Annotated in this window: 58 protein-coding genes (1 of these 58 cut by a window edge); 50 read left to right on the top strand and 8 right to left on the bottom strand. The window is 64.4% G+C overall.

Features of this window, described 5'->3' with window-relative positions; translation table 11 throughout:
* The 26 genes from B4M43_RS03755 to flhB form a co-directional block, all read left to right on the top strand.
* Positions 1-1,307: the 3' portion of a flagellar hook-associated protein 3 gene (locus B4M43_RS03755; protein WP_296264330.1), read on the top strand. It extends 256 nt beyond the left edge of the window; 1,307 of the gene's 1,563 nt are visible here — the last part of the coding sequence; the start codon falls outside the window, past its left edge; its stop codon occupies positions 1,305-1,307.
* 564 nt (positions 1,308-1,871) lie between these two features.
* Positions 1,872-2,813 carry a ketoacyl-ACP synthase III gene (locus B4M43_RS03750; RefSeq protein WP_296264328.1) on the top strand — a complete coding sequence of 314 codons (942 nt, stop codon included), beginning with the start codon at positions 1,872-1,874 and terminating at the stop codon, positions 2,811-2,813.
* A 245-nt stretch (positions 2,814-3,058) separates the two neighbouring features.
* On the top strand, positions 3,059-4,501 hold the full coding sequence (locus B4M43_RS03745) for a flagellin (RefSeq protein ID WP_296264326.1): 1,443 nt from the start codon (positions 3,059-3,061) through the stop codon (positions 4,499-4,501).
* A 75-nt stretch (positions 4,502-4,576) separates the two neighbouring features.
* A complete protein-coding gene (locus B4M43_RS03740) occupies positions 4,577-4,939 on the top strand; it encodes a flagellar protein FlaG (protein WP_296264324.1) in 363 nt (120 codons plus the stop codon).
* 85 nt (positions 4,940-5,024) lie between these two features.
* Positions 5,025-6,410, top strand: coding sequence for a flagellar filament capping protein FliD (gene fliD, locus B4M43_RS03735; RefSeq protein WP_296264322.1), 1,386 nt, complete (start codon positions 5,025-5,027; stop codon positions 6,408-6,410).
* A gap of 79 nt (positions 6,411-6,489) precedes the next feature.
* The gene (gene fliS, locus B4M43_RS03730; RefSeq protein WP_296264320.1) at positions 6,490-6,891 is read left to right on the top strand and encodes a flagellar export chaperone FliS; all 402 of its coding nucleotides are present in this window, start codon (positions 6,490-6,492) and stop codon (positions 6,889-6,891) included.
* 18 nt (positions 6,892-6,909) lie between these two features.
* A complete protein-coding gene (locus tag B4M43_RS03725; protein ID WP_296264319.1) occupies positions 6,910-7,206 on the top strand; it encodes a flagellar protein FliT in 297 nt (98 codons plus the stop codon).
* 166 nt (positions 7,207-7,372) lie between these two features.
* The gene (locus B4M43_RS03720) at positions 7,373-8,848 is read left to right on the top strand and encodes a sigma-54 dependent transcriptional regulator (RefSeq protein WP_296264317.1); all 1,476 of its coding nucleotides are present in this window, start codon (positions 7,373-7,375) and stop codon (positions 8,846-8,848) included.
* A gap of 223 nt (positions 8,849-9,071) precedes the next feature.
* Entirely contained in the window at positions 9,072-10,292 is a 1,221-nt protein-coding gene (locus B4M43_RS03715) for a sensor histidine kinase (RefSeq protein ID WP_296264314.1), read from the top strand.
* Positions 10,289-11,650 carry a sigma-54-dependent transcriptional regulator gene (locus B4M43_RS03710; protein WP_296264313.1) on the top strand — a complete coding sequence of 454 codons (1,362 nt, stop codon included), beginning with the start codon at positions 10,289-10,291 and terminating at the stop codon, positions 11,648-11,650. The genes B4M43_RS03715 and B4M43_RS03710 overlap by 4 nt, the downstream gene beginning before the upstream one ends.
* A gap of 380 nt (positions 11,651-12,030) precedes the next feature.
* Positions 12,031-12,357: a flagellar hook-basal body complex protein FliE gene (fliE, locus tag B4M43_RS03705; RefSeq protein ID WP_296264311.1), complete on the top strand. Its 327-nt coding sequence runs from the start codon at positions 12,031-12,033 to the stop codon at positions 12,355-12,357.
* A gap of 11 nt (positions 12,358-12,368) precedes the next feature.
* Positions 12,369-14,147 (top strand): flagellar basal-body MS-ring/collar protein FliF, encoded by a 1,779-nt coding sequence (gene fliF, locus B4M43_RS03700; protein WP_296264309.1) that lies wholly within the window; start codon positions 12,369-12,371, stop codon positions 14,145-14,147.
* Complete coding sequence (gene fliG / locus B4M43_RS03695) at positions 14,140-15,159, top strand: flagellar motor switch protein FliG (protein WP_296264307.1); 1,020 nt, start codon at positions 14,140-14,142, stop codon at positions 15,157-15,159. Before fliF ends, fliG begins: the two co-directional genes overlap by 8 nt.
* 152 nt (positions 15,160-15,311) lie before the next feature.
* Positions 15,312-16,100 carry a flagellar assembly protein FliH gene (gene fliH, locus B4M43_RS03690; protein ID WP_296264305.1) on the top strand — a complete coding sequence of 263 codons (789 nt, stop codon included), beginning with the start codon at positions 15,312-15,314 and terminating at the stop codon, positions 16,098-16,100.
* Positions 16,101-16,183: 83 nt separating this feature from the next.
* Entirely contained in the window at positions 16,184-17,545 is a 1,362-nt protein-coding gene (fliI, locus tag B4M43_RS03685; protein WP_296264303.1) for a flagellar protein export ATPase FliI, read from the top strand.
* 3 nt (positions 17,546-17,548) lie between these two features.
* Positions 17,549-18,001 (top strand): flagellar export protein FliJ, encoded by a 453-nt coding sequence (fliJ, locus tag B4M43_RS03680; protein WP_296264301.1) that lies wholly within the window; start codon positions 17,549-17,551, stop codon positions 17,999-18,001.
* A 222-nt stretch (positions 18,002-18,223) separates the two neighbouring features.
* On the top strand, positions 18,224-18,571 hold the full coding sequence (locus B4M43_RS03675) for an Hpt domain-containing protein (protein WP_296264299.1): 348 nt from the start codon (positions 18,224-18,226) through the stop codon (positions 18,569-18,571).
* A gap of 67 nt (positions 18,572-18,638) precedes the next feature.
* Positions 18,639-19,889, top strand: coding sequence for a flagellar hook-length control protein FliK (locus tag B4M43_RS03670; protein WP_296264297.1), 1,251 nt, complete (start codon positions 18,639-18,641; stop codon positions 19,887-19,889).
* 85 nt (positions 19,890-19,974) lie between these two features.
* On the top strand, positions 19,975-20,475 hold the full coding sequence (gene fliL / locus B4M43_RS03665; RefSeq protein WP_296264295.1) for a flagellar basal body-associated protein FliL: 501 nt from the start codon (positions 19,975-19,977) through the stop codon (positions 20,473-20,475).
* 9 nt (positions 20,476-20,484) lie between these two features.
* Entirely contained in the window at positions 20,485-21,453 is a 969-nt protein-coding gene (gene fliM / locus B4M43_RS03660) for a flagellar motor switch protein FliM (protein WP_296264293.1), read from the top strand.
* Between the two features lie 48 nt (positions 21,454-21,501).
* A complete protein-coding gene (gene fliN / locus B4M43_RS03655) occupies positions 21,502-21,960 on the top strand; it encodes a flagellar motor switch protein FliN (protein WP_296264291.1) in 459 nt (152 codons plus the stop codon).
* Between the two features lie 108 nt (positions 21,961-22,068).
* A complete protein-coding gene (gene fliO, locus B4M43_RS03650; protein WP_296264484.1) occupies positions 22,069-22,509 on the top strand; it encodes a flagellar biosynthetic protein FliO in 441 nt (146 codons plus the stop codon).
* Positions 22,506-23,261: a flagellar type III secretion system pore protein FliP gene (gene fliP / locus B4M43_RS03645; protein WP_296264289.1), complete on the top strand. Its 756-nt coding sequence runs from the start codon at positions 22,506-22,508 to the stop codon at positions 23,259-23,261. The genes fliO and fliP overlap by 4 nt, the downstream gene beginning before the upstream one ends.
* 18 nt (positions 23,262-23,279) lie before the next feature.
* Positions 23,280-23,549: a flagellar biosynthesis protein FliQ gene (gene fliQ, locus B4M43_RS03640; RefSeq protein WP_296264287.1), complete on the top strand. Its 270-nt coding sequence runs from the start codon at positions 23,280-23,282 to the stop codon at positions 23,547-23,549.
* A 7-nt stretch (positions 23,550-23,556) separates the two neighbouring features.
* Complete coding sequence (gene fliR, locus B4M43_RS03635; protein ID WP_296264482.1) at positions 23,557-24,333, top strand: flagellar biosynthetic protein FliR; 777 nt, start codon at positions 23,557-23,559, stop codon at positions 24,331-24,333.
* Positions 24,333-25,472, top strand: coding sequence for a flagellar biosynthesis protein FlhB (gene flhB / locus B4M43_RS03630; RefSeq protein WP_296264286.1), 1,140 nt, complete (start codon positions 24,333-24,335; stop codon positions 25,470-25,472). Before fliR ends, flhB begins: the two co-directional genes overlap by 1 nt.
* A gap of 64 nt (positions 25,473-25,536) precedes the next feature.
* Here flhB and B4M43_RS03625 read toward each other — a convergent pair whose 3' ends face one another.
* The 4 genes from B4M43_RS03625 to B4M43_RS03610 all read right to left on the bottom strand — a co-directional run bounded on the left by B4M43_RS03625 (position 25,537) and on the right by B4M43_RS03610 (position 28,651).
* The gene (locus tag B4M43_RS03625; RefSeq protein ID WP_296264284.1) at positions 25,537-26,184 is read right to left on the bottom strand and encodes a C39 family peptidase; all 648 of its coding nucleotides are present in this window, start codon (positions 26,182-26,184) and stop codon (positions 25,537-25,539) included.
* On the bottom strand, positions 26,185-27,456 hold the full coding sequence (locus B4M43_RS03620) for a transporter (protein WP_296264282.1): 1,272 nt from the start codon (positions 27,454-27,456) through the stop codon (positions 26,185-26,187).
* A gap of 73 nt (positions 27,457-27,529) precedes the next feature.
* Entirely contained in the window at positions 27,530-28,027 is a 498-nt protein-coding gene (locus B4M43_RS03615; RefSeq protein WP_296264280.1) for a hypothetical protein, read from the bottom strand.
* A 33-nt stretch (positions 28,028-28,060) separates the two neighbouring features.
* Positions 28,061-28,651 (bottom strand): hypothetical protein, encoded by a 591-nt coding sequence (locus B4M43_RS03610; RefSeq protein ID WP_296264277.1) that lies wholly within the window; start codon positions 28,649-28,651, stop codon positions 28,061-28,063.
* Between the two features lie 765 nt (positions 28,652-29,416).
* Between B4M43_RS03610 and flhA the strand changes: the two genes are divergently transcribed.
* From flhA to B4M43_RS03540, 14 genes are all read left to right on the top strand, one after another.
* Positions 29,417-31,546, top strand: a complete 2,130-nt coding sequence (flhA, locus tag B4M43_RS03605; protein ID WP_296264276.1) for a flagellar biosynthesis protein FlhA — start codon at positions 29,417-29,419, stop codon at positions 31,544-31,546.
* Positions 31,547-31,557: 11 nt separating this feature from the next.
* Positions 31,558-32,865, top strand: coding sequence for a flagellar biosynthesis protein FlhF (gene flhF / locus B4M43_RS03600; RefSeq protein ID WP_296264274.1), 1,308 nt, complete (start codon positions 31,558-31,560; stop codon positions 32,863-32,865).
* A gap of 91 nt (positions 32,866-32,956) precedes the next feature.
* Positions 32,957-33,790 carry a flagellar synthesis regulator FleN gene (fleN, locus tag B4M43_RS03595; RefSeq protein WP_296264272.1) on the top strand — a complete coding sequence of 278 codons (834 nt, stop codon included), beginning with the start codon at positions 32,957-32,959 and terminating at the stop codon, positions 33,788-33,790.
* A complete protein-coding gene (gene fliA / locus B4M43_RS03590) occupies positions 33,787-34,527 on the top strand; it encodes an RNA polymerase sigma factor FliA (protein WP_296264271.1) in 741 nt (246 codons plus the stop codon). The genes fleN and fliA overlap by 4 nt, the downstream gene beginning before the upstream one ends.
* A gap of 199 nt (positions 34,528-34,726) precedes the next feature.
* A complete protein-coding gene (locus tag B4M43_RS03585; RefSeq protein WP_296264269.1) occupies positions 34,727-35,101 on the top strand; it encodes a chemotaxis response regulator CheY in 375 nt (124 codons plus the stop codon).
* A 16-nt stretch (positions 35,102-35,117) separates the two neighbouring features.
* On the top strand, positions 35,118-35,906 hold the full coding sequence (locus tag B4M43_RS03580; protein ID WP_296264267.1) for a protein phosphatase CheZ: 789 nt from the start codon (positions 35,118-35,120) through the stop codon (positions 35,904-35,906).
* Positions 35,907-35,918: 12 nt separating this feature from the next.
* Complete coding sequence (locus B4M43_RS03575) at positions 35,919-38,270, top strand: chemotaxis protein CheA (protein ID WP_296264266.1); 2,352 nt, start codon at positions 35,919-35,921, stop codon at positions 38,268-38,270.
* Positions 38,271-38,316: 46 nt separating this feature from the next.
* Positions 38,317-39,474, top strand: coding sequence for a protein-glutamate methylesterase/protein-glutamine glutaminase (locus B4M43_RS03570; protein ID WP_296264264.1), 1,158 nt, complete (start codon positions 38,317-38,319; stop codon positions 39,472-39,474).
* The gene (locus B4M43_RS03565; RefSeq protein ID WP_296264261.1) at positions 39,474-40,214 is read left to right on the top strand and encodes a flagellar motor protein; all 741 of its coding nucleotides are present in this window, start codon (positions 39,474-39,476) and stop codon (positions 40,212-40,214) included. Before B4M43_RS03570 ends, B4M43_RS03565 begins: the two co-directional genes overlap by 1 nt.
* 2 nt (positions 40,215-40,216) lie before the next feature.
* Entirely contained in the window at positions 40,217-41,074 is an 858-nt protein-coding gene (gene motD, locus B4M43_RS03560; protein ID WP_296264259.1) for a flagellar motor protein MotD, read from the top strand.
* A gap of 78 nt (positions 41,075-41,152) precedes the next feature.
* A complete protein-coding gene (locus B4M43_RS03555; RefSeq protein WP_296264257.1) occupies positions 41,153-41,941 on the top strand; it encodes a ParA family protein in 789 nt (262 codons plus the stop codon).
* On the top strand, positions 41,941-42,834 hold the full coding sequence (locus tag B4M43_RS03550; protein WP_296264256.1) for a CheW domain-containing protein: 894 nt from the start codon (positions 41,941-41,943) through the stop codon (positions 42,832-42,834). Before B4M43_RS03555 ends, B4M43_RS03550 begins: the two co-directional genes overlap by 1 nt.
* A 44-nt stretch (positions 42,835-42,878) precedes the next feature.
* Positions 42,879-43,358: a chemotaxis protein CheW gene (locus B4M43_RS03545; RefSeq protein ID WP_296264255.1), complete on the top strand. Its 480-nt coding sequence runs from the start codon at positions 42,879-42,881 to the stop codon at positions 43,356-43,358.
* Position 43,359: 1 nt separating this feature from the next.
* Positions 43,360-43,755, top strand: coding sequence for a DUF2802 domain-containing protein (locus B4M43_RS03540; protein WP_296264253.1), 396 nt, complete (start codon positions 43,360-43,362; stop codon positions 43,753-43,755).
* A gap of 90 nt (positions 43,756-43,845) precedes the next feature.
* Here B4M43_RS03540 and B4M43_RS03535 read toward each other — a convergent pair whose 3' ends face one another.
* From B4M43_RS03535 to B4M43_RS03520, 4 genes are all read right to left on the bottom strand, one after another.
* The gene (locus B4M43_RS03535; RefSeq protein ID WP_296264251.1) at positions 43,846-46,008 is read right to left on the bottom strand and encodes a dermonecrotic toxin domain-containing protein; all 2,163 of its coding nucleotides are present in this window, start codon (positions 46,006-46,008) and stop codon (positions 43,846-43,848) included.
* Positions 45,894-46,586, bottom strand: a complete 693-nt coding sequence (locus B4M43_RS03530; protein ID WP_296264249.1) for a dermonecrotic toxin domain-containing protein — start codon at positions 46,584-46,586, stop codon at positions 45,894-45,896. The genes B4M43_RS03535 and B4M43_RS03530 overlap by 115 nt, the downstream gene beginning before the upstream one ends.
* A 101-nt stretch (positions 46,587-46,687) precedes the next feature.
* A complete protein-coding gene (locus B4M43_RS03525) occupies positions 46,688-47,029 on the bottom strand; it encodes an EscU/YscU/HrcU family type III secretion system export apparatus switch protein (RefSeq protein WP_296264248.1) in 342 nt (113 codons plus the stop codon).
* Positions 47,026-48,597, bottom strand: a complete 1,572-nt coding sequence (locus tag B4M43_RS03520; RefSeq protein WP_296264246.1) for a flagellar hook-length control protein FliK — start codon at positions 48,595-48,597, stop codon at positions 47,026-47,028. Before B4M43_RS03520 ends, B4M43_RS03525 begins: the two co-directional genes overlap by 4 nt.
* A 207-nt stretch (positions 48,598-48,804) precedes the next feature.
* Between B4M43_RS03520 and ccmA the strand changes: the two genes are divergently transcribed.
* From ccmA to B4M43_RS03470, 10 genes are read left to right on the top strand one after another with little or no spacing between them, the layout of a single operon-like run.
* Positions 48,805-49,437 (top strand): cytochrome c biogenesis heme-transporting ATPase CcmA, encoded by a 633-nt coding sequence (gene ccmA / locus B4M43_RS03515; RefSeq protein ID WP_296264244.1) that lies wholly within the window; start codon positions 48,805-48,807, stop codon positions 49,435-49,437.
* Complete coding sequence (gene ccmB / locus B4M43_RS03510; protein WP_296264242.1) at positions 49,434-50,102, top strand: heme exporter protein CcmB; 669 nt, start codon at positions 49,434-49,436, stop codon at positions 50,100-50,102. The genes ccmA and ccmB overlap by 4 nt, the downstream gene beginning before the upstream one ends.
* Before the next feature lie 46 nt (positions 50,103-50,148).
* A complete protein-coding gene (locus tag B4M43_RS03505; RefSeq protein ID WP_296264240.1) occupies positions 50,149-50,916 on the top strand; it encodes a heme ABC transporter permease in 768 nt (255 codons plus the stop codon).
* Positions 50,913-51,089: a heme exporter protein CcmD gene (gene ccmD / locus B4M43_RS03500; protein ID WP_296264238.1), complete on the top strand. Its 177-nt coding sequence runs from the start codon at positions 50,913-50,915 to the stop codon at positions 51,087-51,089. Before B4M43_RS03505 ends, ccmD begins: the two co-directional genes overlap by 4 nt.
* A complete protein-coding gene (gene ccmE, locus B4M43_RS03495) occupies positions 51,086-51,541 on the top strand; it encodes a cytochrome c maturation protein CcmE (protein ID WP_296264235.1) in 456 nt (151 codons plus the stop codon). The genes ccmD and ccmE overlap by 4 nt, the downstream gene beginning before the upstream one ends.
* A gap of 11 nt (positions 51,542-51,552) precedes the next feature.
* Positions 51,553-53,526: a heme lyase CcmF/NrfE family subunit gene (locus B4M43_RS03490; RefSeq protein ID WP_296264480.1), complete on the top strand. Its 1,974-nt coding sequence runs from the start codon at positions 51,553-51,555 to the stop codon at positions 53,524-53,526.
* Positions 53,523-54,059, top strand: a complete 537-nt coding sequence (locus B4M43_RS03485) for a DsbE family thiol:disulfide interchange protein (RefSeq protein ID WP_296264233.1) — start codon at positions 53,523-53,525, stop codon at positions 54,057-54,059. Before B4M43_RS03490 ends, B4M43_RS03485 begins: the two co-directional genes overlap by 4 nt.
* Entirely contained in the window at positions 54,056-54,532 is a 477-nt protein-coding gene (locus B4M43_RS03480) for a cytochrome c-type biogenesis protein (RefSeq protein WP_296264232.1), read from the top strand. Before B4M43_RS03485 ends, B4M43_RS03480 begins: the two co-directional genes overlap by 4 nt.
* The gene (gene ccmI, locus B4M43_RS03475) at positions 54,525-55,709 is read left to right on the top strand and encodes a c-type cytochrome biogenesis protein CcmI (RefSeq protein WP_296264230.1); all 1,185 of its coding nucleotides are present in this window, start codon (positions 54,525-54,527) and stop codon (positions 55,707-55,709) included. The genes B4M43_RS03480 and ccmI overlap by 8 nt, the downstream gene beginning before the upstream one ends.
* A gap of 11 nt (positions 55,710-55,720) precedes the next feature.
* Entirely contained in the window at positions 55,721-56,143 is a 423-nt protein-coding gene (locus B4M43_RS03470; RefSeq protein WP_296264228.1) for a hypothetical protein, read from the top strand.
* Positions 56,144-56,186: the final 43 nt, after the last annotated feature.

Below are 56,186 nucleotides of genomic sequence, written 5' to 3'. Positions count from 1 at the left end.
CCTTGCAACGCGCCAGCGATCTGGCGGTGCGCGCCGGCGGCGCGGGCCTGACCGATGCCGACCGCACCTCCATCAGCAGCGAACTGAAGGAAATCGAGGCCAACGTGTTCGGCCTGCTCAATTCGCGCGACGCCAACGGCAACTACATGTTCGGCGGTGCCAAGAGCACCACCCAGCCCTATGTGCGCAACGCCGACGGCACCTACAGCTTCCAGGGCGACCAGACCCAGTTGAGCCTGCAGGTGTCCGACACCTTGAGCCTGGCCACCAACGACTCGGGCTTCAGCGTCTTCGACCAGGCGACCAACAAGGAGCGCACGCAGTCGACCCTGACCGCGCCAGCGACCAACGACGGCAAGGTCTCGCTGTCCCAGGGCCTGATGACCTCGACGCCGACCTACAACAGCCGCTTCGCCTCGGGCCAGCCGTACTCGCTGAACTTCACCAGTTCCACCGCGTTCACCATCACCGATGCCAGCGGCAAGGACATCACCGCCGAAACCACCACCAACGGCAAGTTCGACGCTGACACCGAAGGCGGTAACGTGGTCACGTTGCGCGGTGTTGAGTTCCGCATCGACGTCGCCCTGAGCGAAGGCGAAAATGCCGACGCCGCCGTGGCGGGGCATGCGTTCCGTCTGGAGATCCGCCCCGACAGCCTCACCGCCACCCGCGGTGCCGGCAACGCCTCGACGGCGCAGATCACCAGCAGCACCATCAGCAACGCGGCCGACTACCACAGCACCTTCCCCAGCGGCGGTGCGGCGATCAAGTTCACCAGCGACAGCGAGTACGAGCTGTATGCGCAGCCAATGACCGACGGCGCCCAGCCCGTCGCCAAGGGCACCGTCACCGGCGGAGCCTTCACCGTGGCGGGTGTGACCTACCAGCTCAGCGATGCGCCCAAGGCCGGCGACCAGTTCACCGTGAGCGCCAACACCCACCAGACGCAGAACCCGCTGCAAACCCTGGCCAAGCTGCGCGCCGTGCTCGACGCACCCATGGACGACAAGAACGCCAACGTCGACCTGCGCAATGCCGTGGCCTCGGCCGTGGCCAACCTGGCCAGCGGCCGCGAGCGCATCGACATCACCCGGGGCTCGATCGGCGCGCGGGGCAACTCGCTGGAGATCCAGCGCCAGGAAAACACCAGCCTGGGCCTGGCCAACACCACCACGCAGAGCGCCATCGGCAATACCGACATGTCCCAGGCGGTCATCGCCCTGACCTTGCAGCAGGCCATGCTGGAAGCCTCGCAGTTGGCCTTCTCGCGGGTCTCGCAGTTGAGTTTGTTCAACAAGCTCTAAGCCAGCGGCATCTTCATCTCGATGGGAGGCAGAGCATTCACACGCTGTCGGGCCCGCTCTGCGGGCCATCGCGGCTGAAGCCGCTCCTACAGGGGTTCTGCTCTGCGGGCCATCGCGGCTGATCGGAGTATCGAGCCGGATGCTCCAGCAGGGCTTTGAGCTTCGGCCTGGTCTGGGACATCCATCCACTTCTAGAAACTCAGCTCATATCCTCCTGTAGGAGCGGCCGGTTCGGCGCTCCGATTAGCCGCGATGGGCCGCGAAGCGGCCCCAACCCAGCCGCCCAGGCCATTTCAGGTAAACCATTTACGCGCCCTTAAGCCCGCTTTGCGGGCTATCGCGGCTAACGCCGCTCCTACAATTCGGCGCGGTACATGTGACCAATGAGTCAAAACCTGCATCTTCCCTGTATCCTATTGGCGGTTGTCGCATTCTGTTGCCTTTTATCTTTCGGCATACAGGTAACGAATGCGTGCGCGTCGTGTCTCCACACGCCCAACCCCTCCTCATGGCGCCCTCATCCGATGAGCGGCGGACTTTGGCTGTTTTGATTGGGAAGCCAGAATGATTGGCATTAAAAGCATCGCCAGCTACGTGCCGGCCCAGGGCGTGGACAACTACGCCCAAGGTGCGCGTTTCGAAAAGAACGAAGATTTCATCCTCGGCAAGATCGGCTCGGCGTTCCTGCCGCGCAAAGAAGCCACGCAGGAAACCTCCGACCTCGCCGTCGAGGCGGCCCGCGCGCTGTTCGTCAACAACCCCAGCCTCGATCCGCAGTCGATCGATGCGCTCATCGTGGTCACACAGAACGGGGACGAAGAGGGCTTGCCGCACACCTCGGCCATCGTCCAGGACAAGCTGGGCCTGAGCACCTCGATCGCCGCCTTCGACGTTTCGCTCGGCTGCTCGGGCTACGTCTACGGCCTGTACGCGATCAAGGGCTTCATGGAAGCGGCCGGGCTGAAGAACGGCCTGCTGATCACCGCCGACCCCTATTCGAAGATCGTCGACCCCGAAGACCGCAACACCACCATGCTGTTCGGCGACGCCGCCACCGCCACCTGGATGGGCGAGGGCGCCGACTGGCAGCTCGGCCAGGCGCGTTTCGGCACCGACGGCGCCGGCGCTGCGCACTTGAAGGTCAGCGACGGCACCTTCTTCATGAATGGCCGCCAGGTGTTCAACTTCGCCTTGCTCAAGGTGCCCGCGCACCTGCGCGAGCTGCTCGAAGCGAGCGACTTGCAGTCCTCCGACATCGACGCCTTCTGCATCCACCAGGGCAGCGCCGCCATCGTCGACGCCGTGGCACGACGTTTCGAGGAAGAGCTGGAGCACAAACGTCCGGAGAAATTCGTCAAGGACATGCTGGAAACCGGCAACACGGTGTCTTCGAGCATTCCGCTGCTGCTGGAAAAGCACATGTTCGGCGGCACCTGGCGCCGCGTGGCGATCAGCGGCTTCGGCGTCGGCCTGTCGTGGGGCTCGGCGATCCTCCAGCGAAGCTGATCGACGGGTCATGAAAAAGCGCCGGCAGGCTTGGCCCCGGCGCTTTTTTCATGCCCGTTCATCGCCCCTGGCGGCCGATAAACCCTTGATTTGCAAAAAGATGGCCGTGTGATGGCAATTTTTTTTGCAAATCGCCCTCAAGCCAGGGCCACTCCCGACGATAACCATTACGAAGGTTCTCTAGGCCACACCCGGCGGTTGCCAAGGCCGGAAGCCGCAGTAACTCATCCAACGAGGATTTCGTCATGGCTTTAACCGTTAACACCAACATTGCTTCGATCACCACCCAGGCCAACCTGACCAAGGCCAGCAACGCCCAGACGACCTCGATGCAGCGTCTGTCGTCCGGCCTGCGGATCAACAGCGCCAAGGATGATGCGGCTGGCCTGCAGATCTCCAACCGTCTGACCAGCCAGATCAACGGCCTGGGCCAGGCAGTGAAGAACGCCAACGACGGTATCTCCATCGCCCAGACCGCTGAAGGCGCGATGCAGGCCTCGACCGACATCCTGCAGAAGATGCGTACCCTGGCTCTGTCCTCGTCCACTGGCTCGCTGAGCCCCGACGACCGTAAGTCGAACAACGACGAATACCAGGCTCTGACCGCGGAACTGAACCGTATTTCCGACACCACCACCTTCGGTGGCCAGAAGCTGCTCGACGGTTCGTACGGCACCAAGGCCATTCAGGTCGGCGCCAACGCCAACGAAACCATCAACTTGTCCTTGGACAACGTTTCGGCCAAGAGCATTGGTTCGCAACAGGTCAAGAGCGTTGGTATCACCCCATCCACTACTGGCGTAGCCGGCGGCGCGGTGACCGTGACCGGTAACGGTCAGAGCACTGACGTAACCATCGACGCTGGTGCCTCGGCCAAGCAGATCGCCAAGACCCTGAGCGGCGCTGTCGGCGGCCTGACCGCGACCGCCAGTACTGAAGTGAAGTTCTCGGTCGACTCGGCTGCCATCGCCGCTGCCACGCCGGATTCCGCCAACTTCGAGCTGGAAGTCGGTGGTCAGACCGTCAGTTTCGTCGGCGTCAAAGACACTGCCGGCCTGGCCGAGCAGCTGAAATCCAACTCTGCCAAACTGGGCATCAGCGTCAACTACGACGAAACCAAGGGCACCCTGTCGGTCAAGTCCGATACCGGTGAAAACCTCAAGTTCAGCGCAGCCGACGCCGGCTCCGTTGCAGGTATCCAGGTCGCTGCCAAAGACGGCACCGGTACCTACGGCACGGCTGCTGCGCTGGATGCCACCTCTTTGACCGTGACCGGTGCGGTCAACCTGGACTCCGCCAAAGGTTACTCGCTGAGCGGTGCTGGTGTGACAGGCGTGTTCTCGGCTGCAGGCACTTCGGCGACTTCGGCCAAGACCAGCATTTCGCAAACCGACGTCACCGATGCCACCAACGCCCAGAACGCTCTGGCGGTGATTGACAAGGCCATCGGCTCGATCGACAGCGTACGTTCCGGCCTGGGTGCTACCCAGAACCGCCTGAGCACCACCGTCGACAACCTGCAGAACATCCAGAAGAACTCCACCGCTGCCCGTTCGACCGTGCAGGACGTGGACTTCGCGGCCGAAACCGCCGAGCTGACCAAGCAGCAGACCCTGCAACAGGCATCCACCGCGATCCTGTCCCAGGCCAACCAGCTGCCGTCCTCGGTACTGAAACTGCTTCAGTAATCGCGCTGGCAGGCTAGTAACGAAAGGGCGCGTTCTACGTGCCCTTTTGCCGTTCTGACGTGAGGAGTTTCACCCATGGACATGAGTGTGAAAGTGAACCAGGTCTACACGCCGCCGCTGGCGCCGGTGGTCGCCGTCGCGCCCGCCGACGCCGCCAGCCTGGCCAAGGCGCCGGATGCGGTGACGCCGCCCGCCGCGGCGAGCGAGCCGGCGAGCCGTGAGGACTTGGAGAAAGCGCTCGGGGAAATCCGCGACTTCGCGCGTGACAACCACCGTAATCTGGATTTTTCCATCGACGAGGACAGCGGCCGGGTAGTGGTGAAAGTGATCGCCACCGATTCGGGCCTGGTGATTCGTCAGATTCCTTCCGAGGCTGCGCTGAAACTGGCGCAAAACCTCAACGACGCCAACAGTCTACTGTTCAAGGATGAGGTGTAGGTTGGCATGAAACTTGTTGCTGCAGCCGTTTGCCGAGCGTGATCGTCAAGCCGTTGGCAGCCACTGAGAATACAGGGAGACAACGATGGCAGGTTCAACCGTCAGCGGGATCGGTTCCAACATCGATACTCAAGCGATCGTAACGTCGCTGGTGAATGCGCAGAAGGCGCCCAAGCAAGCTCAGATCAATACTCAGACACTGAAGGCGACCACGACGTTGTCGTCCATCGGCAAGATCCAGGCGGCGCTTGATGCTTTCCGTGGGGCCTTGGACAACATGTCCACCACTAACACCTTCAGTGGCCTGACCGTGAAGTCGAGCGATGAAAAGGTCGCCACCATCAAGGCGGGTACCGGCGCGGCTAACGGCACTTTCGCATTGAAGGTGGAAAGCCTGGCCCAGCCCTCGAAGATCTCCACGCAGGTGTATCCCGAAGGTGCCAGCTCGGTAGTCAACAAGACCGGCACCGCCACGACGTTGAGCATCAATCAGTCCGGCAAGACCTTCGACCTCAACGTGCCGGCCGGCGCCACCCTGCAACAGGTGCGTGACAGCATCAACAGCCAGTTCGGCACTTCGGGCCTGAGCGCCAACGTGCTCACCGATGCCAACGGTTCGCGCCTGGTGTTGACCTCGACCAAGATGGGCGAGGGGTCGGACATCACCCTGGGCGGCAATTCGGGCATCGATACCGGCTATACCGTGATCGACAAGCCCAGCAACGCCAAATACATGCTCGACGGCATCAGCATGACGTCCAAGAGCAACGAGATCTCCGATGCCGTCAGCGGTTTGAGCATCACCCTGACGGGCGTGTCGTCGAAAAATGACGATGGCGCGATGTCGCCGACCACGCTTTCGCTGACCACCAACGCCAGCACGCTGAAATCCGGTGTTCAGGGTTTCGTCGACACCTACAACGCCCTGATGACGGCCATCAATGCCGAAACCAAGGTCACTACGGGCACCGATGGCACGCCAACCGCCGGCGCCTTGACCGGTGATGCCACGCTACGCGGGCTGGTCTCGTCGATTCGCAACGAGATGAGTCAGCTGTCAGGTAATGGCACGTTCAAGTCCCTGGCCCAATTCGGCGTCACCACGTCCCAGGACGGCGGCCTGTTGAGCCTCGACGACAAGAAGTGGAGCGCTGCGGCGGCCACCAACATCGCCGACCTCTCGAGCATCTTCACCGGCAAGGACGGCTTGCTCGCGCGCATGCAGAACGCCACAGAAAGCTACGCCAAGGCCAGCACCGGCACTTTCGCCGAGCGCACCAAGACGCTGACCGACAACTTGAACAAGCTCAAGACCGAGCAGACCACCCTCGACGAGCGCATGACGGCACTGCAAAAGACCCTGCAGGACAAATACAACGCCATGGACACCCTGGTGGCCCAGTTGCGCGCGCAGAGCGACAGCGTGATGACCACGCTCAACGCCTTGAACAAGTCCAACAGCGACAGCTGATCGGCGCTTAAGTTATCCACGGCTCGGCCGACATAAATGTCATCGAGCCGTTATCTTTTTTCTGTCACGAGGTTGCACGATGAACCCCATGAGAGCCCTTCGCCAATACCAGAAGGTCAATTCCCATGCACAGATCTCCGAGGCCACGCCCCATCGGTTGGTGCAGATGCTGATGGAAGGCGGGCTGGATCGCATGGCCCAGGCCAAGGGCGCGATGGCGCGCGGCGATGTGGCGGAAAAAGGCCTGCTGATCGGCAAGGCGATCGACATCATCATCGGCCTGCGCGATGGTCTGGATGCCGAAAAAAGCGAGAATCCCGAGAGCATCGAGCAGCTCGCCAGCCTGTACGTATACATGACCAATCGCCTGATGCAGGCGAACATCGCCAACGATGCCGGCATGATCGACGAAGTCGCCCGGCTGCTGATCACCGTCAAGAGCGGCTGGGACCAGATCCCGCCCGCGCAACAAGCCGGCTGAGCCCGCGAGGAGCGTGTCGTGAACACTGCCATCCAACGATTCGACGAAACCCGTGACGCTTTGCTCGATGCCCTGGACGAGCGCGACTGGGAGGCCATCGGCAAGCTCGACGAGGCCTGTCGGGTCTGCATCGACGACATGCTGACGGCCAGCGTGGTGGACGAGGTCCAGGTCAAGGCCAAGTTGGAAGATCTGCTGGGGGTCTACCGCGATTTGCTGGAAGCGACAATGGGCGAACGCCAAGCCATCGCCGAGCAAATGTCGCAGATCAATCAGGCAAAATCGGCGGCAAAGGTTTACCATCTATTCAGCTGAGGTAAATAGATAACGCCTATCCGGCGCCATAAATTTGACTGGTTCTACGTTTTTTACTTTACTAGTGGCTGTTTTCGAATTTCAGACGTCTCATTGCTGACTGTACGTCAGGGCGACGTCGAATTCGCCTCCCCGGCACCGATATGACTAGGGAAGTTGCTATTGCATGTGGCGTGAAACCAAGATTCTGCTGATCGATGACGACAGCGACCGCCGCCGCGATATGGCGGTGGTCCTGAATTTCCTGGGCGAAGACAATCTGCCCTGCTCGAGCCAGAATTGGCAGCAGGCCGTGCAGTCTTTGCAGTCGAGCCGCGAAGTATTATGCGTGCTCATGGGTACCGTGGCGTCGCCTGGCACGGTACTTGGGCTGCTTAAGACCGTGGCAGGGTGGGATGAGTTCCTTCCTGTCTTGCTTCTTGGTGAAATTTCTTCTGCCGAGTTCCCCGACGACTTGCGCCGCCGGGTACTGTCCAACTTGCAGATGCCCCCCAGCTACAGCCAATTGCTCGATTCCCTGCACCGTGCCCAGGTCTACCGCGAGATGTACGACCAGGCCCGCGAGCGCGGTCGCCAGCGCGAGCCCAACCTGTTCCGCAGCCTGGTCGGCACCAGCCGCGCGATCCAGCATGTGCGGCAGATGATGCAGCAGGTGGCCGACACCGACGCAAGCGTATTGATCCTCGGTGAGTCGGGAACGGGCAAGGAGGTGGTGGCGCGCAACCTGCACTACCATTCCAAGCGCCGCGACGCGCCGTTCGTACCGGTCAACTGCGGGGCCATTCCGGCCGAACTGCTGGAAAGCGAGCTGTTCGGCCATGAGAAGGGCGCCTTCACCGGGGCCATCACCACCCGCGCCGGGCGTTTCGAACTCGCCAACGGCGGTACGTTGTTCCTCGACGAGATCGGCGACATGCCGCTGCCGATGCAGGTCAAGCTGCTGCGTGTGTTGCAGGAACGCACCTTCGAGCGGGTCGGCAGCAACAAGACCCAGAGCGTCGACGTGCGCATCATCGCGGCCACGCACAAGAACCTCGAAACCATGATCGACGCAGGCTCGTTCCGCGAAGACCTGTACTACCGGCTCAACGTCTTCCCCATCGAAATGGCACCGCTGCGCGAGCGGGTCGAAGACATCCCCTTGTTGATGAACGAGCTGATCTCGCGCATGGAGCACGAGAAGCGCGGCTCGATCCGTTTCAACTCGGCCGCGATCATGTCGCTGTGCCGGCATGGCTGGCCGGGCAACGTGCGCGAACTGGCCAACCTGGTGGAACGCATGGCGATCATGCACCCCTATGGTGTGATCGGCGTCGCCGAACTGCCGAAGAAATTCCGCTATGTCGAAGACGAAGACGAGCAACTGGTCGACAGCCTGCGCAGCGACCTGGAAGAGCGCGTGGCGATCAACGGACACACGCCGAACTTCGCCAACCAGGCCATGTTGCCACCCGAAGGTCTGGACCTCAAAGACTACCTCGGCGGCCTGGAGCAGGGCCTGATCCAGCAGGCGCTGGACGATGCCAACGGCATCGTGGCCCGCGCGGCGGAACGTCTGCGCATTCGCCGCACCACCTTGGTGGAGAAGATGCGCAAATACGGTATGAGTCGCCGCGACGGCGAAGAGGCTGCCGAAGAGTAGGCGCCATCGAGGGCGTTGTGGGGCCTCCTGCAACGCGCTGTTGGCGAGTGATTTCATCTCTTTTGGAAGACCCATCCCACTGCCCTCGACATGGCCCGCGCCGCTATGCGGGTAACATGCGTTAACCAACTAGACCCTTGCGTATCCCATCCCCCGGCACGCCCCTTGCTACAACCTCGCCAACAGGTCGTTTTTATGACGGTCAGCCACGCGAGAATGTCCGATGCCTCAGGTTGCCTCTCTCTCCCGAGCCCCCGATCCGCAACGCCGTAACCCTGCCGAGCCGCAAAGCCGCGAAAGCCTTGAACAGGCCTTCGCGCTGTTTGGCCAAGTGTCCAGCCAACTGCACGCGTCCTACGGCATGCTCGAGGCGCGGGTCAGCGAGCTCAAAGGCGAGTTGGCGGTGGTCAGTGCCCAGCGCATGGCCGAACTGGCCGAAAAGGAGCGCCTGGCCAGCCGCCTGCAAAGCCTGCTCGATGCGTTGCCCGGTGGTGTGGTGGCGCTCGACGGTCGGGGCGTGGTGGTCGAAGCCAACCCTGCCGCAGCAGAGCTTCTGGGGCAGCCATTGCTGGGCGAGCTGTGGCGCGAGCTGATCGTCCAGCGTTTCGCGCCGCGCCACGACGATGGTCATGAAGTCTCGTTGCGCGATGGCCGCCGCGTGTCGATCGCCACCCGTTCGCTGGGCGCCGAGCCCGGCCAGTTGCTGCTGCTCACCGACCTGACCGAAACCAGGCGCCTGCAAGACCAGCTGGCGCGTCACGAGCGCTTGTCCAGCCTGGGGCGCATGGTCGCCTCACTGGCCCATCAGATACGCACGCCGCTGTCGGCCGCCATGCTTTACGCCGGGCATCTCGCCGACCCGGCGCACAGCCTTTCCGACGACACCCGGCAACGCTTCGCCGGCCAACTCAAGGAGCGCCTGCACGAACTTGAGCATCAGGTGCGCGACATGCTGGTGTTCGCCCGCGGCGAGCTGCCGCTGACCGATCGCCTGACGCCCAAGGCCTTGTTCCAGGCCTTGCAGCAGGCCGCCCACAGCCATGTCGAGGGCCATGCCGTGCGCTGGCAGTGCGATACCCGTCTGGGCGAAGTGCTGTGCAACCGCGACACGCTGGTCGGCGCCTTGCTCAACCTGATTAACAACGCCTTGCAGGCGAGCCACGGCCCTGCGCGCCTGAAGGTGCACCTGATGCGCCGTGGGCAGCAGATGGCGCTCTGCATCAGCGATGCCGGCGATGGCATCGATGCCGCCTTGCTGGCGCGCCTGGGCGAACCCTTCCTCACCACCAAGACCAATGGCACCGGCCTGGGCTTGGCCGTGGTCAATGCCGTGGTGCGCGCCCATCAGGGCCAGGTGCGGATCCGCTCGCGCGTGGGCCGTGGCACCTGCGTGACGGTCACGCTGCCGCTGTTGGGGGTGTCGGGAGGGGAGGGCATGGCATGACGCACAAGGTGCTGCTGGTCGAGGACGACCGCAACCTGCGCCAGGCTTTGGCCGATACCTTGGAGTTGGGCGGCTTCGCCTGGCGTGCCGTGGGTTCGGCGGAGCTCGCCTTGCAGGCCGTGGGCGAAGAGGCCTTCAGCCTGGTGGTCAGCGACGTCAACATGCCGGGCATGGACGGCCATCAGTTGCTGGGCGAATTGCGTCAGCGCCAGCCGCAATTGCCAGTGTTGCTGATGACGGCCCATGCTGCGGTGGAAAGCGCCGTGCAGGCCATGCGTCAAGGCGCGGTGGACTACCTGGTCAAGCCCTTCGAGCCGCGCGCCTTGCTCAGCCTGGTCGAGCGCCATGCGGCCCATCGCCTGCTGGCCGACGACGGCCCGGTGGCCTGCGAGCCCAGCAGCCGGCAGTTGCTGGCGCTGGCGGCGCGGGTCGCGCGCAGCGATTCGACGGTGATGATCTGCGGCGAATCGGGCACCGGCAAAGAAGTGCTGGCGCGGTACATCCACCAGCAGTCGACCCGCGCCGAGGGGCCGTTCGTGGCCATCAACTGCGCGGCGATTCCCGACAACATGCTCGAAGCCACTTTGTTCGGCCATGAGAAAGGTGCCTTCACCGGCGCCATCGCCGCCCAGCCCGGCAAGTTCGAGCAGGCCGACGGCGGCACCTTGCTGCTCGACGAAATCTCCGAAATGCCCCTTGCCTTGCAGGCCAAGCTGCTGCGGGTGTTGCAGGAGCGCGAGGTCGAGCGGGTCGGCGGACGCAAACCGATCCCGCTCGACATCCGCGTGCTGGCCACCAGCAACCGCGACCTGGCCGCGCAAGTGACGGCAGGCGCGTTTCGCGAAGACCTCTATTACCGTTTGTCGGTGTTCCCGCTGGCCTGGCAGCCCCTGCGCGAGCGCCGCGACGACATTCTGCCGCTGGCCGAGCGTCTGCTCGCCCGCCATGCCGGCAAGCTGCGCCTCGGCGCGGTTCGGTTGTCGCCCGAAGCCCGCGAGTGCCTGCGCGAACATGCCTGGCCGGGCAATGTGCGCGAGCTGGACAATGCCGTGCAGCGCGCCTTGATCCTGCAGCAGGGCGGCGTGATCGAAGCGGCGGATTTCTGTCTGACAGGGCTGGCGACAGGTGCTGCGTCACGACCGGCCGCGCCTCTGGGCGTCGAGCGGCAGGCGGCCGAGCCAGCGGTGCTGGGGGACGACCTGCGTCGCCATGAATTCCAGATGATCCTCGACGCCCTGCGCAGCGAGCGCGGGCGGCGCAAGGAGGCGGCCGAGCGGCTGGGTATCAGCCCACGCACGTTGCGCTACAAGTTGGCACAGATGCGCGAAGCCGGAATGGACGCTGAAATCGATGGCTGATGGGGCCGGGGCTGGCTGTTGCGCTGGGTGTATGGCAGCGGGTGATCGATCGGCTGGAGCGGGGTGAGGATGCGATTACCTGTCGACAGGTGCCATAGCTGCTGGGCCGGCGGGGCCGGCCATCGCGGCTGAAGCCGCTCCAACAGGATCTTCGTAGGGCGGCTGAAGCCGCTCCAGCAGCATGAGCATAATCCTGTGGGAGCGGCCGGTTCGGCGCTCCGATTAGCCGCAATGGGCCGCGACGCGGCCCTGAACCAAGCCGACAGATCCGGCCCCAGCCTTTTCCTGCTCTCATTCGCCACCCTGGCATTCTTGTTGCTAGTTCCCCTGTACCCGCCGCATGAGTGTCAAAAAAATGCGGCCGTCGCAGAGAGAAGTCCATGACCCAAGGTGTTCAATTCAACCGTCTGATGCTCGACATGCGCGCCATGCAGGCCGACGCCATGTCGCAGCCCAAAGCCGTGGCCGCGCCAGAGCTGGGGCAGAACTCGTTCGCCGACATGCTCGGCCAGGCGATCGGCAAGGTCAATGAAACCCAGCAGTCATCCAATGCCCTGGCCAATGCCTTCGAAATCGGCAAGGGCAATGTCGACCTGACCGACGTCATGGTGGCCTCGCAAAAGGCCTCGGTGTCGTTCCAGGCACTCACGCAGGTGCGCAACAAGCTGGTCCAGGCGTACCAGGACATCATGCAGATGCCAGTTTGAGGGCTGACTAAGTGGCCGATGCCGTCGACACTCCACCCGCCACCACCGGTGCCAAGCCTGCGTCCAAGCTGGCGCTGCCGGGGCTGGGTTTCCTGGAAAACATCTCGCGCATGCCCGCGCTGCGCCAGGTCGGCCTGTTGGTCGGGTTGGCCGCCAGCGTGGCGGTGGGCTTCGCCGTGGTGCTCTGGTCGCAGCAGCCGGACTACCGTCCGCTGTACGGCAGCCTGGCCGGGATGGACACCAAGCAGGTCATCGACACCCTCGGTGCCTCCGACATCGAATACCGCGTCGAGCCCAATTCCGGCGCACTGCTGGTCAAGGCCGACGACCTGTCCCGCGCGCGCCTGAAACTCGCCGCTGCGGGCGTGACCGCCAACGACGGCAACGTCGGCTTCGAAATTCTCGACAAGGACCAGGGCCTGGGCACCAGCCAGTTCATGGAAGCCACCCGCTACCGCCGCGGCCTGGAAGGCGAGTTGGCGCGTACGGTGTCGAGCCTGAACAACGTCAAGGGCGCCCGTGTGCACCTGGCGATTCCGAAAAGCTCGGTGTTCGTGCGCGACGAACGCAAGCCCAGCGCCTCGGTGCTGGTCGAGATGTACCCGGGCCGTACCCTGGAAAGCGGCCAGGTCATGGCCATCGTCAACCTGGTGGCGACTAGCGTGCCGGAGCTGGACAAGTCACAGGTCACCGTGGTCGACCAGAAAGGCAACCTGCTCTCCGAGCAGTTGCAGGACACCGCCCTGACCATGGCCGGCAAGCAGTACGACTACAGCCGGCGCATGGAAAGCCTGCTCACCCAGCGTGTGCAGAACATCCTGCAGCCGGTGCTGGGCAACGACCGCTACAAGGCCGAGGTGTCGGCCGACGTGGACTTCAGCGCGGTCGAGTCGACCTCCGAGCAGTTCAACCCCGAGCAACCGGCGCTGCGCAGCGAGCAGTCGGTCGACGAGCAGCGCTCCAGCAGCCAGGGCCCACAGGGCGTGCCGGGCGCGCTGAGCAACCAGCCACCGGGCGCCGCCAGCGCACCGCAAACCGCCACGGCCGGCGCGGCCGCTGCCGGGGCGATCCAGCCCGGCCAACCGCTGCTCGACGCCAACGGCCAGCAGATCATGGACCCGGCCACCGGCCAGCCGATGCTCGCGCCGTACCCCAGCGACAAGCGCCAGCAGAGCACCAAGAACTTCGAACTGGACCGCTCGATCAGCCACACCCGCCAGCAGCAGGGCCGCCTGACCCGTCTGTCGGTCGCCGTGGTGGTGGACGACCAGGTCAAGGTCGACGCGACCAGCGGCGAAGCCACGCGCACGCCCTGGACCAGCGAAGACCTGGCACGCTTCACTCGTCTGGTGCAGGACGCCGTAGGCTTCGACGCCAGCCGCGGCGACAGCGTCAGCGTGGTCAACGTGCCGTTCTCCGCCGACCGTGGCGAAGTGCTGGTCGATATCCCGTTCTACTCGCAGCCCTGGTTCTGGGACATCGTCAAACAGGCCCTGGGCGTGCTGTTCATCTTGGTGTTGGTGTTCGGCGTGCTGCGCCCGGTGCTGAACAATATCACCCGTGGCGGCAAGGACGCCGGCGTGGCAGGCGACACGGAGCTGGGCGGGATGATCGGGATGGATGGCGACCTCGCCAACGACCGCGTCACCCTCGGTGGCCCGCAAAGCATCCTGCTGCCCAGCCCCACCGAGGGTTACGAGGCGCAGCTCAACGCAATCAAGGGCCTGGTGGCCGAAGACCCGGGCCGTGTAGCCCAGGTCGTCAAGGACTGGATCAACGCCGATGAGTGATAACCGCGCCGTGAACGCCAAACTCAGCCGTGTCGACAAGGCTGCCATCCTCCTGCTGTCGCTGGGCGAGACCGACGCCGCCCAGGTGCTGCGCCACATGGGCCCCAAGGAAGTGCAGCGGGTCGGTGTGGCCATGGCGCAGATGGGCAACATCCACCGCGAGCAGGTCGAGCAGGTGATGAGCGAGTTCGTCGAGACCGTCGGCGACCAGACCAGCCTGGGCGTAGGCTCGGACGGCTACATCCGCAAGATGCTCAACCAGGCCTTGGGCGAGGACAAGGCCAACGGCCTGATCGACCGCATCCTGCTGGGCGGCAACACCAGTGGCCTGGACAGCCTCAAGTGGATGGAGCCGCGCGCCGTGGCCGACGTGATCCGCTACGAGCACCCGCAGATCCAGGCCATCGTGGTCGCCTACCTCGACCCCGACCAGGCCGGTGAGGTGCTGAGCAACTTCGACCACAAAGTGCGCCTGGACATCATCCTGCGCGTGTCGTCGCTCAACACCGTGCAACCGGCGGCGCTCAAGGAGCTGAACCAGATCCTGGAGAAGCAGTTCTCCGGCAACTCCAACGCGGCGCGCACCACCCTGGGCGGCATCAAGCGCGCGGCCGACATCATGAACTTCCTCGACAGCTCCGTGGAAGGCCAGCTGATGGACTCGATCCGCGAGGTCGATGGCGACCTGTCCGAGCAGATCGAAGACCTGATGTTCGTCTTCAACAACCTGGCCGACGTCGACGACCGCGGGATCCAGTCGCTGCTGCGCGAAGTCGCCTCGGACGTGCTGGTGGTGGCGCTCAAGGGTGCCGACGACCGGGTCAAGGACAAAGTCTTCAAGAACATGTCCAAACGTGCGTCGGAACTGCTGCGCGACGACCTCGAGGCCAAAGGGCCGGTGCGCGTCAGCGACGTCGAAGGCGCGCAGAAGGAAATCCTCACCGTGGCCCGACGCATGGCCGATGCCGGCGAGATCGTGCTCGGCGGCAAGGGTGGCGAGGAGATGATCTAAGCCCGCGCACGCTGCCTGCAAGGGCAGGTGGTGATTGCGTCGAGCGAGGCAACCTTGTTAGATGGGCCGACGCAATTGCGGGTGGGGCGGGACGCCGGCCATCCGCTCCTACAGGCGCACATCGCCTGAAACCGGTTTGAAGAGCCCAGCGCATGTCCAGCAAAGAGCAACACTCCAGCGACCTGATCCGCGCCCGCGACCTAGAGGGCGTGGACGTGTGGGCGCTGCCCAGCTTCGACCCCGCGCCGCGCTTCGTCGCAGAGCCCGAGCCCGAGCCGGCACCCGAGGTGGTCGAGGACGAGATCGCCGAGGTGCCTCTCGAGGACGTGCAGCCGATTACCCTCGAAGAGCTCGAAGCCATTCGCCAGGAGGCCTACAACGAAGGCTTCGCCACCGGCGAGCGGGACGGTTTCCACAGTGCCCAGCTCAAGGTGCGTCAGGAAGCCGACGCCGCCCTTGCCGCCAAACTGGCGAGCCTGGAGCAAGTGATGCGACACCTGCTCGAACCGATCGCCGAGCAGGACACGCAGATCGAGCGCAGCCTGGTGCACCTGGTCGGCCACATGGCCCGGCAGGTGGTCGGCCGCGAGCTGCGCGGCGACTCCAGCCAGATCACCCAGGTGCTGCGCGAGGCGCTCAAGCTGCTGCCGATGGGTGCCGAGAACATCCGCATCCACCTCAATCCCCAGGATTTCGAAGCCGCCAAAGCCTTGCGCGAACGCCACGAAGAGCGCTGGAAACTGCTCGAAGACGAGACGTTGCTGCCCGGCGGCTGCCGCATCGAAACCGCCCACAGCCGCATCGACGCGAGCATGGAAACGCGTCTGGAAAAAGCCGTGGCGCAGCTGTTCGACCAGCTCCACGAGCAGGCCCTGCACCCGGCACCGGCCGACCTGTCCATCGACCTGACCCAGCCACGCGAGGCCGACGATGCGTCTTGAGTTCGACCGGTTCCACGATCAGGCCGTGCATCCGGTAGCGGCCGCTCCATGCATTCGCTCGAACATCCCACTCGAGGCCAACCATGCGTCTTGACCGCACCAGCTTCGCCAAGCGCCTGGGCGGCTATGCCGAGGCCATCGCCCTGCCGGCCCAGCCGGTGGCCGAAGGCCGGCTGCTGCGCATGGTGGGCCTGACCCTGGAAGCCGAAGGCCTGCGCGCGGCCGTCGGCAGCCGTTGCCGAGTGATCAACGACGACGGCTACCACGCCGTCGAGGTGGAAGCCGAAGTCATGGGCTTCTCCGGCAGCAAGGTGTTCCTCATGCCGGTGGGCAGCGTGGCCGGCATCGCGCCCGGCGCGCGGGTGGTGCCGCTGGACGACAGCGGTCGCCTGCCCATGGGCATGAGCATGCTCGGCCGGGTGCTCGACGGCGCCGGCCGCGCCCTGGACGGCAAAGGCGGCATGAAGGCCGAAGACTGGGTGCCGATGGAAGGCCCGACCATCAACCCGCTCAACCGCGAGCCGATCAGCCAGCCGCTGGATGTGGGGATTCGCAGCATCAACGGCCTGCTCACCGTGGGCCGGGGGCAGCGCCTGGGCCTGTTCGCCGGTACCGGCGTCGGTAAGTCGGTGCTGCTGGGCATGATGACGCGCTTCACCGAAGCCGAGATCATCGTGGTCGGCCTGATCGGCGAACGCGGCCGCGAGGTCAAGGAATTCATCGAGCACATCCTCGGCGAGGAGGGCATCAAGCGTTCGGTGGTGGTGGCTTCGCCTGCGGACGACGCGCCCTTGATGCGTCTGCGCGCGGCCATGTACTGCACGCGCATTGCCGAATACTTCCGCGACAAGGGCAAGAACGTCCTGCTGCTGATGGATTCGCTGACCCGTTTCGCCCAGGCCCAGCGGGAAATCGCTCTGGCCATCGGCGAGCCGCCGGCGACCCGCGGCTATCCGCCCTCGGTGTTCGCCAAACTGCCCAAACTGGTGGAGCGTGCCGGTAACGGCGAAGCCGGTGGCGGATCGATCACCGCGTTCTATACCGTGCTGTCCGAAGGCGACGACCAGCAGGACCCGATCGCCGACTCGGCGCGGGGCGTGCTCGACGGTCACTTCGTGCTGTCGCGGCGCCTGGCCGAGGAGGGGCATTACCCGGCCATCGACATCGAGGCTTCGATCAGCCGGGTGATGCCGCAGGTGGTGGACATCGACCACCTGCGCCAGGCGCAGAAATTCAAGCAGCTGTGGTCGCGCCTGTCGCAGAGCCGCGACCTGATCAGCGTGGGCGCCTACGTACCTGGGGGCGATCCGGAAACCGACATGGCCATTGCCTTGCAGGGCAAGCTGGTGTCGTACCTGCGCCAGGGCCTGGACGAAAACGTAAGCCTCGCCCAGGGCCGCGCGGAGCTGGCGGCGGTGTTCGCCAGCCCCGCCAATGGAGGCTAAGCCATGAGCGTGCCCAGCCGTGCCGCGCGCTTGCTGCCAGTGGTGGAAATGGCCGAGGACGCCGAGCGCAAGGCCGCCCAGCGCCTGGGCCAGTTCCAGCAGCAGGTGAACGTCGCCCAGACCAAACTCAGCGAGCTGGAGCAGTTTCGCGGCGATTACCAGCAGCAATGGCTCAACCGTGGCGGCCAAGGCGTCGATGGCGCCTGGCTGGTCAACTACCAGCGCTTTCTCGGGCAACTGGAAACCGCCATGGGCCAGCAGCGCCAGAGCCTGACCTGGCATCAGAACAACCTGAACAACGCGCGCAAGGGCTGGCAAGAGGCCTACGCACGGGTGGAGGGGCTGCGCAAACTGGTGCAGCGCTACCTCGACGAGGCCCGCCGCGCCGACGACAAGCGCGAGCAGAAGCTGCTCGACGAGTTGTCGCAACGTCTACCGCGTCACGAGTTTCCGTAGCAGGCCGTCGGCGGCTTCGACGCCGCTGTGGGATGGGCTACACTTCGACCACCTCGCGGAACCCGAAGCGGTGTTGGGCGTCTGATCTTCGCTGCTCGATGGGTTCGGCAAGGGGCGCCACGCAAGGCTGCGGCGCAACGTCAAGGATGAAGCGGAACACAAGCGGCTGGCCGACCGACAGGCGCCCAGTCAGGCAATCGAGCTTGATCAAGGAGTGAGCAAGTGATGGACATGCATATCGACTACACCGTATTGAGCGACCTGCGCGACGTCATGGAAGACGGCTACTCGCAGTTGTTGCAAACCTTTCTGGAAGACTCCGAGCGGCGCCTGAGCCAGTTGCACGAGGCCAAGGATGCCAGCGAGCTGGGGCTAGCCGCGCACAGTTTCAAAGGCAGCAGCAGCGACATGGGCGCCGTGGGCCTGGCCGAACTGTGCCGCCAACTCGAAGAGCGCGTGCGCCAGCCGCCGCTATTCGGCATCGAAGACCTGATCAACCGCATCGACCTGGAATACCGCGAGGTGCAGCAGTTCTATCGCGGCGAACAGGATCGGTTGATCGCACCCTGAGCGAGTTGGCGCGACTTTTGCTGTAACAGCTTCATGCTGTTCAGCCCTTTGGCGCGGAGATCGCTCGATGCCTGTCGCACCCAACCCGTTGTTGCAAGTCAGCCGCGCGCCGTCCGCGCCGAACGTGGGCGCGTCTGCGGCCGAAAAGCCGCGCCAGCCGGGCGCTGGCGGCTTCGACAAGGTCTTGGCCGGGCAGTCGCGCAACACGCCGGCCAAGGCCGACAAGGAGGTTCCGTCCACCTCCGACATCGCTGACGCCAAAGGCCCGGGCAGCGGGGCGCTTGCCGCAGACGGCAAAACCTTGCCGGCCAAAGCCGATACCCCCGCCGACAGCGACACCGTCGAACAGGACGCCGGCACCTTGCGCGACGCCAGCCTGGTGGCCGGCCAGGTCACCGATGCCGCACCGGGCGCGCAGATGATCCAGGCCCAGGCCCAGGTCGTGGCGCCCATGCTGCAAGCGGCTGCCGCAGACGGCGATAGCCATGGCGAGGGCGAAGCCTTCGATCCCGAGGCCGACCCCCTAGCCGGCATGCCTACCCTGCGCCTGGCGCTGGAGCAGAATGCCAAGGCCCAGGGCGGTACCTCCGCCCACGCGCAGGACCCCGACGCCGAGATCGGCGAAGGCCGTGTGGCCGTCAATCCGTTGGCGGAGAAGGTCGCGGCATTGGAGGGCGACGAGCAGAGCGGCGCAGCGGGCGGCAAGGCCTTCGGCGCCTTGCTCGACGACGGCCTGAAAGACCTGAAAACGGCCAGCAGCGACACGCGCGTCGACGATTTCGCCAACCGCCTGGCCGCGTTGACCCAGGCCGCCACCCCCAAGACCGCCAATGCCGTTGCGCCCAATCCGCTACAGCAGCCCTTGTCGATGAACCAGAACGCCTGGACCGAAGGCCTGGTCAACCGCGTCATGTACCTGTCCAGCCAGAACCTCAAATCCGCCGACATCCAGCTCGAACCGGCCGAACTCGGTCGCCTGGACATCCGCGTCAACGTCGCCAGCGACCAGCCCACGCAGATCACCTTCCTCAGCGGCCACGTCGGTGTGCGCGACGCCCTCGACAGCCAGGTGCACCGTCTGCGCGAGCTGTTCTCCCAGCAAGGCCTGCAGCAGCCCGACGTCAGCGTCGCCGACTTCTCGCGCCAGCAGCAACAGCAACAGCAGCAACAAGGGCAGGCCAATGCCGACAGCCTGTCGGGCGTGGCCTCGCGGCGCGCGGCGGCAGGCGAGGGCGAAGGCGGCGCGCGCATCGAACCTGGCCAGGTGCAGGCCCAACAGGTGGTGATTGGCGACAGCGCGGTCGACTACTACGCCTGATCGCCGCACCAGGGCAACCTGGCATAACCCTTGCTCAATCCCCGTCATCTACCCTGCAACCCCTGACGGATGACGGATTATTGGCATGGCCAAGAGCGATGTAGAAAAAGACCCGGCGAAAAAAGGCAAACTCAAGCTGATCATCCTGGCGGTGGTCGGCCTGCTTCTGGCGATCGGCCTGTCGGTCGGCGCCACCTGGTTCATCATGCACAAGAACGAACCGGCGGCGCCCGCCGAGGCCAGCGAAGGCGGCAACGCCAAGCCCAAGGCCATCTACGAGGCACTCACGCCGGCCTTCGTGGTCAACTTCAACCAGAACGGTCGCCAGCGCTACATGCAGGTCAGCATCAGCCTGCAAGCGCGCAACCAGGCCGACCTGGACGCGCTCAAGGTGCACATGCCGGTGATCCGCAACAACCTGGTGATGATGTTCTCCGGCCAGGGCTTCGATGCTTTGGCCAGTAGCTCCGTGGGCCAGGAAATGCTGCGTCAGAAGGCCACCGCAGTGGTGCAGGAAGTGGCGCAGAAAGAAGTCGGCAAGCCGGTCATCGACCAATTGCTGTTCACCAACTTCGTATTGCAGTAGGAGCGCCCGATGGCTGTGCAGGACCTGCTCTCCCAGGACGAGATCGATGCCCTGTTGCATGGGGTGGACGACGGCTTGGTGCAGACCGACAGCGCTGCCGAGCCCGGCGGCGTCAAGAGCTACGACCTCACCAGTCAGGACCGGATCGTGCGCGGGCGCATGCCGACCCTGGAAATGATCAACGAGCGTTTCGCCCGCTACACCCGCATCAGCATGTTCAACCTGCTGCGCCGCTCGGCCGACGTGGCGGTGGGCGGCGTGCAGGTGATGAAGTTCGGCGAGTACGTGCATTCGCTGTACGTGCCCACCAGCCTCAACCTGGTCAAGATCAAACCCCTGCGCGGCACCGCGCTGTTCATCCTGGACGCCAAGCTGGTGTTCAAACTGGTGGACAACTTCTTCGGTGGCGACGGCCGCCACGCCAAGATCGAGGGGCGTGAGTTCACTCCCACCGAGCTGCGCGTGGTGCGCATGGTGCTGGACCAGGCCTTCATCGACCTCAAGGAAGCCTGGCAGGCGATCATGCCGGTCAACTTCGAGTACATGAACTCGGAGGTCAACCCGGCCATGGCCAACATCGTCGGGCCGAGCGAGGCGGTGGTGGTGTCGACCTTCCACATCGAACTCGACGGCGGCGGCGGCGACCTGCACGTGACCATGCCGTACTCGATGATCGAGCCGGTGCGCGAGATGCTCGACGCCGGTTTCCAATCGGACCTGGACGACCAGGACGAGCGCTGGATCAAGGCCCTGCGCGAAGACGTGCTGGATGTCGCCGTGCCGCTCACCGCCACCGTCGCCCGGCGCCAATTGAAGCTGCGCGACATCCTGCACATGCAACCCGGCGACGTGATCCCGGTCGAGCTGCCCGAGCACTTGGTGCTGCGCGCCAACGGCGTGCCGTCGTTCAAGGCGCGGCTGGGCTCGCACAAGGGCAACCTGGCCTTGCAGATCATCGATCCGATCGGGCGCCGCTGACCGCGCCGCGCCCGCATTCCACCGCATTCAACGTCTGTCGAGGACACTATGGCGAACGAAAACGAAATCACCTCTGCCGAAGACCAGGCCCTGGCCGACGAATGGGCCGCAGCCCTGGAAGAAACCGGCGACGCTGGCCAGGCCGACATCGACGCGCTGCTCAACGGCCAGTCCGGCGGCCCGGGCCGCATGCCCATGGAAGAGTTCGCCAGCTCGCCACGGCCCAACGAGAACGTCAGCCTGGAAGGGCCCAACCTGGACGTGATCCTGGACATCCCAGTGAACATCTCCATGGAAGTGGGCAGCACCGAGATCAACATCCGCAACCTGCTGCAACTCAACCAGGGCTCGGTGATCGAACTCGACCGCCTGGCCGGCGAGCCGCTCGATGTGCTGGTCAACGGCACGCTGATCGCCCATGGCGAAGTGGTGGTGGTCAACGAGAAGTTCGGCATCCGCCTGACCGACGTGATCAGCCCCAGCGAACGCATCAAGAAGCTGCGCTGAATGGGGCGCATGAATCAGCGCGGCGCTGCGGCGACCGAGCGGGTCGGCCGATCTGCCATTGCGGTCACTGGGCGGATCGGTCCACAGCGGCGACTGGGCCTGACCACGTTGCGCGCCACCGCCAGCGCGGTCGCGCTCGGTGCCGGCACGGTCGTCCTGGCCGCCGAGCCGGCTGCCACGGCTACGGTCGGCTCCACGCCGGCCGGCCTGGGCGGCCAAGTGCTGCAACTGGTTCTTGGCTTGCTGCTGGTAGTGGGGCTGATCTTCTTCCTCGCCTGGCTGCTGCGTCGGGTGCAGGGCGTGGGACCAGGCAACGGCCAACTGATCGAAGTGCTCGGCAGCCGCGCGATCGGCCCGCGCGACCGGCTGCTGCTGGTGCAGATCGGCAAGGAACAGATCCTGCTCGGCCATAGCCCGGGCGACATCAAGGCGCTGCACGTGCTCACCGAGCCGGTCGCCGCGCCCGCCGGCAGCCGCCCGGCCACACCCGAATTCGCCCAGCGCTTGCTCGAGCTGATGGGCAAGGACCAGAAGGACAAGCCCCGATGAGTGGCGCCCTGCGCATGCTGTTGACCCTGGCGCTGCTGCTGGCCGCGCCCCTGGCCCTGGCCGCCGACCCGTTGTCGATCCCGGCCATCACCCTGTCGAACGGCACCGACGGGCAGCAGGAATATTCGGTCAGCTTGCAGATTCTGCTGATCATGACGGCGCTGAGCTTCATTCCGGCATTCGTCATCCTCATGACCAGCTTCACCCGCATCATCATCGTGTTTTCCATCCTGCGTCAGGCGCTGGGGCTGCAGCAGACGCCGTCCAACCAGATCCTCACCGGCATGGCGCTGTTCCTGACGCTGTTCATCATGGCGCCGGTGTTCGACCGGGTGAACGAGTCGGCCATCCAGCCGTACCTGAACGAGCAGTTGAACGCGCAACAGGCCATCGACAAGGCCCAGGGGCCGATCAAGGACTTCATGCTGGCGCAGACCCGGCAGAACGACCTCGACCTGTTCATGCGCCTGTCCAAGCGCACCGACATCGCCACCCCCGACCAGGCGCCCCTGACCATTCTGGTACCGGCGTTCGTCACCTCCGAACTCAAGACCGCGTTCCAGATCGGCTTCATGATCTTCATCCCGTTCCTGGTCATCGACCTGGTGGTGGCCAGTGTGCTGATGGCCATGGGCATGATGATGCTCTCGCCGCTGATCATCTCGCTGCCGTTCAAGATCATGCTGTTCGTGCTGGTCGACGGTTGGTCGCTGATCATGGGCACCTTGGCCAGCAGTTTCGGCGGCGTCTAGCGCCCAGGAGAGTTTCCCATGACACCCGAAGTGGCCGTCGACCTGTTCCGCGAAGCGCTGTGGCTGACCACCGTGATGGTCGCGGTGCTGGTGGTGCCCAGCCTGTTGATCGGCCTGGTGGTGGCGATGTTCCAGGCCGCCACACAGATCAACGAACAGACCCTGAGCTTTCTGCCGCGCCTGCTGGTGATGCTGGTGACCCTGATCGTCGCCGGCCCCTGGCTGGTGCAGAAGTTCATGGAGTACATCACCACCCTGTACACCAACATCCCGCAGTTGATCGGCTGACATGGCCATGCTGGAGCTGACCGACGCGCAGATCTCGACCTGGGTCGCCACCTTCGTGCTGCCCCTGTTCCGCGTGGGCGCGGTGCTGATGACCATGCCCATCATCGGCACGCGCATGCTGCCGATGCGCGTGCGCCTGTACGTGGCGGTGGCCATCACCTTCGTCATCGTGCCGGGGTTGCCGCCGCTGCCGGAGGTCAACCCGCTGAGCCTGCAAGGGTTGATGCTGTGCGCCGAGCAGTTGATCGTCGGCGCATTGTTCGGCCTGGCGTTGCAGATGCTGTTCCAGGCTTTCGTGATCGCCGGGCAGATCGTCGCGGTGCAGATGGGCATGGCCTTCTCTTCGATGGTCGACCCGGCCAACGGCGTCAACGTCACCGTGGTCAGCCAGTTCATGACCATGCTGGTGAGCATTCTGTTCCTGCTGATGAACGGCCACCTGGTGGTGTTCGAGGTGCTGACCGAAAGCTTCACCACCTTGCCGGTGGGCAGCGCCTTGCGGGTCGACCAGTTCTGGTCCCTGGCCGGGCGCATGAGCTGGGTGCTGGGCGCAGGGCTGTTGCTGATCCTGCCGGCCATCGCCGCGCTGCTGGTGGTCAACATCGCCTTCGGCGTGATGACCCGCGCCGCGCCGCAGTTGAACATCTTCTCCATCGGTTTCCCGCTGACCCTGGTGATGGGCATGGTGATCTTCTGGGTGAGCCTGGCCGACATCCTCTCGCATTATCAGGACCTGGCCAGCGAAACCCTGCAATGGCTGCGTGAATTGGCGAGGGCGCGCTGATGTCGGAAAGCGAGAGCGGTCAGGACAAGACCGAGGAACCCACCGAGAAGAAAAAACGCGACGCGCGCGAGAAGGGCGAGACCGCCCGCTCCAAGGAGCTCAACACCGTCGCCGTGACCCTGGGCGGCGCCATCGCGCTGCTGATGTTCGGCGGCTACCTGGCGCAGACCCTGATGGAACTGATGCGCATGAACTTCAGCCTGCCGCGCGAGGCGCTGGTGGACGAACGGGCCATGGGCATCTACCTGCTGACCTCGGGCAAGATGGCCATCTGGGCGACCCAGCCAGTGCTGGTGCTGCTGTTCGCGGTATCGTTCGTCGCACCCATTGCCCTGGGCGGTTTCCTGTTTTCCGGCAGCCTGCTGCAACCCAAGTTCAGCCGCATGAACCCCTTGTCGGGGATCAAGCGCATGTTCTCGATGAACGCCCTGACCGAGCTGATCAAGGCCATCGCCAAGTTCCTCGTGATTCTCATGGTGGCGTTGATGGTGCTGTCCAACGACCGCCAGGCCCTGCTCGCCATCGCCAACGAGCCGCTGGAGCAGGCGATCATCCACAGCTTGCAGGTAGTGGGTTGGAGCGCGGTGTGGATGGCTGCCGGGCTGCTGCTGATCGCCGCCGTGGACGTGCCGTTCCAGCTCTATCAGTCGCACAAGAAACTGAAGATGACCAAGCAGGAAGTGCGCGACGAATACAAGGACAGCGAGGGCAAGCCCGAGGTCAAGCAACGCATTCGCCAGGTTCAGCGCGAGATTTCCCAGCGGCGGATGATGGCGGCGGTGCCCGAGGCCGACGTGATCATCACCAACCCCACGCACTACGCCGTGGCTTTGAAGTACGACCCGGAGAAGGCCGCCGGGGCGCCATTGCTGCTGGCCAAGGGCACGGACTTCATCGCCCTGAAGATTCGCGAGATCGGCAACGAGCACCAGGTGCAGGTGCTGGAGTCGGCGGCCTTGGCGCGGGCGATCTATTACTCCACGGAGATCGAGCAGGAGATTCCGGCAGGGTTGTATCTGGCGGTGGCGCAGGTGTTGGCGTATGTGTTCCAGATCCGGCAGTACCGCAATGGGCGGGGCAAGGCGCCGGAGCCGTTGAAGAAGGCTTTGCCGATTCCGACGGATTTGCGGCGGGATTGAGGAGCGCTAGAGTTCGAGTCGGCAGCGTTCTTCAAGTCGCCGCGCAGCTCTGGAGCGGCGCACCCTAGTGTATGGGTATGCTTCTCAAGCTTCTCAGTGCTTCAAGTTCTGGCGCCACAGGGCGGCCCGTGGGCAAGCGCAGGCGATGGTGCTGCGGGAGGCCGAAATGATCACGGCCCACGATCAGGGTTTCTCCCTGCCATTCTTCGAACAACTCGAACAGCGGGATCCTGATATGCCCTCTGGTGGGGTCGGCCAAGAACGCCTTGCCTTGGTTGACACCCTTGAGCACCACGAAATGGTTAAGGTTTTTTCGGGTCAACAGGATAATGACTGGTCCTTCCAGTAGAAATACTGACTCATGGTCCAAAATCAAACCGTCAGCGGAATACCCGAGGTGTTCGGCCGCTCTTTTGAGGTCCCGCATGGAAAACCCTTCGACCGCTTTCGCTGCCAGTTGCTCTTTTGGAAGCCTGGCCACTATATCTGCAAGCACGCCCTTCTCATCGATGGGTTCGTCAAAGTAATGTTTCAGCAGAATCGCCAGTGAAGCGGCGCCGCAAGAATAGTCAAGCGTTTGCCTTTCGATGCCTGACATTTGCATCTGAATCAAAGACTTTATTTTCGGCCCAGTGTCAGAGTGCGCAACGTTGTTGCAAAGCCCAAGATAGAAAAGCACACCATATGAACCGATTCTGATCCCCAGCCTCATCTAATTGAATCTTCTCTTGAAGTCGATCGCCAGTGCGGCGGGCCCCGCTGCGTCGTTTAGACCGAAAGTGACTTGAGGGGAGGCAACCCAGTTTTCGGACAGGCGGTAAGAGGCATTGAACGAAATGTCCAGTGGGTCGGTATCTGAACCGTGTATTTCTTCATCCTCCGCCTTGAGGTTGGCAGCATGTGCGTAGGAGAGTCTGGTTCCCAATGATAATTTTTCGTTGAGCGCGAACCCTAAACCCAGGTAGGTCTTGAAAACACTTCCAGGTTGAACGTCGTAGCCACTGATTTCTTGTTTGAACATGTACTGATAGCTCATGCCGCCAAAGATAACGGCAGGATCGGTGGTGCGAACGAACGCAATGCCCGGTGCAAGACTCCAATGGCCTAATCCATTGTTGAGCGGGTCCTTCCAATCGTTCAGGGCGTCGTTGTATTTCTTCTTTCCAGTGGGCGCTGTAATATCCACTGTCAGCGCAAGGGCGGGGACTGACGATCGTTCATCCACGAGCTGATATTGCAGGCCGAGTCCAATGTCTGCCAGGTCCCAGGCACCTGTGTGTCTGACATATTCGTTGCTGGACACGTCGTCTATCCGGGTGTAAGTCACGGGTAGCGCTAAATACCCTTCCAGCCCGGCAGTGATCCCGGCCCTGAAGGTATTTTGCAGTTGCAGCAGTCGCGCCGAATAAGAGGATTTTTGAAAGTATCCGACTTCCGAAAGATTGTATTGGGTTACGCTGTGTTTGTAAGACAATCCAACGTCGATTTCATAGGTGCCCGGTGATAGCAAGACGGCGGAGCCTGTCAGGAAGTCTACCGGAGCCTGCTGGTCTTGTTCGGCACCATAGGTGGCTTGGTGCTCTGCGCTTGAATGTCTATCCTGTGGCGTCGGGGCTGAAAAAATCCTGGTCAACGATTGAATTTTTTCTGGCAATAGCACGGTCGATCCAAAGCTATCCGATTCGAGTACCGTCCTCCCGGTAGGGTCCATATGGAAGGACCCGGTTGCTTTGTCACCGTTTTTGAAAACAACCGTATAGGCGTTGTCGGTTGCCAGTGCATGGACCTCTGAGGTCTTGACATTTATCGGTGTGCCGTAATTCGTTGCAAAAATGCAAAGGCCGTCCTGGAGAGAGATGATGCTTCCGGAAAAGGCGTCGCCATTTTTCATTTTCAGGGAATCTGCGGTGGCTGATTCGCTTAACAGCGCAAAGAAAGCCGCAATGCCTAACAGCTGAGTGGAATTTTTTTTGGGGGGATACATCTGGGATTTTGCCTTTTGTGTAAAAGCACCACGAGGGAGTGCTCATGGTGCCCATGCTGCCCATGCCAAGAATCTACCAAGAGAATGTGGATGTGGGGCGATTCCAAGCGCTGTTGCGCCAACCAAAGTTGAGAGGGGTTCCTGTGTTTGGATCCAGTGCTTGAAAATGCCTGTCAATCTCGAACGAGTTCGCCAAACTCCAGGAGCCTACGTTACTTATTTGATCGGCCAGCCAGCGGTCACCGGCTACTTTGTGTTCTACACCATTTTCATTGAAGGTAAGTTTTCTGTGTGGGTCGTAATCGTAACCTATCCTTTGATAGGATCTAAAGTCGGCAGTACTGCCTCTTTTCTTCCAGGTTACTTGGTAGGTTCTAAGTCCCATCGTGACGCTGGGTAAAGGCTGTCCTATGAGAAGGGCGGCGCCTTTTATTTCTTCCAACTTCGCGTTGTCCAGTACTGTCAAGGTTTTTTCTTTGGCTTTCAGAGATACAAGGATAGGGTTGTCGGCATAGGCTGCCATGGGTAGGATTACCGCGGCTGTAAGTGCAAATTTCAATATGGTTTTCATGATGACTCCACTGGGGGGTTAAGCGGTATTTTTTCAAGCCATGCTGACTTCCAGCTTCTGCATGAGGACAGTCATTCGTTCATCAGCGGCGAGGTTGTTCTTGAGTTCATCTCGAAGTTTTTCGTTCAGGCCGGGTACTGATTTCAACGCGTTGTATCGTTCGACTGCGTTGCTCAATCCATTTGTTTCATAAAGCTCTTGCATGTGTTTTTGCAGCAGTTCGTTGTATTCGGCGCGTTCGGAGTTTGAGACTTGCAGGTATTTTTGGTTGTTATGCTCAATGATCTCAACCTCACCCGTCGGGCCGCATATGTACCTCGTGCCTGCGAGCAGATCAACTTGCCAGCTGGGTATGACGGACGCTTGCCAATTGGGTGTAAGGGACGTATCCCAATTGGGTGTGCCGTAGGGTTTGTTTTGCATGTGGGAATTATTCGTGTAAAGGACGGTTTTTTCCTGAGCAGTTGAAGAAGCCTTGTCTGCCAAAGACGAAAGCGAGGCGCTATCGCTCGTAGCGTTATTCTTGGACGCGCTCGTTCCGTCAGGCGAACTAAGCGGGTTCGCTATTTTTTTTATGGCTGGATTGGCATAGCTGTGTATGTATCCCGTAGCATTGATATTCATCCAAAACTCCTGTGTGAGTGGGTGCCTTCGTACGCTCATATGAACTCAACGACGAGATTCGAATCTTCCAAAATCTGACGTATTTTGAAAACTTGAATACTTAAGGCAAACCGGGTGAGCCATTCCTGCCCTAGGGCGATGTGGCTGAATTCCTTTTCTGGGAAGATCTAGTTGGTTGAATGGATATGCCAGCAAAGTTATTGCTGTATTGATCAGTTTTGCATGAATTTTCAAACTTGCTACAGACGCAAGGTTCAATAAACAACTACTTATGTGGGATCCTTCCTACAGTTATGTCGGATTTTTCTGGGTTAACATCTCAACGACGATCTTGTTGGGCGCCATTGGCCGAACGTTCAAATGCTAACCTCAGCTAACCGGCGAGCCTTGGTAGACCATCGATTCAGACACTGCATGATCGGCATTGCCTATTGGCTGAGCAGGCACTCCGGTAGAGCTATATCGAGATAGGCCCTTGGCGGAGGCTGGCCACAAACCCCGCAATCAAGGCGTAAGCCATTGCACATTTCGGATGTGAACGAACACCTCGAAAGCCCGATGTAGCAGGGCGATCAGCCTGACGGTCGGTGCAGCCTCAACGCCCTCGGCATCGAACCTGTACCGCCACCGCCAGTCACCAAGCGCAGGCAATCCGACCGCAGCGCACCACGGATCGACGCCCCCTCACCCAAGTTGGACAGCTTCTTGCAAAGCACCCGCCAAGCGCCGCATTGGCGTCAAAGTTTTGCTGCAAGAGGACGCCCGGTGGATCGCTCGCATCTAATCAGTCATGCCCGCAACAACCTCGCCGGTCTCGGTCGGGGCAGCCTGGGCGTGCCGCTGCTGTTGCTGGTCATGTTGGCAATGATGATGTTGCCGATCCCGCCCTTTCTGCTCGACGTGTTCTTCACCTTCAATATCGCGCTGTCGATTGTGGTTCTGCTGGTGTGCGTGTACGCGCTGCGGCCGCTGGACTTCGCCGCTTTCCCGACCATCCTGTTGGTGGCCACGCTCCTGCGTCTGGCGCTGAACGTCGCGTCCACCCGTGTGGTGATGCTGCACGGCCAGGAAGGGCATGGCGCGGCCGGTAAGGTGATCCAGGCCTTCGGTGAGGTGGTGATCGGCGGCAACTACGTGGTCGGTGCGGTGGTGTTCGCCATCCTCATGATCATCAACTTCGTGGTGGTGACCAAAGGTGCCGGGCGTATCTCCGAGGTGAGCGCGCGCTTCACCCTCGACGCCATGCCCGGCAAGCAGATGGCCATCGACGCCGACCTCAACGCCGGCCTGATCGACCAGAACCAGGCCAAGCTGCGCCGTGCCGAAGTGGCCGGCGAAGCCGAGTTCTACGGCTCGATGGACGGTGCCAGCAAGTTCGTGCGCGGCGACGCCATCGCCGGTCTGCTGATCCTGTTCATCAACCTCATCGGCGGCATGCTCATCGGCATGCTGCAGCACGGCATGCCGTTCAGCGAGGCGGGCAAGGTCTACGCCTTGCTGACCATCGGTGACGGTCTGGTGGCGCAGCTGCCGTCGCTGCTGCTGTCCACCGCCGCTGCGATCATGGTCACCCGGGCTTCCAGCTCCGAAGACATGGGCAAGCTGATCAACCGGCAGATGTTCGATTCGCCCAAGGCCTTGGGGGTGTCGGCCGCGCTGATGATCGTCATGGGCCTCGTGCCGGGCATGCCCCACGTGGCCTTCATCGGCCTGGGCCTGCTCGCCAGCGGTGGCGCCTACCTGGTGTGGCGCAAGAAGCAGCAGGCCGAAGCCGTGGCCCTGGCCGAAGTGCAGCGCCAGCAAGACCTGCTGCCTTCGCCGCAGCGCGCCCAGGAAACCAAGGAACTGGGCTGGGACGACGTCACCCCCATCGACATGATCGGCCTGGAAGTGGGCTACCGGCTGATTCCGCTGGTGGACCGCAACCAGGGCGGGCAATTGCTGGCGCGGATCAAGGGCGTGCGCAAGAAGCTGTCCCAGGACCTGGGCTTCCTCATGCCCACCGTGCACATCCGCGACAACCTCGACCTGCAACCCAGCGCCTACCGCTTGACGCTGATGGGCGTGATCCTCGCCGAGGCCGAGATCTACCCGGACCGCGAGCTTGCGATCAACCCCGGCCAAGTGTTCGGCACCCTCAACGGCATCGCCGCGCGCGACCCGGCCTTTGGCCTGGAAGCGGTGTGGATCGACGTCGGCCAACGCTCCCAGGCGCAATCTTTGGGCTATACCGTGGTCGATGCCAGTACGGTAGTGGCCACTCACCTCAACCAGATCTTGCAGAAGCACTGCCACGAGCTGATTGGCCATGAGGAAGTGCAGCAGTTGTTGCAGGTGTTGGCCAAGGCTTCGCCCAAGCTGGCCGAGGAACTCGTACCAGGCGTCATTTCCTTGTCGGGGCTGCTCAAGGTCTTGCAGGCGTTGCTCAGCGAGCAGGTGCCGGTGCGCGATATCCGCAGCATTGCGGAATCGATCGCCAACAACGCGGGCAGGAGTCAAGATACCGCCGCGCTGGTGGCCAACGTGCGCGTCGGATTGTGTCGCGCCATCGTGCAAAGCATTGTCGGCGTTGAGTCCGAGCTGCCTGTGATCACGTTGGAGCCAAGGTTGGAACAGATTTTGCTCAATAGTCTGCAACGGGCCGGACAAGGTCAGGAAGACGGTGTACTGCTCGAGCCCAGCATGGCCGAAAAGTTGCAACGTTCCTTGATCGAAGCCGCCCAGCGTCAGGAAATGCAAGGCCAGCCGGCGATCCTGCTGGTGGCCGGGCCGATCCGCGCGATGCTCTCGCGCTTCGGACGCCTGGCAGTGCCCAACCTGCACGTGCTGGCGTACCAGGAAATACCGGACAACAAGCAGGTCACCATCGTTGCCACTGTGGGCCCTAACGGCTGAGGTAGTGGGTTATGCAAGTTAAGCGTTTTTTCGCCGCCGATATGCGACAGGCCATGAAGCTGGTCCGAGATGAGCTGGGCTCCGATGCCGCCATCATCGGCAACCGGCGCATTGCCGGCGGCGTGGAACTGACTGCCGCGCTCGACTACAAGCCTTCGGTGCTGGCGCCGCGGGTGCCCAATGCCGAGCTCGAGGAAGAACTGCGCAAGACCCAGACCCGTATCGTCACCGCCCAGGCCGAACTCTCCAGCCGCCACGAAAGCGAAGAGGGCAGCCAGCTGTTCGCCGGCCAGTCGCTGACCGCCGCCGAGCCGCTGATCGACACCCATGTGCAGGCCCCGGCCAGCGCCGCGCCTGCCGCGCCGGCGGCGGTCGATCCACGGTTGTTCGACGCCATGCGCGCCGAACTCTCGGGCTTGCGCGAACTGCTCGAAGTGCAGCTCGGCTCGCTGGCCTGGAACCAGCTGCAAGGCAGCAAGCCGCAGCAGGCCAACGCCTGGCGCCGCTTGCAGCGCATCGGCCTGAGCGGCGCCCTGGCCCGCGACCTGCTGGAGCTGACCGCCGAAATCGAAGACCCTCGCCATGCCTGGCGCATGGTCCTGGCGCACCTGGCGCGGCGCATCCAGGTGCCCGACGTCGAGCCGATCGAGCAGGGCGGGGTGATCGCCTTGGTCGGCCCGGCCGGCATGGGCAAGACCACCACCTTGGCCAAGCTCGCCGCGCGCTACGTGCTCAAGTACGGCGCCGGCAGCCTGGCGCTGGTGAGCATGGACAGCTTCCGCATCGGTGCCCAGGAGCAGCTCAAGACCCTGGGCCGCATCCTCAACGTGCCGGTGACCTACGTGAACCCGGGCGAGTCGCTGGCCCAGGCCCTGGAGCCGCTGCTGCGCAAGCGCGTGGTGCTGATCGACACCGCCGGCCTGCAAGCCAGCGATCCGGCCTTGCGCATGCAGCTGGAGACGCTCGCCGGGCGCGGCATCGCTTCGAAGAATTATCTGGTACTGGCCACCACCAGCCAGAAACAGGTGCTGTCGGCCGCCTACCACAGCTACAAGCGCTGTGGCCTGGCCGGCTGCATCCTGAGCAAGCTCGACGAAACGGCCAGCCTGGGCGAAGTGCTCAGCCTGACCATCGGTCACGAATTGCCGATCGCCTATCTCACCGATGGGCCGCGCATTCCTGACGACCTGCACCTGCCGCGCAAGCACCAGTTGGTGAGCCGCGCGGTCAGCGTGCAGATGCAGGACGAACCCAGCGAAGAGGCCATGGCCGACATGTTCGCTGATCTGTACCACCACCCAGGCAAGCGGGTGGGTTGAGAGATGTGCTGCGAAAAGTACCTACAGAACGGGGCGGGCAGTTGGCCTCCACTGTGGCATGGGTCCAAGCGAGACAAGGTAAACAACAGACATGGGTAGCATGCATCCCGTACAGGTCATCGCCGTGACCGGTGGCAAAGGCGGCGTCGGTAAGACCAACGTTTCAGTGAACCTGTCTCTGGCGCTCGCCGAGCTCGGGCGCAGAGTCATGCTGCTCGACGCCGACCTTGGCCTGGCCAACGTCGATGTGCTGCTGGGGCTGACGCCCAAGCGCACCCTGGCCGACGTCATCGAAGGCCGCTGCGAGCTGCGCGACGTGCTGCTGCAAGGCCCGGGCGGCGTACGCATCGTGCCGGCGGCGTCCGGCACGCAGACCATGGTGCACCTGCAGCCTGCGCAGCATGCCGGCTTGATCCAGGCCTTCAGCGAGATCGGCGACAACCTCGACGTGCTGGTCATCGACACTGCGGCCGGCATCGGCGACTCGGTGGTGAGCTTCGTGCGCGCCGCCCAGGAAGTGCTGCTGGTGGTGTGCGACGAACCTACTTCGATCACCGACGCCTACGCGCTGATCAAGCTGCTCAACCGCGACTACGGCATGAACCGCTTCCGCGTGCTGGCCAATATGGCGCAGAGCCCGCAGGAAGGGCGCAACCTGTTCGCCAAGCTGACCAAGGTCACCGACCGCTTCCTTGATGTGGCGCTACAGTACGTGGGCGCCGTGCCCTACGACGAATCGGTGCGCAAGGCCGTGCAGAAGCAGCGCGCGGTGTACGAAGCCTTCCCCCGTTCCAAATGCGCCCTGGCCTTCAAGGCCATCGCGCAGAAGGTCGACAGCTGGCCGCTGCCAGCCAATCCTCGCGGCCACCTGGAGTTCTTCGTAGAGCGCCTGGTGCAGCCGACCAGCGCAGGGCCGGTGCTATGAGTGCGAGCGGATTCAAGATGTACAGCCGTGCCTCCAAGGACGCTCAGTACGAGCTGATCGAGCGCTATGCGCCGCTGGTCAAGCGCATCGCCTACCACCTGCTGGCGCGCCTGCCGGCCAACGTGCAGGTCGAAGACCTGATCCAGGCCGGCATGATCGGCCTGTTGGAAGTGGCCAACAAATACGACGCCAGCAAAGGCGCCAGCTTCGAGACCTACGCCGGCATCCGCATCCGCGGCGCCATGCTCGACGAGGTGCGCAAGGGCGATTGGGCACCGCGTTCGGTGCACCGCAACACGCGCATGGTCAGCGAGGCGATGCGCGCCGTGGAATCGAGAACCGGACGCGACGCTAAAGATCATGAAGTCGCTGCCGAACTTAAGATGGAGCTGGATGACTATTACGGCATCCTCAACGATACATTGGGCAGCCGCCTGTTCAGTTTCGACGACCTGTTGCAGGACGGCGAGCACGAAGGGTTGCACGAAGACGGCGCCAGCGGCTCGCCGGAACCGGGTCGCGGCCTCGAAGACGAACGCTTCCAGGCAGCCCTGACCGACGCCATCGCCAACCTGCCGGAACGCGAGCGTCTGGTCCTGGCGCTGTACTACGACGAAGAGCTGAACCTCAAGGAAATCGGCGAAGTGCTGGGGGTCAGCGAGTCGCGGGTCAGCCAGTTGCACAGCCAATGTGCGGCGCGCCTGCGCAGTCGCCTGGGAGAATGGCGCGCCCGGTAGGGTGGCCGGCTACGGGTTGCATGCGGCAAGTGGTAGGTAAGAGCGGATCGCGGTGGTTTTACAAAGCGCGTAACTGTCTGGCAACGCCGCACAGCTTGTACCTGAAGCGTGCACCTTGCCGCTTTAAGAACGAATGACGCACGCGCTCGGCGCCGGGCGCGTGATGAGACTGCTTGGAGATCTCTAATTGAACAAAGACATGAAAATCCTCATCGTTGACGATTTCTCGACGATGCGGCGGATCATCAAGAACCTGCTGCGCGATCTGGGCTTCACCAACACCGACGAGGCCGACGACGGCACCACGGCGTTGCCGATGCTGGAAAAGGGCCATTACGACTTCCTCGTCACCGACTGGAACATGCCCGGCATGTCCGGCATCGACCTGCTGCGCAAGGTCCGCGCCCACGACACGCTCAAGGGCATGCCGGTGCTGATGGTCACCGCCGAAGCCAAGCGCGACCAGATCATCGAAGCGGCCCAGGCCGGGGTCAACGGTTATGTGGTCAAGCCTTTCACCGCCCAGGTGCTGAAAGAAAAGATCGAAAAGATCTTCGAGCGCGTGAACGGCTAAGCCGCCAGGGGGCGCAATGGAATCTATCGATACCTCTCTGGGTGAGTTCGAAGGCACCCTGAAAAAGCATGCTCGCGAGCTGGTCGAGAGCCTCGAACGAGGCCGTTTCGGCGATGCCGTGCAGCTTATCCATCAGCTCAACCAGACCCGCGACCTGGGCCTGTACAACGAGGTCGGCAAGCTGACCCGCGAGCTGCACAGCGCCATCGTCAGCTTCCAGATCGACCCGCGCATGCCGCAGGCCGAAGAAGTCTCGCAGATCACCGATGCCACCGAGCGGCTGGGCTACGTGGTCAAGCTGACCGAGAACGCCGCCAACCGCACCATGGACCTGGTCGAAGAAAGCACGCCCGTGCTCAACGACATGGCCGAGCAGGCCTCGGCCCTGAGCGGCGACTGGCAGCGCTTCATGCGCCGCGAAGTGTCGGCCACCGAGTTCCGCGACCTGGCGCGCCGCGTCGACGGTTTCTTGACGAGCAGCGCCGAGGGCAACCGCAAGGTCGCCGGGCACATGAACGATATTTTGCTGGCCCAGGACTACCAGGACCTGACCGGCCAGGTCATCAAGCGCGTCACCGCGCTGGTGACGGAAGTCGAAAGCAATCTGCTCAAGTTGGTGTTGATGGCCAGTCAGGTCGACCGTTTCGCCGGTATCGAACATGACCATCAGCAGCTGCGCGATGAAAAAGACCAAGAAAAACATCCGACTCGAGGTGAAGGTCCGCAGATTCATGCCGATAAGCGTGAGGACGTCGTGTCCGGTCAGGACGATGTAGACGATTTGCTATCCAGCCTTGGTTTTTAAGGAGCACGTTCAATGAGCTTCGGCGCCGATGAAGAAATCCTCCAGGATTTCCTGGTTGAGGCCGGCGAAATTCTCGAGCTGTTGTCCGAACAGCTGGTCGAGCTGGAAAGCCGACCCGATGATGCGGACCTGCTCAATGCGATTTTTCGCGGGTTTCATACCGTAAAAGGGGGCGCCGGCTTCCTCCAGCTCAATGAGCTGGTTGAGTGCTGCCACATTGCCGAGAACGTCTTCGACATCCTGCGCAAGGGCGAACGCCGCGTGGATGCCGAGCTGATGGACGTGGTGCTGGAAGCGCTGGATGCGGTCAACGGCATGTTCGGCCAGGTGCGCGAACGTGCCGAAGTGACGCCGGCCACGCCTGAGCTGCTCGCCGCCCTGGCGCGCCTGGCCGAACCGGCAGGCGCCGAAGCGGCCGCCGCGCCCGAGCCTGTGGCGCCGGTCGCCGCCCCGACCGCACCCGCCGTGGCCGCAGAGGCTGCGCCGGCGACCGACGACGGCGACATCACCGACGACGAGTTCGAGCGTCTGCTCGATTCGCTCGACGCGGTCAAGGCCGAAGCCGCTGCCGCTGCGCAGCCGCCCGCCGCCCTGGCCAGCGTCGAAGCGCTGCCGGTCGAACCGGTCGGTGGCGAGGGCGACGAAATCACCGACGCCGAATTCGAGTCCTTGCTCGACCAGTTGCACGGCAAAGGCCAGTTCTCGGCCAAGGCCACGCCAGCGGCGGCCGAAACGCCGGCGCCGGCCGCGACCAGCGACGAGATCACCGACGACGAGTTCGAAGCCTTGCTCGACCAGTTGCATGGCAAGGGCAGCTTCACCACCGACGCCTTGCCGGGCGCCGCTGCGTCGGGCGCCGTCGCGTCGGGCGCTTCTGCTTCGGGCGCCGCCGCGCCGGGCGCCGTAGCGCCGGGCGCCGCCGCGCAAACCGCGGCACCTGCCGCAACGACGCCCGCCGGCAACGACGAGCACATTTCCGAGAACGAATTCGAAGCCCTGCTCGACGAGCTGCACGGCAAGGGCAAGTTCGCCGCCGAGCGCGTCGCGCCTGCGGCCGAAACCGCCACGGCCGCTGCGGTCGCTGCCCCGGCGCCTGTGGCCAAACCAGCCCCGGCGCCGGCTGCCGCCAAGCCGGCGGCTCCGGCCCCGGCCCGTGCGCCGGCCGCGCCACCGGCGGAAAAGCACGCCAGCGAAGCCGAGACCACCGTGCGTGTCGACACTGCGCGGCTCGACGAGATCATGAACATGGTCGGCGAGCTGGTGCTGGTGCGTAACCGTCTGGTGCGCCTGGGCCTCAACAGCGGCGACGAGGCCATGTCCAAGGCCGTGTCCAACCTCGATGTGGTCACTGCCGACCTGCAGACCGCGGTGATGAAAACCCGCATGCAGCCGATCAAGAAGGTCTTCGGGCGCTTCCCGCGCCTGGTTCGCGACCTGGCGCGGCAGTTGAAGAAAGACATCAACCTGGAGCTGGTCGGCGAAGAGACCGACCTGGACAAGAACCTGGTCGAGGCCCTGGCCGATCCGCTGGTGCACTTGGTGCGCAACGCGGTCGACCACGGCATCGAGATGCCCGAAGAGCGCGAAGCTTCGGGCAAGGCGCGCACCGGGCGCGTGGTGCTGTCGGCCGAGCAGGAGGGCGACCACATCCTCTTGTCGATCTCCGACGACGGCAAGGGCATGGACCCGGCCGTCCTGCGCGCCAAGGCCGTGGAAAAGGGCCTGATGGACAAGGACGCCGCCGACCGCCTGAGCGAATCGGACTGCTACAACCTGATCTTCGCCCCGGGCTTCTCGACCAAGACGGAAATTTCCGACGTCTCCGGCCGTGGCGTGGGCATGGATGTGGTCAAGACCAAGATTTCCCAGCTCAACGGCTCGATCAGCATCAATTCGGTCAAGGGCCAGGGCTCGAAGATCATCATCAAGGTGCCGCTGACCCTGGCGATCATGCCGACCCTGATGGTGATGCTGGCCAACCAGGCCTTCGCCTTCCCGCTGGTCAACGTCAACGAGATCTTCCACCTCGACCTGTCGCGCACCAACGTGGTCGACGGCCAGGAAGTGGTGATCGTGCGCGACAAGGCCTTGCCGCTGTTCTACCTCAAGCGCTGGCTGGTACAGGGCCAGGCCCACGAGGAGCAGCCCGAGGGCCATGTGGTGATCCTGTCGGTGGGCACCCAGCGCATCGGCTTCGTGGTCGACCAGCTGGTCGGCCAGGAAGAGGTGGTCATCAAGCCGCTGGGCAAGATGCTGCAAGGTACGCCAGGCATGTCGGGGGCGACCATCACCGGTGACGGCCGCATCGCGCTGATTCTGGATGTGCCGAGCATGCTCAAGCGTTACGCCGCGCGGCGTATCTGATCGCGTCGGCGCGCCCGCGAAGGGGGCGCCGTCTAACGGAGTGTTTATGGTAGTCAAGGTCCTGGTGGTGGATGATTCGGGTTTCTTCCGCCGCCGTGTCTCTGAAATCCTCGCCGGCGATCCGGCGATCAAGGTCGTCGGCACCGCGACCAATGGCAAGGAAGCCATCGACCAGGCGCTGGCGCTCAAGCCCGATGTCATCACCATGGACTACGAGATGCCGATGATGGACGGCATCACCGCCGTGCGGCACATCATGCAGCGCTGCCCGACCCCGGTGTTGATGTTCTCCTCGCTGACCCACGAAGGCGCCCGGGTCACCCTCGATGCGCTGGATGCCGGCGCGGTCGATTATCTGCCGAAGAATTTCGAAGACATCTCGCGCAACCCGGATAAAGTCCGGCAGATGCTGTGCGAGAAAGTCCATACGCTGGCGCGCAGCAACCGCCGTTTCGGCAGCTACGCCAGCCCAAGCCCCGCACCTGCGCCGGCCACGCCCAGCCCTGCATCTGCGCCTACCGCCAGCGCCGGCACGCCTGCCAGCCACGCGCCACATCCGGCCACCGCGCGCAGCCCGGTGCCGTCGCGCAGCGCGGCGCCCACCGCCGCTGCGCCCGCCAGCTCGCCCGCGCCGCGACGCAAGGCCTACAAGCTAGTCGCCATCGGCACCTCCACGGGCGGGCCGGTGGCCCTGCAACGGGTGCTGACGCAACTGCCCGCGCATTTCCCAGCGCCCATCGTGCTCATCCAGCACATGCCGGCGGCCTTCACCAAGGCCTTCGCCGAGCGCCTCGACAAGCTGTGCCGCATCAGCGTCAAGGAAGCCGAAGACGGTGACATCCTGCGCCCTGGCCTGGCGCTGCTCGCACCGGGTGGCAAGCAGATGATGGTCGATGCCCGTGGCGCGGTGAAAATCCTGCCCGGCGACGAGCGCCTGAACTACAAGCCGTGCGTGGACATCACCTTCGGCTCGGCGGCCAAGTCCTACGGCGACAAGGTGCTCTCGGTGGTGCTCACCGGGATGGGCGCCGACGGCCGCGAAGGCGCGCGCCTGCTCAAGCAGTGCGGCAGCACGGTGTGGGCGCAGGACGAGGCCAGCTGCGTGATCTACGGCATGCCCATGGCCATCGTCAAAGCCAACCTGGCCGATGCGGTGTACAGCCTGGACGAGATCGGCAAGCACCTGGTCGAGGCCTGCCACTGATGGATGTGCTCAGCCTGATCGGCCTGATCCTGGCTTTCGTCGCCATCGTCGGCGGCAATTTCCTGGAAGGCGGCCATGCCGGTGCGCTGATCAACGGCCCGGCGGCACTGATCGTATTGGGCGGTACCTTAGCGGCCGCGCTGTTGCAGTCGCCGCTGTCGTCGTTCAAGCGGGCGTTGCAGATCCTGCGCTGGATCATCTTTCCCCCGCGCGTCGACCTGGCCGGTGGCATCGACCGGGTGGTGAACTGGAGCCTGACGGCGCGCAAGGAAGGCCTGCTCGGCCTGGAAAGCGTGGCCGACCTGGAGCCGGACCCCTATGCCCGCAAAGGCCTGCAACTGCTGGTCGACGGCGCCGAGCCCGAATCGGTGCGCAGCATCCTCGAGGTGGACTTCCTCACCCAGGAAAGCCGCGACCTGCAAGCGGCCAAGGTGTTCGAGTGCATGGGCGGCTACGCGCCGACCATCGGCATCATCGGCGCGGTGATGGGCCTGATCCACGTGATGGGCAACTTGGCCGATCCCGCGCAACTGGGCAGCGGCATCGCCGTGGCCTTCGTCGCCACCATCTACGGCGTGGCCAGCGCCAACCTGATCCTCCTGCCGGTGGCCAACAAGCTGAAGGCGCTGGTGCTGCGCCAGTCGCGCTACCGGGAAATGCTCCTCGAAGGCCTGCTGTCGATCGCCGAAGGGGAGAATCCGCGCTCGATCGAGCTGAAACTGCAAGGTTTCATGGAGTAGGCATGCGTCGTCGTCGCCACGTGGAAGAACCCGAAAACCATGAACGTTGGCTGGTGTCCTACGCCGACTTCATCACGTTGCTGTTCGCGTTTTTCGTGGTGATGTATTCGATTTCCTCGGTCAACGAGGGCAAATACAAGGTGGTGTCCGAGGCGTTGCTGGGCGTGTTCAACGACCCGGAGCGCAGCATGCGGCCCATCCCCGTCGGCGAAGAGCGGCCGTTGAGCACGCGCCCGGCGCAGCCGTTGATCAAGGACAGCGAGCAGACCGACGCGGGTCTGGGGCAGACCGCCAACGACCCGCTCAAGGCCATCACCGACGAAGTCACCGCCGCCTTCGGCGACCTGATCGCGGGCAAGCAGATGACCGTGCGTGGCAACGAGCTGTGGGTGGAGATCGAGCTCAACTCGTCGTTGCTGTTCGGCAGCGGCGACGCCATGCCCAGCGACGCGGCGTTTTCCATCATCGACCGCGTGGCGGGGATTTTGAAACCTTTCGCCAACCCGGTACACGTCGAAGGCTTTACCGACGACCAGCCGATCCGCACCGCGCAGTACCCGACCAACTGGGAGCTGTCCTCGGCACGCGCCGCGAGCATCGTGCGCCTGCTGGCGCTCGACGGTGTGGACCCGGCGCGCATGGCCTCGGTGGGCTACGGCCAGTACCAGCCGGTGGCCAGCAATGCCACTGCAGCGGGCCGCTCGCAGAACCGGCGCGTGGTGCTGGTGATCTCGCGCAACCTCGAAGTGCGCCGCAGCCTGACCGCCACCGGCTCGGCCAATGCCACGCCGGACGCGGCGTTGCGCCGGGCTGGCACACAAAGTGCACCAGCGAGCGGAGCGGCGGCGAATGACAGCTGATCCCGTCAATTCTCCGTCACCGAATCCAAAAACCGTTCCCGGCAAGGCTGTCGGCCGTCCGGGAGGAAGCAAGGCACCATGAGAGTCTGGGCAGTCGCCAATCAAAAAGGTGGAGTCGGCAAGACCACCACGACCATCGCACTCGCGGGCCTGCTGGCCGAGGCGGGCAAGCGCGTGATCGTCGTCGACCTCGATCCGCACGGCTCGATGACCAGCTATTTCGGGCACAACCCCGATGCCCTCGAACACAGTTGCTACGACCTGTTCCAGCACAAGGGCGCCGTGCCCGAAGGGCTGCCGGGCCAATTGCTGCTGCCGACCAGCGACGAGCGCATCTCGTTGTTGCCGTCGAGCACCGCGCTGGCGGTGCTTGAGCGCCAGTCGCCGGGGCAGAACGGCCTCGGCCTGGTGATCGCCAAGAGCTTGGCGCAGCTGTGGCAGGATTTCGATTTCGCCTTGATCGACAGCCCGCCGTTGCTCGGCGTGTTGATGGTCAACGCCCTGGCCGCGAGCCAGCAACTGGTGATCCCGGTGCAGACCGAGTTTCTCGCCGTCAAAGGCCTTGAACGCATGGTCAGCACCCTGACCATGATCAACCGCTCGCGCAAGCAGGCCTTGCCGTACCAGATCGTGCCGACCTTGTTCGACCGCCGCACGCAGGCGTCGATGGGCACCCTCAAGCTGCTGCGCGACAGTTATCCCGAACACGTCTGGCAGGGCTACATCCCGGTCGATACGCGCCTGCGCGACGCCAGCCGCGCCGGCGTCACTCCCAGCCAGCACGATGCCAAGAGCCGCGGCCTGATCGCCTACCGCGCGCTGCTCAAGCATCTGTTGACCTACCGCAACGCTTTGCAGGTGGCCTGATGAACGCACCCCGACCGCTCGCCAGCAAGCCGCAACTGGCCTTGCAGTCTTACCTAGACGGGTTGCTGCAGGAGGCCACCGAGCTGCCAGACGCGCCCGTCGCCGAGGCGCACAGCGACGCCGACGAGTTCGCCCAGGCCGTGCGCGAAGAGCAGCAGCGCGATGCCCGTCGCCAGCCGGTAAAACTGGCCAGCGTACCGTCGCGTCCCTTCGCCGAACCGACGCCGCCGGTGCTGCCCAGCGTGCTCACGCTGCCCGAAGCGGTACCGACCGTGGCCGACCAGCAGATGCTGGCAGAGGTTCAGGTGCCGGTGCCGAGCGAACCGGTCAGCGAGCTCGACATCGAGCCGCTGGCGCCGGTGGCCGACGTGCACCGGCCCGCCGTCCTGCCGCCACAGCCGCCGGCCAACGACACCGGCCGTCCGGCTTGGGCGGCCGAGCCGTTCGAGTGCCTATTGTTCGATGTCGCCGGGCTGACCCTGGCCGTGCCGTTGGTCTGCCTGGGCTCGATCTACCCGCTGGCCGGCCAGGAGCTGACGCCGCTGTTCGGCCAGCCCGACTGGTTCCTCGGCATCCTCACCTGCCAGGCCGGCAACCTCAAGGTGCTCGACACCGCGCGTTGGGTGATGCCCGACCGTTACCGCGACGACTTCCGCCAGGGCCTGCAATACGTGATCTCGGTGCAGGGCTACGAGTGGGGGCTGGCCGTGCATCAGGTCAGCCGCTCGTTGCGTCTGGACCCGGACGAAATCAAATGGCGCAGCCAACGGGGCCAACGCCCGTGGCTGGCCGGCACCGTGATCGAACACATGTGCGCCTTGCTCGACGTCGCCGAACTGGCGGAACTGATCGCCAGCGGCGCCGTCAAGCAGATGCACGCCAAACACCAATGACACAGCCGCACACACCGCCACTGGCGGATTTCGAGGGTAGGGGAATGAAAAAATCGTCTGCGCAGGGCTCCGAAGACCCGATTCTGCAATGGGTAACCTTCCGCCTGGACAATGAGTCCTATGGCATCAACGTCATGCAGGTCCAGGAAGTCCTGCGGTACACCGAGATCGCACCGGTGCCGGGGGCGCCCAGCTATGTGCTGGGCATCATCAACCTGCGCGGCAACGTGGTCACCGTGATCGACACGCGCCAGCGCTTCGGTCTGATGCCCACCGAGGTCACCGACAACACCCGGGTGGTGATCATCGAGGCGGACAAGCAAGTGGTCGGCATCCTGGTCGACAGCGTCGCCGAGGTGGTCTACCTCCGCCAATCCGAAATCGAGACCGCGCCCAACGTCGGTAACGACGAATCGGCCAAGTTCATCCAGGGCGTGTGCAACAAGAACGGCGAACTGCTGATCCTGGTCGAGCTGGACAAGATGATGACCGAAGAAGAGTGGTCGGAACTGGAGAACATCTAAGGTGATCTTCGAGGTGGCGGTGCTGTTCCTGGCGTTGCTATGGGCCGTGAGCCTGTGGTTGTTCCTCAACTACAGCAAGCGCCAGCGCCAGGTGCTGGCCGAGCAGGCGGTGGGCGATGCGCTGCGCGATCAGCGCATCAAGGACCTGGCCAAGCGCTTGGACGACTACCAGAACGTCACCGTGCGCATGGGCGACACCCTCCACGAGCTGCGCAGTGTGGTGGCGCCGCTGCCCGACAAGCTGTTGCAGCTCGAACAGCGCGATCCCAACGACGTGACCTTCTCCCAGGCCGCCAAACTGGTGGGCATGGGCGCCAGCGTCGAAGAGCTGACCCAGACCTGCGGCCTGACCCAGGCCGAGGCGCAGTTGATGAGCAAGCTGCACCGCGCGCAGTGACCGCCGCTCGCCTGTACGCTGCTCGCATCGATGGCTCGGCGTCCTTGGGCGCCGAGCCAAGCCTCCGAAGCCTTTGGCCTCAGCGCCGCTTCACGCCCACGAATGCAACTTGCCGATCTGCGCCACGCGTGCCAGGGGCAGTCGTGCAGTGCGCAGCGCGTTCAACGCGTCCAGGTCGACGAACTGGTAACTGTTGATGCGCGGCATCATGTACAGGTGCGCCAACTGACGCAGCGTGTACAGGTCCGGTAGGGTGCGGTCGACCACATCGGTCATCAGGTCCGGGCCGGTGAGCCAACTGATCTGTTTGGCGTAATGCCTGAACGAGGCCGGGTTGGCCATGCGGTCGGGACGTATGGGGTAAGGTTCCAGCAGGCGCAGGTAGCGTCCGCGCATCTCTTGGCTGACCGCCAGCAGCGTCGGATTGCCAGCATGGCTGCCGATCATGCTGTTGTTGTACGCCGAATCCAGCCCCATCAGTTCGTTCTGCACAGGCGGCTGTAATAGCAAGCCGGTTGCGTTGGTGGTCAGTTCGACGCTGTCGAGCGCGGCCTTGCCGGTGTCCGGATGCAGGAGCAGGGCGTCGTCGACGTCCATGTACAGGCCGCCTTCGCTGTGCAGCATCGGATAGCGCAAGACGTCGGCGGCCGAGGCGTAGTTGCTTGCCGAACCGCCATCGGCGAGCGCCGCCTGGTATTGCGCATACCCCGTGCTTTGCTCGAACGCCCGGTAGAAATCCTGTTCCTCCAGAACCAGCACGTCCAGTCGCGGAGCGCGGCTGTTCAACTGTGCCAGGTTGTAGGCGAAGGCCTCGGCACTGCGATTGGACAACATCAAACGGTATCGGTAAGGGCTGTCGCCCAATGCCTGGGCATTGTGGGCGAGGTTGTCCAACACCTGCGCGTCGATACGCTTGTCGCCGACCCACAGCGCGGTGATCTGCTTGGGAATGGGCGTGGCGCCTTCTGGCAGGAGGGGAGGCAGTTCGATGGGCAGGGACAGGTCGATACCCAAGGCGCGCAGGGTCGCCGTGCGCATGGCATGGGTCACCTCACGGTTGGCCGGGTTCGCCGGCCGTACGTTGCCGGTACCCGGCTCGGCCTCGTAGTAGCGCATTTCAACCTCGTTGAGGTCTTCTTCGGGCACGAACAGGTTGGTTTCCATGTCGTAGACCAGGTCGATCGGGTCGAGGTAGCCCGGCACCGGTTCGAAATACCCACGCAACATGTCGTTGTTGCCGTCGTAGCGCGGGTGGCGGGACACCGCTGCCGCCACGTCGGGGTCGCCTTCGGGCAGAGGTTCGATGCGCAGCCGGCGATTGAAGGACGGCGCGATGTCCATGTTCGGCAGGCGCGGCGGGTCGAGCGGGCTGAGCGGATAGCCGATCTGATCGTTGAGACGGGTCGGCACGACGAACCCGTCGCGCCATGTCTGGAACAACGCGTCAGTCTCGCTGGCGACGGCAACGACGCCAGGCAGGGCGTTGAACAGGCCGTAAGCGATGTCGCCAACCCCGTCCTGCTTGTCTTCCAGCGTTTTCCCATTGATCGCCTCGTCCAGACCCAGGCCGAGCTGTACGATGCCGCCGACCGCAAGCAACGGAGCCAGGCCGGGAACCACGAACGACAACGGCAGGAGCAAGGCGAGGGCGTTGTCGAGATAGTGCCGCCAGCGCCGTTTGCGGACCTCTTCGCTGCTGGTGATCAGAAAATCGGCGTCGTCCAGGCTGCGTTGACGTTGGCGCTCGGCCAAGGTCTGGAACAGGTCGCCGTCCAGGGCCGGGCTGTAGGTATCGGGGCGATAGTTGACGTAAGTGCGTGGCGGCCACTTGCCGTCGTCGTTGAAAAAGCCATGCTCCGGCGGCAGGGTATGGCTGTGCGGGTAGACGGCCAGCCCTTCGAGCGCGGTGTCCAGGCCGCTGAAGTCGATACCTTGGGGGGCATCGGCCAGGCGGAAGTGCCGTTTGAGGTGGCGACGCTTGACCTCGTCCTTGCACTGCTCGCCAACCCAGTCCCTGAGCAGGTCCTGGCTGGCGAATTCGAGCAGCGGCGAGCTGTTGCCTGGTACATGCAGCACCGTCAGGTCGCTGTGCGTGTCGTGCAGGCAGAGCAGGTCGGTGGCAGCGTAGCCGTAGATGTTCAGCAGACTGGCGCGCAGCGCAGCGCAGCGCTGCGCGGCAACAGGTGCGCGGCTTGCCAGATCAACAGGCGCGCCGCCTCGCTGAGGGTGCCTTCGGCCACCTGCTTGTTGCACGCAGCGACGAAGTTGAGTTTGCAGCACAGGCGGTGCTCGTCCAGGTGCGCGTGCCAGTAGTCTTCCAGCTGCGTTTTGTAGCGGTCGTGAAAATCCAGGGACTCGATGTGGCTCTGCAAAGTTTCGGCTGCAACGTCGATCAGCGTCGAGGTGTCGAACTGCAACGGTTCGCGGCGACGGAACAGGCCGTTGAAGACACGGTACTGCGACTGGCTCGACAGCTCGGGTCGATGGTCGAGCGCTTCGACCACGTCGATCGCGGCATGGGCAGGAAACTCGCCGGCCCAAGGTGCGGCGGTCAAGGTGCGGAAAATGTCGTTGGCCGACTCGCCTTGCCAGTTGACCAGCACCGCCTGCGGCAGGCTGATGCGCTGCACGACCTGCGCCTGGTAGCGGCCCGAGGGTTGCGGTTGAAGATGCAAGGTGACCACGTCGATCTCATCGGGGTCGAGGCTGACGCCCTGGCTGCGCAGCCAGCTGCCGATGGCCTTCTGCGCTTCGCGATCGGGGCGTGGCAGTTGCGCCAGGTGGTGGCGTACGCGTTGCACGCCTTGAGCGTTGATACCGGTAGGGGTCATGGCGGTTCTCCGGGGTTAGGGGCCCGGAAGGCTCGGCCATGGGCGCATGGTGTGCGCGGTAGATAATGCTGGCGTGGCGCCTGGCCGCGAGCAGGCCAGGCTCAGCGCTGCGACAGGTCGGGCGGCGGCAGACGCGGCAGGTCCGGGGTCACGTCGCGCTCGCGGGCCGTGGGTTCGAAATCGTCCGGCACCTTGCCGCGCAGTTGCCAGGCGAAGGCGATGATCTCGGCGATGGTCAGGTACAGCGCCTCGGGAATCTGCTCGCCCAGCTCCAGGCGCGCCAGCAGGCGCACCAGTTCGGCGTTCTCGTAGATCGGCACTTCGTGCTCGCGGGCCAGGGCCAGGATGGCGTCGGCCAGTTCGTCGTCGCCTTTGGCGCTCAGGGTCGGCGCCTGTTCGCCGTCGTAGGACAGGGCGATGGCTTGGCGGGGTGGGAGGTTCATGCGTTTTCGTCTACCCAGCGTTGTTCGAGGCGGGTGCGCGGGCCTTGCGGCGGCGTCCCGGCGTGGCAGTGCAAGTCGCCGACGTCCAGACCGCAACCGAGCAGGCGTTCGCGCAGGGCGCCCAGTTGGCTGTCGAGCAGGCGCGCGGTGGCCGGCTGTTCGGCCCAGAGCTGGCCCGACAGGCGCCCTTGGCTCAGTTGCGCCTGCACTTGCAGGGGGCCGAGCGGATGCAGGTCGAAGGCCAGCTCGATGCGCCATGAGGGATCGCCCGGTTCGCCATTGGCCGTTCGGCGGTCGGCCTGGGGGTCGGCAGCGTCTTCGCGCTCCTCGCGCTGCAGTTTGATCTGCAACGGTACGAATTCCTGACCGTGGCGCAGCGGGATCTCCGTCTGCCAGGTGCTTTGCAAAGTGCCGTCTTCGGTCAGGCCGGTCTGTTGCAGGCTGCTCAGTTGATGGCTTTGCAGGCGCGAGACGGCGCCGGCCGCCAGGCGCAGCAGTTGCTCCAGATCGCCTTCGGCTTCCAGGCTTTGCAGCAACCGCGATGGGAGCGGGAAACCGCCGGGTTGCGAACGGGGCGAGGCATTGCCGAGCATGCCAAGGGCGGCACGGGTGAAGCCGGGTAGCAGCGGCGCCAGCGCCGCGCCAGTGGGCGGTGTGAATGGCGGAGCGCCACTGGCCTGGCTGATTTGCGCCATCAGCCGCAGCAGGTTGGCCTTGAGGTCGGTGGCCAGCGCTGCCGTCTGTCCGCCGGTGAGCTTGGCTTCGAGAAACCCGCCGCTGTTGGCCAGGGCCTGGGCCAGGCCTTTGCTGTCGCTCAGTTGACGCACATCGGGCAGGCTGTTGAGCAGGCGCTCGGCGCTGCTGCGCAACTGCGCGCCGGCATCGGGGTCGTCGGCCAGGCTCTGCAGGCTGCCGAGCACTCCGCTCAGGTCGGCCTGGCGGCCTTGTTGGGTCAGCAACTGCTGGGCGACGGCCAGCTGCTCCTGGCGCCCGCTCAAGGGCACGAAACGCAGCGACTGGTCGCCCATCACCTGAGCGCTGAGCAGGCTGCCCAGCGGTAGCGGGCGAGGGCTGTCGATAGTCAAGGTGGCGCCGGCCTGAGTGCCGTTGAGCAGGCTGACCAACGAACGGTAGACCGCAGCCTGGCCGACCACGGCAGGCAGCGCCTGGGTTGTCAGCACCTTGCCTTGCAGCAAGCTGCCCACCGGCGTCTCGCGGGTGTCCAGGCGGGTCAGCGCCGCTTGCGGGTTGCTCGCCGCCGATTGCAGCATCACCGCCAGTTGGCTGCCCTGGGGTTGGCTGACCGTCAGTTGGCTGCCCAGCGGCATGGGTTGGCTGGCGCTGGCCTGCACCTGGGTCTGCTGGCCGTTGGCCAAAGTCAGGCGCAGCATCATCTGGAATGCCTGGCCCACCTGACGCAGGCTGAGCACTTCGGCCTGGGCGGTGGTACCGGGTGGCACCATGCCTTCCCGGGCATCGGCCAGGCGCAAGACCTCACCGCTCGTCGCCGGTCGGGCGCTGGGCGGTGCCGAAGCCGCTTGCGGGGGAAGACTATTGATCTCGGTCATGATTGTATACAACCTGCTGAACCTGACCGTCGGGACAGGCGCGGTCTATGTATAATGCCGGCCGCGCGGCGACCCACCCGGTGCGGGTCATTGCCACTGTAACGGCAGCGACCCTGCCGACTTGAGGCGGCGCAGGGGCATCGTTCGCGTTTCGCGCCCGAGCGAGCCCGCAGTTCCTGGGATGACACCACAGCATAAGGCGACACCTTGACCTTCCACCTCCAGGCCATCGGCCTTGCCTGCGAACGCGACGGGCGCCTGCTTTTCGAGCGCTTGGACCTCGACCTGCGCGCGGGCGACCTGCTGCAGGTCAGCGGCCCCAACGGCAGCGGCAAGACCAGCCTGCTGCGCCTGCTCGCCGGGCTGATGCAGCCGAGTGCCGGGCATCTGTCGCTGGGTGGTCTGCCGCTCGCCGAGCAGCGCCGGGCGCAGGCGGGCGGGCTGTTGTGGATCGGCCACAGCGCCGGCATCAAGGACATGCTCACTGCCCAGGAGAACCTGGCTTGGTTGTGCGCCTTGCACCAGCCTGCCGATGCCGCGGCCATCGACCGCGCGCTCGCCGCCATCGGCCTGCGCGGTTTCGAAGACGTGCCGTGCCATACGCTGTCGGCCGGGCAGCAGCGCCGTGTCGCCCTGGCTCGGTTGTACCTGCCCGGGCCGGCCTTGTGGATTCTCGACGAGCCCTTCACCGCGCTCGACAAACACGGCGTGGTCCAGCTCGAACGGCACCTGGCCGCCCATTGCCAGGCGGGCGGCACCGTGGTGCTCACCACCCACCACGAACTGCGCGAGCGCCCGCCTGGCTATCGCGAGTTGCACCTGGGGCAGGGCGCGGCATGAGCGTATTCCTCCTGTTGCTGCGCCGCGAAGCGCGCCTGCTGTGCCGCCGCCCGGCCGAGCTGGCCAACCCTTTGGTGTTCTTTGCCATCGTGGTGGCCCTGTTTCCGCTGGCCATGGGGCCCGAATCGCAACAGTTGCAGACGCTGTCGCCGGGTCTGATCTGGGTCGCGGCGCTGCTGGCGGTGCTGCTGTCGCTCGACGGCCTGTTCCGCAGCGATTTCGAAGACGGCTCGCTGGAGCAGTGGGTGCTGTCGCCTCACCCCTTGCCGCTGCTGGTGTTGGCCAAGGTGCTGGCGCACTGGACCTTTTCCGGGCTGGCACTGGTATTGTTGGCGCCGCTGCTGGCCCTGATGCTCGGCCTGCCCAGCGCCTGCCTGCCGGTGCTGCTGGCGTCCCTGCTGCTGGGCACACCGGTGTTGAGCCTGCTGGGCGCGGTGGGCGCGGCCTTGACGGTAGGGCTCAAGCGCGGCGGCCTGTTGCTGGCCCTGCTGATCCTGCCGCTGTACATACCGGTATTGATCCTGGGCAGTGGCGCCCTGCAAGCGGCGCTGCACACTATGCCCGCCACCGGCCAGCTGCTGTGGCTGGCGAGCCTGGCGGCCCTGACCGTGACCCTGGCGCCCTTTGCGATCGCCGCCGGGCTGAAGATCAGCGTCGGCGAATAACGAGCACCGGGCAGGGAAAGCCCGGCACACATTTGGATGCACCCTGATGAAAATGAGCTGGACGTGGTTCCACAAACTCGGATCGCCCAAATGGTTCTATGCCATCAGCGGCCGTCTGCTGCCCTGGCTGGCCATCGCCGCGACGCTGCTGCTGGGCATCGGCATGGTCTGGGGCCTGGCCTTCGCGCCCGAGGACTACCAGCAGGGCAACAGCTTCCGCATCATCTACATCCACGTGCCGGCGGCCATGCTGGCCCAGTCCTGCTACGTGATGCTGGCCGTCGCCGGCGCCGTGGGGCTGGTCTGGAAGATGAAGCTGGCCGACGTCGCGCTGCAATGCGCCGCGCCCATCGGCGCCTGGATGACCGCCCTGGCGCTGGTCACCGGGGCGATCTGGGGCAAGCCGACCTGGGGCAGCTGGTGGGTGTGGGATGCCCGTCTGACGTCGATGCTGATCCTGCTGTTTCTGTACTTCGGCCTCATCGCGCTGGGCCAGGCGATCGGCAATCGTGACAGCGCGGCCAAGGCCTGTGCGGTGTTGGCCATCGTCGGCGTGGTGAACATCCCGATCATCAAGTATTCGGTGGAGTGGTGGAACACCCTGCACCAGGGCGCCACTTTCACCCTCACGGAAAAGCCGGCGATGCCCATGGAAATGTGGCTGCCGCTGCTGTTCACCGCGCTGGGCTTCTACTGCCTGTTCGGTGCGCTGCTGCTGCTGCGCATGCGCCTGGAAGTGCTCAAGCGCGAAGCGCGGGCCAGCTGGGTCAGGGACGAAGTCTCGAAGGCCCTGAGTCGGGAGGCGCACCGATGAGCTTCGCTTCGTTCCCCGAGTTCATCGTCATGGGCCACCATGGCCTCTACGTATGGTCGGCCTACGGCATCTGCCTGCTGGTGCTGGCCATCAACGTCGTCGCGCCCTGGCGCGCCCGGCGGCGTTACCTGCAAGAAGAGGCGCGTCGTCTGCGCCGGGAGAGCACTTCGTGAATCCGCAGCGCAAGAAACGTCTGTTCGTCATCCTTGCCCTGGTGGCCGGCGTGGCCCTGGCCGTGGGCTTCGCCCTGAGCGCCCTGCAGCAGAACATCAACCTGTTCTACACCCCGACCCAGATCGCCAACGGCGAGGCCCCGCGCGATACGCGCATCCGCGCCGGCGGCATGGTCGAACAGGGCTCGGTGCAGCGCTCCGGCGATTCGCTCGACGTGCGCTTCGTGGTCACCGATTTCAACAAGTCGGTGCCGATCACCTACCGCGGCATTCTGCCCGACCTGTTCCGCGAAGGGCAGGGCATCGTCGCCCTGGGCAAGCTCAACGCCGACGGCGTGGTGGTGGCCGACGAAGTGCTGGCCAAGCACGACGAAAAGTACATGCCGCCGGAAGTGACCAAGGCGCTCAAGGAAAACGGCCAGGCCGGCACCGACACGCAGGCCCGCCCATGAACGCGGCCCTCTTGATACCCGAGCTGGGCCAGTTGGCGATGATCCTGGCGATCTGCTTCGCCGCGGTGCAGGCCAGCGTGCCGCTGGTCGGCGCCTGGCGCGGCGACCGCCTGTGGATGGGCCTGGCGCGTCCGGCCGCCTGGGGGCAGTTCGCCTTCCTGGCGCTGGCCTTCGCCTGCCTGACCCACGCCTTCATGACCGACAACTTCTCGGTCGCCTATGTGGCCAGCAACTCCAACACCGCCTTGCCCTGGTACTACAAGTTCAGCGCCGTATGGGGCGCCCACGAAGGCTCGCTGCTGCTCTGGGCGTTGATCCTGGGCGGCTGGACCTTTGCCGTGTCGGTCTGCTCGCGGCACCTGCCGCAGGTCATGCTGGCACGGGTGCTAGCGGTGATGGGCATGATCAGCGTGGGCTTCCTGAGCTTTCTGATCGTCACCTCCAACCCGTTCCAGCGCTTGTTGCCGCAGGTGCCGAGCAACGGCCGCGACCTCAACCCGCTGTTGCAGGACATCGGCCTGATCGTCCATCCGCCGATGCTGTACATGGGTTACGTCGGCTTCTCGGTGGCCTTCGCCTTCGCCATCGCCGCGCTGCTCGGCGGGCGGCTGGACGCGGCCTGGGCGCGCTGGTCGCGGCCCTGGACCCTGGTGGCCTGGGCATTCCTGGGCGTGGGCATCACCCTGGGCTCGTGGTGGGCCTATTACGAACTGGGCTGGGGCGGCTGGTGGTTCTGGGACCCGGTGGAAAACGCCTCCTTCATGCCGTGGCTGGTGGGCACGGCGCTACTGCATTCGCTGGCGGTGACGGAAAAGCGCGGCGTGTTCAAGAGCTGGACCGTGCTGATGGCCATCGCCGCCTTCTCGCTGAGCCTGCTGGGGACGTTCCTGGTCCGTTCCGGGGTGTTGACCTCGGTACATGCCTTCGCCGCCGACCCGGCGCGCGGGGTGTTCATCCTGATCTTCCTGCTGCTGGTGGTCGGCAGTTCGCTGGCTTTGTTCGCCTGGCGCGCGCCGGTGGTCAAGAGCCAGGTGGGCTTTGCCCTGTGGTCGCGGGAAACCCTGCTGCTGGCCAACAACCTGGTGCTGGTGGTGGCCGCTTCGATGATTCTGCTTGGCACGCTGTATCCGCTGATCCTCGATGCCCTGACCGGCGCCAAGCTGTCGGTAGGCCCACCGTATTTCGACGCCCTGTTCCTGCCGCTGATGGCGCTGCTGATGCTGGTGCTCGGCATCGGCGTGCTGGTGCGCTGGAAAGACACCCCCGGCCGCTGGCTGGCGAGCATGCTCACCCCGGTGCTGGTCGGCACGGTGGTGGCCGCGCCGCTGGCGGGCTGGCTAGTGGAGGATTTCGACTGGCCGGTGCTCGCCACCTTCGCCCTGGCCGCTTGGGTGGTGTTGGCCGGGCTGCGCGACGTGCTCGACAAGACCCGTCATCGCGGTCTGCTCAAAGGCCTGGGCGGCCTGGGGCGCAGCTACTGGGGCATGCAGCTCGCGCACCTGGGGCTGGTGGTGTGCGCCTTGGGCGTGGTGCTGTCGAGCCACAACAGCGCCGAGCGCGACCTGCGCATGGCGCCGGGCGAGAGCATCGAACTGGGCGGTTACCGCTTCCTGTTTGAAGGTGCACGACATTTCGAAGGGCCCAACTTCATTTCCGACAAAGGGACCGTGCGTGTGTCCCGTGAGGGGCGCGAGGTGTCGGTGCTGCACCCGGAAAAACGCCTGTACACCGTGCAGCGCTCGATGATGACCGAAGCCGGCATCGACGCAGGTTTCACCCGTGACCTCTACGTGGCCCTGGGCGAGCCCTTGGAAAACGGCGCCTGGGCCGTGCGCGTGCACATTAAGCCCTACGTGCGCTGGATCTGGCTGGGTGGCCTGTTGACCGGGCTCGGCGGTGTGCTGGCGGCGCTGGACCGACGTTACCGGTTGAAAGTCAAAGCGCGGGTGCGCGACGTGTTGGGTGTGGCGGGAGCGAACGCATGAAGCGCTGGATGATGCTGTTGCCCCTGGCGGCCTTTCTGCTGCTGGCGGTGTTTCTCTACAAAGGGCTGTTCCTGAAGCCCGACGAGTTGCCCTCGGCCATGATCGGCAAGGCGTTTCCGGCTTTCTCGCTGCAGACGGTGCAGGGCGGGCGCACCTTGACCGAGGCCGATTTGCGGGGGCGTCCGGCGTTGGTCAACGTCTGGGGCACCTGGTGCCCGTCGTGCAAGGTCGAACACCCCTACCTGAACCAGTTGGCCGAGCAAGGTGTGGTCATCCACGGCATCAACTACAAGGACGACAACGCCGCCGCGCAGAAATGGCTGGCCGAGTTCCATAACCCCTACCAGCTCGACATCGACGACGCCCAAGGCACCCTGGGCCTGGACCTTGGCGTGTATGGCGCGCCGGAAACCTTCCTGATCGATGCCCAGGGCATCATCCGCTACAAGCATGTGGGGGTGGTGGACGCCAACGTCTGGCGCGAGCAATTGGCGCCGCGCTACCAGCAACTGCTGGACGGGGCCACACCATGAAGCGCTGGATGAGCGCATTGGTGCTTGGGCTGGTGCTGAGCGCCGGCGCCCAGGCCGCCATCGACACCTATCAGTTCCGCGACCAGGCCGAACGCGAGCGGTACCAGCAGCTCACCAAGGAGCTGCGCTGCCCGAAATGCCAGAACCAGGACATCGCCGACTCCAATGCGCCGATCGCCGCCGACCTGCGCCGCGAGATCTTCCGCATGCTGGGCGAGGGCCGGAGCAACCGGCAGATCGTCGACTTCATGGTCGATCGCTATGGCGATTTCGTGCGCTACAAGCCGGCCCTCAACGCCCGCACCTGGTTGCTGTGGTTCGGCCCCGGCGTATTGCTGGTGGGCGGTCTGGGCGTATTGGCGCTGATCGTACGGCGCCGCCGTGCCAGCCCTGAGGACAACGCTGCCGAACTTTCACCCAGCGAGCGCGAGCGGCTGGCCACACTGTTGAAACAAGACCCTTCCCATGACTGAACTCTGGCTTGGCGCCGGGCTGCTGCTGGTAGCGGCGCTCGGCTTTCTGCTGATTCCGATCCTGCGCGGCCACCGCCAGCAACAGGAAGAGGACCGCACCGCGCTCAATGTCGCGCTCTACCAGGAACGCGTCGCCGAGCTGACCGGCCAGGCCGAGGCGGGCTTGCTCGACGCCGAGCAGTTGCAGCGCGGCCGTGCCGAAGCCGCCCGCGAACTGCTGGCCGATACCGAGTCGGCCGAGCCGGGCGCGCGACGCAAGCTGGGCGTCGCCTTGCCGGTGGCCCTGGCAATAGCGTTGCCGCTGACGGCCATAGGGCTGTACCTGCATTTCGGCGCCGTCGAGCAGATTCGCCTGACCCAGGAATTCGCCCAGCCGCCTGCTTCCCTGGCCGAGATGACCTCGCGCCTGGAACGCGCGGTCCAAGCGCAGCCCGACTCGGCCGAAAGTCTGTATTTCCTCGGTCGTGCCTACATGGCCGAGCAGCGGCCGGCCGAGGCAGCCGCCGTGTACGCGCGCGCCGTGGCCCTGGCCGGGCGCCAGCCGGATGTGCTCGGGCAATGGGCGCAGGCGTTGTACTTCGCCAACGACAAACAGTGGACGGCGCAGATTCAGGCGCTCACCGCCGAAGCCTTGCAAGGCGACCCCAACGAAGTGACCAGTCTGGGCTTGCTGGGCATCGCCGCGTTCGAAGGGCAGCGTTATCAGGAGGCGATCGGTTACTGGCAGCGGCTCCTGGCGCAACTGCCGGCCGAAGACAGCTCACGGGCGGCGCTGCAAGGCGGCATCGACCGCGCGGCCGATAAACTGCGCGCCGCAGGCGGTACGCCGGCTACGCAGGCGCGTTTGAAAGTGCGTGTGGAATTGGCCGCAGCGCTCAAGGACAAGGTGCGTACCGACGACACGGTGTTCGTCTTCGTCCGCGCCGCCAGCGGCCCTGGCGCGCCTTTGGCGGCCAAGCGCCTGACCGTGGCGCAGTTGCCCACCGAGGTGGAGCTGACCGATGCCGATGCCATGCTGGCGTCGATGAAACTGTCCGCAGCCGGCCAAGTCAAACTGGTTGCCCGCATCTCCCGTAGCGGGCAGCCCACGCAGGGCGAGTGGGTCGGGCAGAGCGCGCCGCTGGCGAGCGATACCCAGGCTACTGCGCACCTGATCATCGACAGCCCCGATTCGTGAGACACCGCGCCATGCACAGTATCGCCCGCCTGACCGTCATCGCCCTGGCCCTGGGGCTAGGGGCCTGTACGGTCCACCGCCCGGTCGAGCATCCGACGCCGCCCATCGAAACCGCGCCACCGCCCAAAGGCCCCGTGGTCCAGCCGCTGCCAGGCGCCAAGCCCGGCGCGCCCAAACCCGGTCAACCGGCTGCAAAACCCAAGGCCATGCCGCGCACCTCCGCCAGCTTCGCGCCGCCGCCAGGTGGCGCCAGCCACTGGGACCCGAAAATGGGCGTGTACGTGTTGGAGAAGCAGCCCAATACCTTCTATCGCCAGCGTACCTACTACCGTTGGAACAACGGCTGGAGCTGGTCGGTGAACCCCGAGGGGCCGTGGCAGGACACCGACAGCAGCGGCGTGCCGGGCGGCTTGGGCAAAGCCTTCACGCAGTGAGCCACTCCCGATTCATCGCCCCGTGCCTCGAATGAAATGGCCC

Source organism: Pseudomonas sp. UBA6562, assembly GCF_002434265.1.
Classification (GTDB): domain Bacteria; phylum Pseudomonadota; class Gammaproteobacteria; order Pseudomonadales; family Pseudomonadaceae; genus Aquipseudomonas.
This window is presented reverse-complemented; position numbering and strand designations above follow the sequence as displayed.

What these genes read in the sequence shown, in the direction of transcription:
- B4M43_RS03750 (WP_296264328.1), top strand. Translation starts at nt 1,872, where the DNA reads ATGATTGGCATTAAAAGCATCGCCAGCTACGTGCCGGCCCAGGGCGTG.
- B4M43_RS03745 (WP_296264326.1), top strand. Translation starts at nt 3,059, where the DNA reads ATGGCTTTAACCGTTAACACCAACATTGCTTCGATCACCACCCAGGCC.
- B4M43_RS03740 (WP_296264324.1), top strand. Translation starts at nt 4,577, where the DNA reads ATGGACATGAGTGTGAAAGTGAACCAGGTCTACACGCCGCCGCTGGCG.
- fliD (WP_296264322.1), top strand. Translation starts at nt 5,025, where the DNA reads ATGGCAGGTTCAACCGTCAGCGGGATCGGTTCCAACATCGATACTCAA.
- fliS (WP_296264320.1), top strand. Translation starts at nt 6,490, where the DNA reads ATGAACCCCATGAGAGCCCTTCGCCAATACCAGAAGGTCAATTCCCAT.
- B4M43_RS03720 (WP_296264317.1), top strand. Translation starts at nt 7,373, where the DNA reads ATGTGGCGTGAAACCAAGATTCTGCTGATCGATGACGACAGCGACCGC.
- B4M43_RS03715 (WP_296264314.1), top strand. Translation starts at nt 9,072, where the DNA reads ATGCCTCAGGTTGCCTCTCTCTCCCGAGCCCCCGATCCGCAACGCCGT.
- B4M43_RS03710 (WP_296264313.1), top strand. Translation starts at nt 10,289, where the DNA reads ATGACGCACAAGGTGCTGCTGGTCGAGGACGACCGCAACCTGCGCCAG.
- fliE (WP_296264311.1), top strand. Translation starts at nt 12,031, where the DNA reads ATGACCCAAGGTGTTCAATTCAACCGTCTGATGCTCGACATGCGCGCC.
- fliG (WP_296264307.1), top strand. Translation starts at nt 14,140, where the DNA reads ATGAGTGATAACCGCGCCGTGAACGCCAAACTCAGCCGTGTCGACAAG.
- fliH (WP_296264305.1), top strand. Translation starts at nt 15,312, where the DNA reads ATGTCCAGCAAAGAGCAACACTCCAGCGACCTGATCCGCGCCCGCGAC.
- fliI (WP_296264303.1), top strand. Translation starts at nt 16,184, where the DNA reads ATGCGTCTTGACCGCACCAGCTTCGCCAAGCGCCTGGGCGGCTATGCC.
- fliJ (WP_296264301.1), top strand. Translation starts at nt 17,549, where the DNA reads ATGAGCGTGCCCAGCCGTGCCGCGCGCTTGCTGCCAGTGGTGGAAATG.
- B4M43_RS03670 (WP_296264297.1), top strand. Translation starts at nt 18,639, where the DNA reads ATGCCTGTCGCACCCAACCCGTTGTTGCAAGTCAGCCGCGCGCCGTCC.
- fliL (WP_296264295.1), top strand. Translation starts at nt 19,975, where the DNA reads ATGGCCAAGAGCGATGTAGAAAAAGACCCGGCGAAAAAAGGCAAACTC.
- fliM (WP_296264293.1), top strand. Translation starts at nt 20,485, where the DNA reads ATGGCTGTGCAGGACCTGCTCTCCCAGGACGAGATCGATGCCCTGTTG.
- fliN (WP_296264291.1), top strand. Translation starts at nt 21,502, where the DNA reads ATGGCGAACGAAAACGAAATCACCTCTGCCGAAGACCAGGCCCTGGCC.
- fliP (WP_296264289.1), top strand. Translation starts at nt 22,506, where the DNA reads ATGAGTGGCGCCCTGCGCATGCTGTTGACCCTGGCGCTGCTGCTGGCC.
- fliQ (WP_296264287.1), top strand. Translation starts at nt 23,280, where the DNA reads ATGACACCCGAAGTGGCCGTCGACCTGTTCCGCGAAGCGCTGTGGCTG.
- fliR (WP_296264482.1), top strand. Translation starts at nt 23,557, where the DNA reads ATGCTGGAGCTGACCGACGCGCAGATCTCGACCTGGGTCGCCACCTTC.
- flhB (WP_296264286.1), top strand. Translation starts at nt 24,333, where the DNA reads ATGTCGGAAAGCGAGAGCGGTCAGGACAAGACCGAGGAACCCACCGAG.
- B4M43_RS03625 (WP_296264284.1), bottom strand. Translation starts at nt 26,184, where the DNA reads ATGAGGCTGGGGATCAGAATCGGTTCATATGGTGTGCTTTTCTATCTT.
- B4M43_RS03620 (WP_296264282.1), bottom strand. Translation starts at nt 27,456, where the DNA reads ATGTATCCCCCCAAAAAAAATTCCACTCAGCTGTTAGGCATTGCGGCT.
- B4M43_RS03615 (WP_296264280.1), bottom strand. Translation starts at nt 28,027, where the DNA reads ATGAAAACCATATTGAAATTTGCACTTACAGCCGCGGTAATCCTACCC.
- B4M43_RS03610 (WP_296264277.1), bottom strand. Translation starts at nt 28,651, where the DNA reads ATGAATATCAATGCTACGGGATACATACACAGCTATGCCAATCCAGCC.
- flhF (WP_296264274.1), top strand. Translation starts at nt 31,558, where the DNA reads ATGCAAGTTAAGCGTTTTTTCGCCGCCGATATGCGACAGGCCATGAAG.
- fleN (WP_296264272.1), top strand. Translation starts at nt 32,957, where the DNA reads ATGGGTAGCATGCATCCCGTACAGGTCATCGCCGTGACCGGTGGCAAA.
- fliA (WP_296264271.1), top strand. Translation starts at nt 33,787, where the DNA reads ATGAGTGCGAGCGGATTCAAGATGTACAGCCGTGCCTCCAAGGACGCT.
- B4M43_RS03585 (WP_296264269.1), top strand. Translation starts at nt 34,727, where the DNA reads ATGAAAATCCTCATCGTTGACGATTTCTCGACGATGCGGCGGATCATC.
- B4M43_RS03580 (WP_296264267.1), top strand. Translation starts at nt 35,118, where the DNA reads ATGGAATCTATCGATACCTCTCTGGGTGAGTTCGAAGGCACCCTGAAA.
- B4M43_RS03575 (WP_296264266.1), top strand. Translation starts at nt 35,919, where the DNA reads ATGAGCTTCGGCGCCGATGAAGAAATCCTCCAGGATTTCCTGGTTGAG.
- B4M43_RS03570 (WP_296264264.1), top strand. Translation starts at nt 38,317, where the DNA reads ATGGTAGTCAAGGTCCTGGTGGTGGATGATTCGGGTTTCTTCCGCCGC.
- B4M43_RS03565 (WP_296264261.1), top strand. Translation starts at nt 39,474, where the DNA reads ATGGATGTGCTCAGCCTGATCGGCCTGATCCTGGCTTTCGTCGCCATC.
- motD (WP_296264259.1), top strand. Translation starts at nt 40,217, where the DNA reads ATGCGTCGTCGTCGCCACGTGGAAGAACCCGAAAACCATGAACGTTGG.
- B4M43_RS03555 (WP_296264257.1), top strand. Translation starts at nt 41,153, where the DNA reads ATGAGAGTCTGGGCAGTCGCCAATCAAAAAGGTGGAGTCGGCAAGACC.
- B4M43_RS03550 (WP_296264256.1), top strand. Translation starts at nt 41,941, where the DNA reads ATGAACGCACCCCGACCGCTCGCCAGCAAGCCGCAACTGGCCTTGCAG.
- B4M43_RS03545 (WP_296264255.1), top strand. Translation starts at nt 42,879, where the DNA reads ATGAAAAAATCGTCTGCGCAGGGCTCCGAAGACCCGATTCTGCAATGG.
- B4M43_RS03530 (WP_296264249.1), bottom strand. Translation starts at nt 46,586, where the DNA reads ATGACCCCTACCGGTATCAACGCTCAAGGCGTGCAACGCGTACGCCAC.
- B4M43_RS03525 (WP_296264248.1), bottom strand. Translation starts at nt 47,029, where the DNA reads ATGAACCTCCCACCCCGCCAAGCCATCGCCCTGTCCTACGACGGCGAA.
- B4M43_RS03520 (WP_296264246.1), bottom strand. Translation starts at nt 48,597, where the DNA reads ATGACCGAGATCAATAGTCTTCCCCCGCAAGCGGCTTCGGCACCGCCC.
- ccmB (WP_296264242.1), top strand. Translation starts at nt 49,434, where the DNA reads ATGAGCGTATTCCTCCTGTTGCTGCGCCGCGAAGCGCGCCTGCTGTGC.
- B4M43_RS03505 (WP_296264240.1), top strand. Translation starts at nt 50,149, where the DNA reads ATGAAAATGAGCTGGACGTGGTTCCACAAACTCGGATCGCCCAAATGG.
- ccmD (WP_296264238.1), top strand. Translation starts at nt 50,913, where the DNA reads ATGAGCTTCGCTTCGTTCCCCGAGTTCATCGTCATGGGCCACCATGGC.
- B4M43_RS03485 (WP_296264233.1), top strand. Translation starts at nt 53,523, where the DNA reads ATGAAGCGCTGGATGATGCTGTTGCCCCTGGCGGCCTTTCTGCTGCTG.
- B4M43_RS03480 (WP_296264232.1), top strand. Translation starts at nt 54,056, where the DNA reads ATGAAGCGCTGGATGAGCGCATTGGTGCTTGGGCTGGTGCTGAGCGCC.
- ccmI (WP_296264230.1), top strand. Translation starts at nt 54,525, where the DNA reads ATGACTGAACTCTGGCTTGGCGCCGGGCTGCTGCTGGTAGCGGCGCTC.
- B4M43_RS03470 (WP_296264228.1), top strand. Translation starts at nt 55,721, where the DNA reads ATGCACAGTATCGCCCGCCTGACCGTCATCGCCCTGGCCCTGGGGCTA.